Origin of the sequence: uncultured Rossellomorea sp., from assembly GCF_947488365.1 — a bacterium.
In the GTDB taxonomy this organism is placed as follows: domain Bacteria; phylum Bacillota; class Bacilli; order Bacillales; family Bacillaceae_B; genus Rossellomorea.
Genome location: NZ_CANKZT010000001.1, coordinates 460,855 through 518,525, shown reverse-complemented (window position 1 = coordinate 518,525; position 57,671 = coordinate 460,855). Strand labels below are relative to the sequence as shown.

Here is a 57,671-nt window from a genome sequence, read left to right as displayed (position 1 = left end):
ATGAACGCAAAACCTCCTTGTTTAACAGTCCCCTTGACTACACGATAGGGTTAAAAACATCCGCAAATCTTATTACTCCAACGATTATTCGGTCATGCAAAAGACATAAGATTCCTGTCGTCTGGATTAATATAGACGAAATTGAACCATTCAAAGAAATTCGCTGGGGATGGATCAAAGGTTTTTTATATGATTACCCTATTACTTTTGTCCCTTTTTTTACGACAAACATAGACAAAAAAACAAAAATAAAGCATCTTAAAATATGGCAAAATTCGATGAGAATCGAGAAAATCCCTCATCTTTCAAATGAAATTATCCAAAAAGAACCAATGTCATTAGATAAACTGAAGAAAATTGGAATATACCCCCTTAGAGGAAATTTTTTAGTAGGTGGAGAAATAAGTTATAACCTCTATATGAAAGTCGAAGGGGAGGGTGCTGAGCCCTTAGCATTTCAAACCGATCATCATGTGCTAAAATGTACAATGAACAAAGGAAAATATTATTACTTAAATAATAGAGGCTATTTTTATCCCGGGGCGGGTGAAGAACTAATCATTCAAACACCGGGTTACTTTATTTAAATGAATATAAGCTTTTTTATAGAAAGGGATTGACCATGTCATACGCTGAACGAATGTTATCTTCTTTAGAAGAAGGAAAATTGGAAGAAGCACAGAAAGAGTATAAGCAAGCATTGAAATTTGGAAGTCATGAAGAGAAATTCAGCCTGGCTGAAGAATTACACCATTTAGGGTTTCTTGATGAAGCAAAAGAATTGTATGAAAATCTCCTCCAGTACTATCCGGGCGAGGGAGAGCTCCTGATTGAACTTGCAGAAGTGCTGGTGGAAATGGATAACGAAGAAGAAGCAATAGACAAACTGGCAGAATTAGATGAAGAAGATCCAATCTATCCAAGAGCATTGCTTCTCTTGGCAAATTTATATCAAATCCAAGGCTTATTTGAGGTAAGTGAACAAAAGCTTTTACAAGCCAAGAAGTTATTACCCGATGAGCCCGTCATTGATTTTGGCCTGGGGGAATTATATTCTGAAACAGGCAGGTTCCTGGAAGCAATCAGGCACTTTCATACTCTTATCCAGAAAGGGACCAGTGAGATTGGTGGTACAAATGTTCATCAAAGATTAGCGGAAGCTTATAGTGTAGGGGGAGCCTTTGAAGAGGCTTTAACACATTACGAAGAGGCACTTAAAGATCATCTTGAAATAAATACCCTGTTCGGATATGCCTTTACCGCATATCAGGCTGGATTCTACGAAAAAGCCATTGAAAAGTTTGTTTCCGTTAAAGAGTTAGACCCGGAATATCATTCGGTGTATTTATTATTAGCGAGGTCCTATGAACATGAAGAAATGCTGCAGGAAAGCCTTGAAACCATACAAGAAGGCGTAAAGCAGGATGAATACAACAAGGAACTGAATTTGTTTGGTGGGAAGGTTTCCTTGAAGCTTGGATTAGAAAAAGAGGCGGAAGCTTTTTTAAGAGAAGCCTTAGCATTAGATCCTGGTTATGTAGAAGCGGCTTTGGTTATTAATAAATTGTTTTTTACACAGGATCGATTCGATGATGTATTGGAAATTGCCCAGATGCTTACGGTTGAAGGGGAAGAAGAGCCTCAAATCAACTGGGACCTTGCAAAGGCCTATGAAGGGCTTGAACAATATAATCATGCATTAAAACAATACCGTATTGCATATACTTACTTTAAGAATCATCAAGAGTTTTTAATAGAGTACGGACAATTTTTAGTAGAAGAAGGACTCAGAGGTGAAGCGATAGAAGTATATAAACACCTGATTGAAATGGATCCTTCAAATGACGAGTGGCAGGAGTTAATTGAAAGATTACAAGACTAATCGACGTCGGTGGTACAAAGGGATTTGACTGGTGTGTAAGCACATGAGAACACCTTAGAGTTGCTAACGTTTTTAATTGTCAAAAGGAAAACGGACCTTATAAAAGGATTCTGCAGAGGAGGGAAAACCATGACCACCCCTGTTTCTGTCAACGAGAAGAAAGAATTTATTCGCTGGTTTTTAAACCGATATCAACTAAAAAGAAGAGAATGTGTGTGGATACTAAATTACCTGATGAGTCATGATCAATTAATGAAAAAAGTTCATTTTGTGGAAGAATCTCAGTACTGTCCCAGGGGGCTTGTGATGTCCACGCATTGTGTTGAGGATGTGCCATTCCGCTTCTATAAAGAAAATATTATGACAACAGATGCAGAAAAGTCATTTCACGACATTCGTTTAAATAAGGACGAAGATATTTACATTCAATTGAACTTCAGTAAGGCAAACTCAAGTTATCAATTTGCAGCTGTACTTGAAGAAAACCCGTTTATGCCAAAGTATTTATTGATTAATGAAAAAGACAGGATTGTCGCTGAGCAGTTCCTTAAAGACAGTTTGCAAACCTTTCAACGTGACCGTTTGCTAAAGGCCATTGATCAGGCTCTTGATACCGGAGATGAAAAATCCTTTAAGAAGTTAACTCAAGAATTGAATAGCTTAAGCTAAAAGCTCGAATGAAGAGAAAGGTACATCTCTTCATTCGAGCTTTTTTGCAGATGCAAATAAATAGGATGAAGGTTTATGGAGCATACTATTGTAAAAAGTGAAATCGCTTTTAAACGAGTGTTATAAAGTGATATGATGGGAAGTGAAAAATGAAAGACGAAACGAGGGTTTTAAATGAATTGGAACGTAAAAGATATTGAAGTCTTTGAATCTGAAAAAGAATACATAGATACTGCTGTCATTCCGATGGTTCCTGTTGATTTTGGGAAGGATATCAAAGTATCTGCAGCACAATCTGAATTTATCACTCTACTCACCTTTCACCTTGAAAGACAATTTAAAGGTAGAATGATCATGACGCCGGCATTTACGTATGGAATGTCTGCTTCCAGGATGGACGAGGTTTTGAGATTAACCCAGTGGGCCGAGGATTTAAGTGACAGTGGAGTGAAGCATACGTTCTTTCTGACATCGGACAGCGAGTGGAAAAAGGTAGAGGATGACTTGCATGACCGCTTGATTTGGGTGCCCTCCATACCGCTTGAGCATTTAGATGAGCAGTACAAACATTCCATCATGGAAGATCAAGTGAAGCAGCTCTTAAATGTGATTGTACAAAAATGGCAAAAAAATTCATAAAAACTTCACATTGTGTCCATCATTTAGATTAGAGAGTTATTGACCTTGTATAGAGTTTAATATATCATAGTTATGTCCTAGTTTTATATTTGTGCGAAATATGTCCGATGGACTTACCTTACGATAGAGGGGGGAAAAGGATGAGCAAACATCGTGTATCTAGACGTCAATTCCTTAACTATACACTTACGGGTGTAGGCGGTTTCATGGCGGCAGGAATGTTAATGCCGATGGTTCGATTTGCTGTAGATCCAGTATTAAAAACTTCAGCTGCTGGAGAATTTAAAGCGACAAAGCAAAAAGTTTCAGAGTTAACGAATGAACCAGTACGTGTCGATTTCTCTTATGAACAAAAAGATGCGTGGTACACATCAGAAGTAACACAAACTGCATGGGTTTATAAGAACAAAGAAGGAAATGTTGTTGCTCTTTCACCAGTATGTAAGCATCTTGGATGTACTGTTAACTGGGCGGGCGACAAGAGTAACCCAAACAAGTTCTATTGCCCTTGTCATGGTGGTTTGTATGAGAAAAACGGGAAAAATGTTCCTGGTACACCACCGACAGCACCGTTGGATGTATATCCAACAAAAGAAAAAGACGGTATTTTATACCTTGGACAACCTGAACCAAATAAATATGTTAAGTAAGGGGGCGTAATCTGTGCTGAACAAAATCTATGATTGGGTTGACGAGCGTTTGGACATTACGCCTTTGTGGCGCGATATTGCGGATCACGAAGTACCTGAACATGTAAACCCTGCGCATCACTTTTCAGCGTTTGTTTACTGCTTTGGTGGATTAACATTCTTCGTTACCGTAATTCAAATTTTATCTGGGATGTTCCTGACAATGTACTATGTTCCAGATATTAAAAACGCTTGGGAATCTGTGTACTACCTGCAAAATGAAGTTGCATTTGGACAAATTGTCCGTGGAATGCATCACTGGGGAGCTAGTTTGGTTATCGTAATGATGTTCTTACATACACTACGTGTCTTCTTCCAAGGTGCATACAAAAAACCTCGTGAACTGAACTGGGTTGTTGGAGTACTTATTTTCTTCGTAATGTTAGGACTTGGTTTCACTGGTTACTTATTACCGTGGGATATGAAAGCGCTATTCGCTACGAAGGTTGGTATTGAAATCGCAGCTGCTACACCATTTATTGGTGAGCAAGTGAAGATCTTACTCGCAGGAGATTCTTCTATCATTGGTGCACAAACACTAACAAGATTCTTCGCTATTCATGTATTCTTCCTGCCTGCAGCATTGCTTGGACTTATGGGAGCTCACTTCTTGATGATTCGTAAGCAAGGTATTTCAGGACCACTATAAGATACGAACATAAATTAATAAACCTTAAATTAGAAGGAGGGGGACGCTATGCATCGAGGAAAAGGGATGAAGTTTGTAGGGGACTCACGTGTACCTGCAGACAGAAAGCCGAATATTCCTAAAGATTATTCGGAGTTCCCTGGAAAAACAGAGGCTTTCTGGCCAAACTTCTTACTAAAAGAATGGTTAGTTGGAGCTGTTTTCCTAATCGGTTATCTATGTTTAACGGTTGCTCATCCATCACCGTTAGAGCGTGTTGCCGATCCAACAGATACTGGATATATTCCATTACCTGACTGGTATTTCTTATTCTTATACCAATTACTTAAATACACATATGCATCTGGACCTTATAATGTTATTGGAGCGTTCGTTATTCCTGGAATCGCATTTGGAGCGCTTTTACTTGCTCCATTTATCGACGTAGGACCTGAACGTCGCCCAACGAAACGTCCATTCGCAGTAGGATTCATGTTATTGGCACTTGCAGCAACGTATTTCTTAACTTGGGAATCAGTTGTGACTCATGATTGGGAAGCAGCGAAGGAACAAGGTAAGATTCAGGCTGAAGTGGATATTGATAAAGAATCTGAAGGGTATAAAATCTATGCAGACCAGAAAAATGGTTGTATTAACTGTCATGGTGAAAATCTGCAAGGTGGAGCGGGACCTTCTTTAGTTGCAACTGGCCTCTCACCTGAAGAAGTAGCGGATATTGCCAAAAACGGTAAACCACCAGGCATGCCTGCAGGGTTATTTAAAGGATCAGACGAAGAGCTGGATAAACTGGCTGAATTCATCTCTGGTTTAAAAGAATAAATAGTGAAAAAGGGCCGGCTTACGTTGGCTCTTTTTTTTCTACTTGAAAGAGAGGATAAAGTAAATGTTCTGGATCATGTCCATCTTGAAGAACAAAACGTTTCTATGGTTCCTTCTCATTGTGAATTTGTTTGGAACAATATACGGTTATCTATGGTATATCCCTCAACTACGAAATACTCCCTCGCAATTTTTAGTGTTTGTTCCCGACAGCCCGACAGCCAGCCTGTTTTTTTGTTTCGTTCTCGTAGCATTTTTACTGAATCGCAATTGGCCATTATTTGAAGTGTTAGCCATTATCACCCTATTTAAATATGGGATATGGGCCGTGATCATGAATCTGTTAACACTGTGGGTTTCCGGTGATTTACCTTGGGAAGGTTATATGCTCATGGCGTCACATGGTGCAATGGCGGTCCAAGGGATATTGTATTCTTCCTTTTACCGGGTCAAGATATGGCATATTGTTGCAGGTGGAATCTGGACGATCCATAATGACATAATCGATTACGTCTACATGCAGTTTCCTGTTTACTCCAGATTGTATATGTACATACAGCATATTGGATATTTCACTTTCTGGTTAAGTATTGTATCAATCGCAATCGCTTATTACTTTACCCAAAAAACGAAACGATTAAATATTCATACGATGCCATAGTCGTTTTTTGGTCTACTCTTGTCCACCCTTTCATAAACTTTACTAGTAGTTTTAGGGGGGACAAGTATGAAATTTATCCAATTCTTTATCGCGCTGTTCTTTTTTCTCATTTTAATACCTCACCCATTAAATGCAGTAGAGTCGACGTCTCCGATGAACGAGCTTGATGAAGTTGCAGACCAGGCCTTGCAAATGACAAAGGCTGGAAGATATGAAGAAGCGAAACATCTACTGGTTTATTTCTCTGATGAATTTGCGGCTTTGAGTGCCCAACGGTCTTTTTCAATGGATGAGCTTAGAATTCTCACCATCTCACATAATCTGGCAGTGGAGAGTATTAATCAAACCTCTGCTGACATGGAGCAGAAGGTGAACGCCGTTACAAAGTTCCGCCTTGTGATGGATGCTTTAAGCAGTCAATATCAGCCATTGTGGGTCGAAATGGAAGACCCGATAATGGAAGCATTTAATGGAGTGAAGTCGGCAGCGGAAAATGGAAATGTAGATGAATACCATACCACATTGAATATGTTCTTATCGAAATATAATATTATTCAACCAAGTATTAAATTAGATATTCCGATCGAACGCGCTCAAGCACTGGACGCAAGAATTTCTTACTTGGATCATTACCGGCAAGACGTGTTGGAAAGTACGGAAACAATGACCGAATTAACATCCTTGGAAACTGACCTAGAGAAACTGTTTGAGAATAAACAAGAGGATGAAGCAGATCCTTCCCTTTGGTGGGTGATCATATCAACCGGCAGTATCATTGTCTCTACATTATCTTATGTAGGTTGGAGAAAATATAAAGGACAAGGGGAAGCAAAAAAGTCAGAGCGTCAAAAAAATTGACAGCGCGCTTTTAGCACTATAAAATTTAGGTATCTAAACATCTGGAGGTTATTGCGATAATGGCAGGATTTTTAATTTACTTTTTACTCATTGCTCTTATTCCAATCGGAGCTCAAATGCGTGTAAAGAGTACGTTTAAGAAATATTCAAGAGTGGCCACCACCTCAGGTATGACCGGCAGGGAGATGGCTAGAAGGATTCTCGACGACAATGGACTATACAACGTGAAGGTCGTGGAAGGCAGAGGTTTTTTAAGTGACCACTACAATCCGATTACCAAAACGGTTGCATTGTCACCTGATAACTATCATGGACATTCTGTAGCGGGAGCGGCTGTGGCGGCCCATGAAGTCGGACATGCGATTCAAGATGCTGAAAGCTATGCATTTTTACGATTCCGCCATGCTTTGGTTCCAGTTGCTAATATTGGTTCCAATATGTCCTGGATCTTCTTACTGATCGGAATGTTCACTCAAATGACTGGAATGTTCCTACTTGGTATCATTCTGATGGCAGCGGGGGTTGTGTTCCAATTAATCACCCTTCCTGTAGAATTCAACGCTTCTTCCCGGGCGATGAATCAGATCGTTTCACTTGGTCTGATCCGGAATGAAGAAGAACGGCATGCACGTAAAGTATTGAACGCCGCGGCGATGACATATGTAGCTGCTGCTGCAGTTGCGGTTATTGAATTACTTAGACTTGTATTAATCTTTACCGGGATGAATGGTGACGATTGATTCTAAATAAAGAAGAAGCTGGACTCTAGTTTTGAGCCCAGCTTCTTTTTGTCTGAAAATGGATTTAGATGGTTGAATACTTATTAGTCATGCAAAGGATTTTTATCTGCATCTAACGTAAAGCCTTCACCGAGTACGTCGTGCACGACGGTGACGGAGACGAAGGCGTGTGGATCGACGCTCGTGATAATATTTTTGAGCCGGACGATTTCATTTTTACCAACCACGCAGTAGAGCACTTCACGCTCTTGTTTCGTAAACGAACCATGCCCTCTTAAAATGGTTACTCCCCGATCCATTTTTTCATTGATGACGCTCGCGATTTCTTCATGGCTATCGGAAATGATCATGGCTCCTCTGGCTGAGTATGCCCCTTCCTGCATGAAGTCAATGACCCTTGCCGCAACGAATACAGCTACCAGTGTATACATGGCTTCCCTGTATTCCAGGTACGTAATGAGAGATGCCCCAATGACGACGGCGTCAAACATAAACATCGTTTTCCCCATGCTCCATCCTATGTACTTATGGGCGAGTCGAGCGATGATATCAACGCCGCCTGTCGTACCGCCATATCTGAAAATGATGCCAAGACCCACCCCAATAAAGACACCTGCAAACAATGCTGCCAGAAACAGATCGCCTTCGAGGTTGATCCTCATTTGATATCTTTGGAAAATCCATAGAAATACAGAAAGACTAACGGTTCCGATTACAGTATAATAAAAAGCTTTCTTACCGAGAAGCTTCCATCCTAAGAAAAATAGGGGTATATTTAATGCTAGGTTGGAGTAAGACGGATCAATGTCAAATAAAAAATAAAGGATAAGTGTTATTCCGGTAAACCCGCCTTCAGCCAGCTTATTTTGGATATTAAAATGGACAAGACCAAATGCGAATATGGCTGACCCCAACAGGATAAATAGTATATTTTTAAAACGTAATCCCAACATCTTTGATTCCCTCCTTCTCTTCGTATTATCTCGTTGACAGAGACATTATATAAGAAGAGAAACAAACTAGCAATGAAGAGTTTATAAATCAAACGTAATATTTGTCAAACGGCAAGGATTTAGCTAACATGATAGGAGATAATGAAGGAGTGAGGCTTCCTATGGATAATAAAAAATCGATGGAGCAATTACAAAAAGAAGTAGATCAATACATAGGTCAATTTAAAGAGGGATACTTCAGTCCACTAGCAATGATTGCGAGGCTCACTGAGGAACTTGGTGAGCTGGCGAGAGAAGTGAATCATTACTATGGAGAAAAACCTAAAAAGAATTCAGAAGAAGAAAAAACGATTGAGGAAGAACTGGGGGATTTATTGTTTGTTGTCATCTGCTTGGCAAACTCCCTGGATATTAGTCTGGAAGAGGCCCACAATCGTGTAATGCATAAATTTAACACAAGAGATAAAGATCGTTGGACAAGAATCGAAGGTAGGGATGAAGATGGAACAAATTAACATAACCATTGCAGGACCAAGAGGAAGAATGGGGAAAGAAGCTGTTCAGTTAGTTAGAGATACGAAACATTTTACGCTTATTAGTGTGATTGATTATAAGCAAGAAGTAAATATAGATGTACCGGTATACGCCGATATCGAAACATGCTTTCAGGCTCAAACACCACACGTGCTTATCGACCTGACAACTCCAGAGGTGGGTTATCACCATACGAAAACAGCCCTCGAATACGGTGTTAGACCAGTTGTGGGAACGACAGGTTTTTCTACAGAAGAATTAAATGAATTAAAGATCCTGGCAGAATCAAAGTCATTGGGATGTATCATTGCACCTAATTTTGCGATTGGTGCGGTGCTCATGATGAAATTTTCCCAGATGGCCGCTAAATATTTTGACGATGTGGAAATCATTGAATTACATCACGATCAAAAACTGGATGCTCCTTCAGGGACTGCCGTTAAGACAGCCGAAATGATCAGGGAAGTGAGAGAATCGAAGCAGCAGGGGCATCCTGATGAAAAAGAAACACATCCAGGTGCAAGGGGAGCAAATGTTGACGGCATGCACATCCATAGTGTTCGCCTTCCGGGATTGATTGCTCATCAACAGGTGATGTTGGGAGCAGAAGGTCAGACTTTATCGATTCGTCATGACTCTTTTAACAGGGGAAGCTTCATGTCTGGAGTGAAGGTTTCCGTTGATACGGTCATGAAGCTGGATACACTTGTGTACGGGCTGGAAAATATTTTAGATTAAAGGGTGAGTGTTATGAATATCGCATTAATAGCTCATGATAAGAAAAAAGATGATCTGATTCGTTTTGTATTAGCTTATAAGCCGATAATTGAGAAACACGCTCTTTTTGCTACAGGGACAACGGGAAAGAGAATTGGAGAAGAAACGGGATTATCTGTCCATCGTTTCCGGTCAGGTCCCCTGGGAGGAGACCAGGAAATAGGCTCGTATATTGCCAATAATAATATGGATCTTGTTCTGTTTTTTAGAGATCCTTTAACAGCTCAACCCCATGAACCAGATGTATCTGCCCTCATCAGACTGTGTGATGTATATTCAGTCCCATTAGCAACGAATATGGGAACAGCTGAAGTACTGGTGAAAGGGTTGGATAGAGGGGATATCGAGTGGCGAAGTGTGGTAAAGGATAAGGAGGAGTAACGTGGATCAACAAGTTGACATCCTTGCATTCGGAGCTCATGCCGACGATGTGGAGATCGGAATGGGCGGCACCCTTGCAAAATATGCAGCTGAAGGAAAGAAGATTGTGATTTGCGATCTGACAGAGGCAGAACTTTCTTCAAATGGGACGGTTTCTTTACGAAAAGAGGAAGCAAGATCAGCTGCACGCATATTGGGTGCCAGCAAGAGAGAAACCCTGGATATTCCTGATAGGGGAATTTACATAACAGATGAAAATATTCAGAAAGTGGTTAACGTGATCAGAATGCACAAACCGAAAGCGGTATTTGCTCCATATGATCAGGATCGTCATCCTGATCATGGAAATGCGGCACGCTTGATTAAAGAAGGTTTTTTCTCAGCTGGAATTAGGAAGTTCCATTCCGCAAGCCCGGCCCATAAAGCGGATAATCTGTATTTTTATATGATCAACGGTTTTCACAAACCTCAATTTGTAGTGGACATCGAGGCACATATGCATACGAAGATTCGTAGCTTAGAAGCATATTCGAGTCAGTTTACCCAAGGATTTGAAGGAGTGTCTACTCCTTTGACAGAAGGGTACATTGAAGCGGTTGAAGCAAGGGAGCGAATGATGGGGAAAGAAGCCGGATTACGATATGCTGAAGGATTCTTCTCCTATAATACCCTTATATTGCATCATGATTTGTTAGGAGATTAATGGTATGAAAATGAAAATAGGAATTACCTGCTATCCCACCGTTGGTGGCTCAGGCGTAGTAGCTACGGAACTGGGTAAATTATTAGCAGAGAAAGGCCATGAAATTCACTTTATTACCTCGAGCATTCCATTTCGGTTAAATAAAATGTATCACAACATATACTTTCATCAAGTGGAAGTGAGTCAGTATTCAGTTTTTCAATATCCACCTTACGATATAGCACTGGCGAATAAAATGGCAGAAATTATAGAACGTGAGAAACTGGACATTCTTCATGTGCATTATGCGATCCCACATGCAGTCTGTGCCATTTTGGGTAAGCAAATGTCTGGTAAAGATGTAAAGATTGTTACCACCCTGCACGGCACCGATATTACCGTACTTGGTTATGATCCTTCTTTAACAAAAGCGATTCGTTTCGGTATTGAAAAGTCTGATGTGGTCACTGCGGTTTCTTCCGCTTTGGTGAAACAAACCAATGATTTAATCCAACCGGATAAAGAAATTCAAACGGTCTATAATTTCATAGACGAGAGAGTGTATAAGGCGGTAGATTCTCAGCATCTTAGAAATGAATATGGAATTAAAGACTATGAAAAGGTCATTATCCATGTTTCCAACTTTCGCGGCGTGAAAAGGGTAACAGATGTTGTAGCTGCATTCAACCTTATACAAAACGAGATTCCCGCCAAACTTCTCCTTGTTGGGGACGGACCTGAAATGACGGTGATTTGCAAACAGGTGAGAGAACTCGGATTAGAGGATCGAGTCCTGTTCCTTGGAAAACAGGATAATTTAGAAGAACTTTATTCGATTAGTGATATTAAGCTGCTGCTTTCAGAAAAAGAAAGCTTTGGATTGGTAGCCCTGGAGGCAATGGCTTGCGGCGTGCCGAGCATTGGGACGAATGTAGGAGGCATTCCTGAAGTAATTGAGGACGGATACAATGGCTTTATATGTGAAATCGGGAACGTCTCTCAGGTTGCAGAAAAGTCGTTGGAATTACTGACAGATGAGAAGCTTCATAATGAACTCTCGCGGAATGCACTACAAACGGCGAGAACTAAATTTCACTCCAGCAAGATTGTCAAAGAGTATGAACAGATCTACCAAGAGCTTCTATAATAAACAGTCGGAAGGTAAAGATCTGAGTAAAGCAGGTGTAAAAAATGTTACCGTCTATATTTCGAGAAGCCGTACCAGTTTTAAAGAAAATTGAAAGAGCAGGGTTCGAAGCATATTTCGTTGGAGGCTCTGTTAGGGATTACTTGCTGAATAAGCCCATTAATGACGTAGATATCGCGACGTCTGCCTATCCTCAAGAATTAAAGGAGATCTTTCCGAAGACGATTGATATAGGTATTGAACACGGAACCATCCTGGTCATTGATGATGGAAGGGAATATGAAATCACTACATTCAGAACAGAATCTACATATGCTGACTTTAGAAGACCAGATAAGGTGGAATTCATCCGTTCATTAGAAGGGGATCTGGAGCGCCGTGATTTTACGATGAATAGTATCGCAATGGATGGACGGGGTAGGATATTTGATCCTTTTAATGGACGGGAAGACATACATAACGGAATGATCAGAACAGTGGGATCACCGGATTTAAGGTTTACAGAAGACGCCCTTCGTATGATGAGGGGAGTCCGCTTTGTCAGTCAATTAGGCTTCAAGATCGAGTCTGGGACACTGAATGCTTTAAAGGAGCACTCCAAACTGCTAAAGCATATCGCCGTTGAAAGAAAAACGATGGAATTCGAGAAGATCGCCGGAGGTAAATGGAAACGAAAAGCGCTCACCCTCCTTGTTCGTACCAACCTATATACTGAACTCCCTCATTTCACTCAACATAAAGATGCTCTTCAACAGGTTGCGGATCTTCCACAATTAGAAGGCATAAATAAGGACCAAGTATGGTTACTTCTTTTAGCATGCATTGGGGATCCTGATCCCCAGGGATTTCTTAAAGGCTGGAGACTCCCGACGAAAACAGTAAGGGATCGTTCAAATGAGCTTGAAATTCTTCAGTTAAGAAGGAAATCCGGCTGGTCTAAGCCTTTACTTTATCGTGCAGGTTTGGAAGCAGCCATTAACGTTGAGAAAGTCTATGAATGCATAGAATCCACACCGGTTTCTTCTGTAGAAGCGGTGAAGGAAGAATATCATTCTTTAGCGATTACATCGAGACAGCAGCTGGATGTAACAGGAAATGACTTGATGACATGGGCAAACAAAAAGGGTGGTCCATGGATGAAGGAACTTTTGGCTGAAATTGAATCCGCGATTATAACTGGAACAATTAATAACGATAAAGAAGCGATTAGGAGGTGGCTACAGACATGCAATCGACTATAAAGAAGAAACTGCTTCACGCTTTGTCTGAATCGGATCAGGATTTTCTATCCGGACAAGCATTGGCTGAAATAGCAGGATGTTCAAGAACGGCCATTTGGAAGCATATTGAAGAACTTCGTAAAGAAGGTTTTGTGTTAGAAGCCGTAAGAAAAAAAGGATATCGCATTATTGAAACCCCTGATAGTGTGACAGAAAGTAAGATCCGATTGGGATTACAAACGAAAACGTTAGGCAGAGTGATCCACTATGAGGAGTCAGTTCAAAGTACACAGCGCATCGCTCATGTGCTTGCGGGCGACGGAGCTGCAGAGGGTACGTTAGTCATTGCTGACGAACAAACAGCCGGAAGAGGAAGGTTAATGAGAGAGTGGCACTCATCAAAGGGAACGGGAATTTGGATGAGTCTGATCTTAAAACCCCTTCTTCCACCCCAAAAGGCCCCGCAGTTTACGCTCATTACTGCAGTTGCCGTCGTTCAAGCGATCGAAGAAGCAACAGAACTTCATCCCCAAATCAAATGGCCGAATGATATTCTTATTGACGGAAAGAAAGTGACGGGAATATTGACGGAACTGCAAGCGGAATCTGATAAAATAAATTCCATTATCATCGGTATCGGCATGAATGTAAATCACACAAAGGAACACTTTCCTGATGAACTTCAGACGATTGCAACCTCACTGGCCATTGAACAAGGAGATACCCTTTCAAGATCAGAAATTGTTCAAAAGGTGTTAGAACGAATTGAAGCCCTTTATTCTATCTATATGAAAGAAGGTTTTACACCGATCAAGCTGTTATGGGAGAGTTATGCAATCAGTATCGGGAAGAAAATCCGTGCCCGTACCATCAATGGAACGATTGAAGGTAGAGCATTAGGAATAACGGATGAAGGAGTTCTAAAGATTGAAGACACAACAGGAACCGTTCATCAAATTTATTCAGCGGATATTGAAGTGAATATTTAAGGGGAAACGAGGTGGATGCTAAACGATTACTTCCATCTCGTTTTTTTATGGTATAATCTCATTGGGCAGTATCCTTGGAACTGCACCTCTACGCACGTTCAGCTTTTAATACAATTTCTGCCTTGATCCATTGTGGACTGGGACAGAGGGTCGAAACAATGATACTAAACACTTATGATCCTTCTGTCATTTATTCAGAAGGTTTTTTTATTTCTATAATGAAAGTGCTTTCATTTCGTTTCGTCACCTCTGACTGAAAAGAAGGAGGACATTATGAAACAAACAACAGATTTTCTTAAGATGAAGAATAAGAGAGAAAAGATTTCAATGCTTACAGCGTATGATTTTCCAAGTGCCAAGATAGCAGAAGAAGCGGGTATTGATGTCATTCTTGTAGGTGACAGCCTCGGAATGGTGGTATTGGGTTATGACTCAACGGTACCAGTTACAGTTGAAGATATGATACATCATACGAAAGCCGTAAAAAGAGGGGCAAAAAATACCTTTATCGTCACCGATATGCCGTTTATGTCGTACCACTTGTCCAGAGATGAAACTCTTAAAACTGCGGCACAGATTCTTCAACAGGGAGGATCTCACGCTGTGAAGGTTGAGGGGGGAGATCATGTGATCGATCGTATTCATTCCCTAACGAGCGCCGGCATACCCGTTATGGCTCATTTAGGTTTGACCCCTCAATCCGTCGGTGTCCTTGGAGGATATAAAGTACAAGGGAAAACAGCCGACACAGCCAAAAAGTTGATCGATGATGCCATTAAATGTGAACAGGCAGGTGCTTTTTCACTTGTATTAGAGTGTGTACCAAAGCAAATAGCCAAAGAGATTTCAGAAGCATTAACGATACCGACGATTGGTATTGGGGCAGGTAGTGAAACCGATGGGCAAGTGTTAGTGTTCCACGATCTTGTAACATACGGAGTGAATCGTGTGCCTAAGTTTGTCAAACAATACAGCAACGCGTCAGAAGTCATTCATAACAGCATAAAAACCTATATAGAAGAAGTTAAAGGGGGTAGCTTCCCGACAGAAGACCATTCCTTTACGATGCGTGATGAAGAATTGGATGCTCTCTATGGTGGAATGAAAAAATGAAAGTGATTACGAAAATACAAGATCTGCAGCGTATGATACAACAAGTAAAGAATTCAGGTTCCTCTATCGGTTATGTTCCTACAATGGGATACCTTCATGAAGGGCACTTGACTCTAGCGGAGGAAGCCAGGAATAATAACGATACTGTCGTGATGAGTATCTTTGTAAACCCCCTGCAGTTCGGTCCGAATGAAGACTTCGACCGCTACCCCCGTAATGTTGAAAGAGATACAGAATTAGCAAAGAATGTTGGGGTTGATATACTCTTTATTCCTGAAGTAGATGAAATGTATAAAGGGGAGCAATCTGTTACCATGAGTGTGATAGAGCGGGTAGAAGTACTGTGCGGACGAAAACGGGAAGGGCATTTTGACGGAGTGGTAACCGTTTTGACTAAATTATTTCACCTTATTCAGCCTACCAGAGCGTATTTCGGACTGAAGGATGCCCAGCAGGTTGCAGTAGTGGAAGGGTTAGTAAGCGATTATTTCTTTCCGGTTGAAATTGTGAGGGTACCAACAGTGAGGGAAGAAGATGGGTTGGCCAAGAGCTCAAGAAATGTCTATCTCTCAAAAGAAGAAAGAAGGGAAGCTCCTTCTCTTTATCAAAGTCTGGAAGAAGCAAAAAATCGTATTGAAGATGGGGAGCGGGATCCCGATTCCATTATTTCTATGATTTCAAAGAACGTCCAAGAAAACACATCCGGGGAAATCGATTATGTGGAAGTGTATTCCTACCCTGAGCTAACGGAACTGACTAGCGTACATGGGGAAATCATTATCGCTCTGGCAGTTCAATTTCAACAGGCCAGATTAATTGATAATATAATCATCAGTGTAGAACCAGAGGAGGATTCAAATGTATAGAACGATGATGAGTGGTAAAATTCACAGAGCGACTGTAACAGAAGCGAACTTGGATTATGTAGGGAGCATTACAATCGATCAGGATATATTAGATGCAGTTGGTATGATGGCGAACGAAAAGGTCCAGATTGTAAACAACAACAATGGAGCCCGCTTGGAAACCTACATTATCCCAGGTGAAAGAGGTAGCGGAGTCATATGTTTGAACGGAGCTGCTGCAAGACTTGTGCAAAAGGGTGATATTGTCATCATCATATCATATAAGATGGTAGCAGAAGAAATGGTCCATGAACATATCCCGAAAGTAGCCATCATGGGAGAAAAGAACCGTATCATAGATATGATCGGAACAGAACCTGAAGCGACTATACTATAAAAGAAATCGGCAAGTCTTCTAATTTGTGAAAAGGAGACTTGCTTTTTTGTTTATGGTACACTTATTTAGAAATCATAAGAGAATGATGTAGGATTTATATAAAGGCAGTGAATAACATGTACCCATTTAAACTGGTTGTTATCGATCTTGAAACAACAGGAAATTCTCCTAAAAAGGGAGAAAAAATCATTCAACTATCAGCGGTTATTATAGAAGGCGGAAAAATCATTGATCAATACACATCATTTGTGTCACCTGGAAAACCGATTCCTGCTTTTATTGAGGAGTTAACGGGGATCAATGATGAAATGGTAAAGGACGCTCCAGCTTTTCATGAAATTGCACCAAAAATACTTGAGTTGCTGGATCATGGCGTTTTTGTTGCTCATAACGTTCAATTTGATCTTTCATTCCTTCAAGCAGAACTGGAAGAGGCAGGCTATAATCCATTTACGGGACCTGCATTTGATACAGTAGAGTTAGCAAAAGTGGCTTTACCATCGGCAGATAGTTTTAAATTGACGGAACTGTCCAATTCATTGGATTTAAGCCATGTAAGGCCTCATCAGGCAGACAGTGATGCCTATGTGACAGCCGAAATTCTTCTATATTTTATTGAAGAATTGTCAAAGCTGCCATTAGTCACACTCGAGAAGCTTTACAAGCTTTCTCATCATTTGAAAAGTGATCTCTCCTTATTGTTTGACAGTATTGTGAGTGAGAAACAAAAACACGTAGAAGACCTTCCACCACAGTTAGAGGTGTATCGAGGACTGGCTCTTCTGAAGAAAGCTGCTTCAATGAAAGATGAATCACCTATTGAAGAGCTCCATTTTGATGAACCCAATATAGAAGAGCATTTAGCAAAGCATGTCCCCTTCTATGAGAAGAGAGAACAGCAAATGGTCATGATGAATGAGATTCAACATGCTTTTCATGAACGCCGCCATGTGGTCATTGAAGCAGGAACAGGGGTTGGGAAGTCACTGGGCTACTTATGGCCTGCGGTCATGTTTGCCAAGACCTCTCATGAAAGAGTGGTCATCAGTACATACACCATCCAATTGCAAGAGCAATTGCTTCATAAAGAAATTAAATTATTGGAAAAAATAAGCCCTATCCCATTCAGAACCGTCCTGCTAAAAGGGAAAAACCATTACATAAACCTGTTTAAGTTTGAACAGTCTCTCCGTGAAAAGGAGTCTCAATATGATGTAGTTCTAACAAAAATGCAGATTTTAGTATGGCTGACACGAACAGAGACCGGTGATATGGATGAACTTAACCTCACATCGGGAGGGCAATTGTTCTGGAATCGTTTAAAACATGATGGCTGGCACCTGCCTCATACAAAGGATCCTTGGATAGGGAAAGATTTCTATCTCTTCGCAAGAAGGAGTGCTCAAGAAGCAGATATCATCATTACGAATCACTCAATGCTTCTGAGTGATATGGTGAATGATAGCAGCATGCTTCCTCCTTATGATTACTTAGTAATAGATGAGGCTCATCATCTGGAGAAGTCAGCAAGACAGCATCTTGGAGTCGTTATGGATTATCTCTCGATTAAGTTTAGTACTTCCCAATTAGGGACACTGGTCCAAAAACAGTTGTTTTATCGTCTGGATCAGCTTATTTCCAGTCACTCAGTTCAAATGAATACACATTCATTTGAATTGGACTCTCGTATTGCCCAGTTTTACGATGACTTAGAAGAGGCCATTGGAGTGTTAACGAGCGTTTTCTATAAGAAAGCCAAAAAGAGAACCGGGGTACAAAAAATACAGCTGAGAATTACGGATGAAATGAAGAAGAGCAGCTACTTTCAACCTGTTCTCATGGCCATGGAACGAGTCGTATCAGGGATGAAGTTTGTAGAAAGAGAGTTCCAGCAGGTACTCGAGACAATCAAGGATAAGAAAATAAAACTCCTTGATAAAGAAAAAGCCTTAATTGAAGAATTCTACAGCTTTTTAGTGGATTTTACAGAGTTGAGAATGAATTTTCAAACGGTATTTTTAAGAGAAATGAACAACCACGTTCTGTGGCTTGATGGAGACACAAGGTCATTACCAAACAGTCTTTCTATTCAAGCTCAACCTGTTACCGTCGATCGCAAGCTTCATGATGAGATTTTTGCCAAAAAGAAAAGTGTGGTCCTGACTTCAGCTACCCTTACCGTCAGCGGGTCTTTCAATTACTTCATAAACGAGATTGGTCTTGTCGACCAGGGGATAAAACAGGTACATCTTACTTCTCCATTTGACTACAATGAAGTTTCAAGATTATTCGTCCCAACAGACGTCCCTGAAATACAGCAAGTTCAAAGCGAAGAATATATTGAAGCAATAAGCTCTCATTTAATAGGGGTGGCACAAGCGACGAAAGGTCGAATGCTCATTTTATTCACCTCTTACGATATGTTAAGGAAAACGTATGAGTTGATGAAAGAAAGTGGTTTATTAGAGGAATATGTATTAATGGCCCAAGGAATCACCTCAGGAAGTCGCACACGACTGACAAAGAATTTCCAGCGATTCGATAAGGCTATTTTATTTGGAACGAGTAGTTTCTGGGAAGGTGTAGACATTCCAGGAGAAGACCTTTCTTGTCTTGCCATGGTCAGACTTCCATTTTCTCCACCAGACGAGCCTGTCAATCAGGCAAAATCAGATATTTTGAAGGCTCAAGGGAAAAATCCATTTTCTTCTCACTCTTTACCTGAAGCCATTATTCGGTTCAAACAAGGGGTAGGAAGGCTGATTAGAAGAAGCAGTGATCGTGGAATCGTAATTGTGTATGACCGCAGAGTAATGACGACAAGGTACGGAAAGGCTTTCCTGCAGTCCATCCCTTCAATGGAAGTAAAAGAAGGGGATTTATTTGATTTGGTTTCATGGATTGAAGATTGGCTCTAAAACAGATTAAACTTCAGTGATAAATTTTACTCTTTAACACAACCTAAAGAGTAGATGTGAAACTGGAGGATTGAAAATGAGAGTAATCTTAACGGCAATGCTATCTTTTCTCCTTGTCATTTCAAATGCCTATGGAATGAAAGTGCCTCAGGTGGATTTACATGTATCACATGAGGAGTATGCGATTAGTTTTCTTCCTGTTATAAAAGGAGAGGTAGCTGTTCTTCATTTAGCTTCTGGGGAAAATTATTTAATCAATACCGGACCTCTTCAGGAGAGAAATCAGTTATATTATTATTTGAATCAAATTCATATTAACAACATCAAGGGAATCATCATCACGGAAAAAAGAGAAGTGCATGAGGATATGATTGCTGAGTTAGGGGAGAAGTACTCTATTGAAGAAATAATAGTGGGCAGATCTCTAGCTAAAGCTATACCGGAAAAAGGATCCTATACCATACACACCATTCAAGAAAATCAGTCTTACTCACTTTCGAAAGAGTTGGCGCTAAATGTAATGCATGAAGGCAATGAGAAACGAGAAGGATTAGACTTTTCCATTACCTTTTATCATCATCGCTTTTTGTGGCTGAGCTCACAAACATTGCATTCTGAAGAGGTTTTACTGACAAAACCCCTAAAGAATGTCAACATTGTGAAAATACCTCTTCATTCTAAATCTGAAAACATGTCCCATAGTCTTCTGAGGCATATCGATCCTCAAACGGCATTGCTTTATCGTTCTAAGGAAAGGCTTCTTAATGGTGAAATGCTCGAAGCGATCAACGAGGCGTGGATTGACCTGTATCTGACAGGCCAGCATGGATTGATTGCCATTAAATTTAATAAGAGAAACTACGAAGTGCTGACTTTTGATCAAGAAGATGGAGTGTTTAAAGAAGATGGCCATACAAACTAACCCCATTAAATAAAGAAGGGCTGACAATTCTGTCAGCCTGAGTGAGTTTGGATTAGTATATAGTTTTTGTGATAACCTCTACCATACTAGCCTTTAATGTTGTTATAATGTGTGTAGAGTTTCTTACTCATAGTGTGGCGAATCGTAATGTCACTATGAGTAGAAAAAAATGTTTTCTAATAAGGGAACACCATTGTAAGCGGGTAAAAGGAGGAACACCATGGAGAGCCGAATTGAAATTCTTTCCACTGTTCGTATCGAATATACGGATAACTTATATAAAGTAGTTGATACACTGAATAGAACCTTAAAAAAAGATGATTATATGTTTGGTTTAGCCTTAGATCCGGAAGATCAGAATCAAGCAGTATTAACAATTTATCGTACATAAAGAGTGATTGTAATGAAAAAATGGATAACGATTATCGCACTATTGTTCATTGTCCTTGGGATAACGGCTTCGGTCGTAATTTATCAAGTTTCCCGGAACCCATTGGATAATCAGGCTGAGAAGGCTCTAAGTCGAGTGAAAGCTGAAACGGCTATCGTCGATGTTGAAAGCACAAGCTTCTACAACGGCTCTAAGTCATATGTTGTGGTGACAGGTAAGGATGATCAAAACGAGAAGCTCGTCGCTTGGATACCCAATAAAAAAGGGGAAATAATTGAGAAAAAATGGGCAGATGGTATTTCAAAAGAACAGGCAATCAATAAACTAAATGATGAAAAGCAGCCGAAAGAATTGTTATCAGTCCGTTTAGGATATGAATCTGTCGGGCCTGTTTGGGAAATTACCTATTTAGATCAACAAGACAATTTAAATTATTTTTACCTGCTGTTTTCTACTGGAGAATGGTGGAGGAAAATAGAAAATTTATAATCAACTCTAGGGGGAATACGTCCATGAAATTTACGTTGGCTGACAGAGTAAGTGCATTAACACCATCAACGACTTTAGCGATTACTGCAAAAGCAAAGGAAATGAAGTCACAAGGAATTGATGTAATCGGGTTAGGTGCAGGGGAACCAGATTTTAATACACCTGAACATATCATCAAAGCTGCGCATGAATCCATGACTGAGGGCCACACCAAATATACTCCATCTGGTGGAATGGCGAAATTAAAAGAAGCCGTCATCCACAAGTTTGAGACAGACCAGAAACTCACGTATGCACCTTCTGAAATCATCGTAACAAGTGGGGCTAAACATGCCCTTTATACATTGTTTCAAGTGCTTTTAAACGAAGGTGATGAGGTCATTATTCCTACTCCTTATTGGGTTAGCTATCCTGAACAAGTGAAGCTTGCCGGAGGAACTCCTGTAATCGTTGAAGGGAAAGAAGAGAATGAGTACAAAATAACTCCACAGCAGTTAAAAGAGACGATAACTCCTAAAACGAAAGCGGTCATCCTTAACACACCTAGTAACCCTACAGGCATGCTATACTCCCCGGAAGAGTTACAAGCGATTGGGGAAGTATGCTTAGAAAACGATGTTCTGATCGTTTCAGACGAAATTTATGAGAAGCTTGTGTATGACGGGAACGCACACACGTCTATTGCTGAATTGTCTCCAGAACTTAAAGAGCAAACAATCGTGATTAACGGGGTGTCAAAATCTCATTCCATGACGGGATGGAGAATTGGGTATGCCGCAGGTAACGAGGCAATCATTAAAGCAATGACCAATCTTGCCAGTCATTCTACCTCAAACCCAACGACGACTTCACAATATGGGACGGTTGCTGCCTATTTAGGAGATCAACAGCCGGTAGAGGATATGAGACAGTCGTTTGAGGAGCGCTTAAACATTGTTTTTGATAAATTAAACAATATTCCAGGGTTTAGTTGTTTAAAACCTCAAGGTGCATTCTATCTGTTCCCGAATGTGTCAGAAGCGGCTAAGAAAACAGGCTACAACAATGTCGACGAATTTACCAAAGCACTACTGGAAGAGGCGAAGGTAGCCGTTATTCCTGGTTCAGGTTTCGGATCGGACAATAATATCCGTCTTTCTTATGCCACAAGTCTTGATGCACTTGAAAAAGCAATTGAGAGAATGCATGAATTTGTTGTTAGGAAAAGTAAATAAAACAAGGGTTTGCAGACCGCGTTCGTTTCGGTCTGCTTTTTACTTAAAATGATCTCGTTTTGCTGTATCTATTGCGACGAGATAACGGTAAATGTATAATAAATAACGATACATAAGCGTCTTAGTTTTTTTGGAGGGAAAAAATCGTGAAAACTACTATATCTCAAGTAAGTAAGTTTGTTGGTGAAGAAGTAACCATTGGTTCTTGGCTTGCGAACAAACGTTCAAGTGGAAAAATTGCATTTCTCCAGCTCCGTGATGGTACTGGGTTCATACAAGGTGTTGTTGTAAAAAGTGAAGTGGAAGAAGAAATCTTTCAAAAAGCAAAATCATTAACGCAAGAAACATCTCTATATGTTACTGGAACGGTTTCTGAAGATTCCCGTTCACCTTTTGGGTACGAATTGCAAGTGAAAAGCGTAGAAGTGATTCATGAAGCAGTTGATTATCCAATTACACCTAAGGAACACGGAACAGAATTCCTGATGGATCATCGTCACCTTTGGCTTCGTTCCCGTAAACAACATGCAGTGATGAAAGTGCGTAACGAAATCATCCGTGCAACATATGAGTTCTTTAATCAAGAAGGATTTGTAAAAGTAGATCCTCCAATTCTGACGGGAAGTGCTCCAGAAGGAACGACCGAGTTATTTGCCACTAAATATTTTGAAGAAGATGCCTACCTTTCTCAGAGTGGTCAGCTTTACATGGAAGCAGCAGCCATGGCATTAGGTAAAGTATTTTCTTTCGGGCCAACATTCAGAGCGGAGAAATCGAAAACTCGTCGTCATTTAATCGAGTTCTGGATGATCGAGCCTGAAATGGCATTCTACGACTTTAAAGATAACCTGGAAGTACAGGAGCAATATGTTTCTTATATCGTTCAATCGGTTCTGGAAAACTGCAAGCTGGAATTAGATCGATTAGGAAGAGATACTTCTAAGTTAGAGCAAATTAAAGCGCCATTCCCACGAATCACCTATGATGATGCCCTTAAACTACTGCATGAAAAAGGGTTCGATGATATCGAGTGGGGAGACGACTTTGGGGCTCCACATGAGACTGCGATAGCTGAAAGCTACGACAAGCCGGTATTTATCACGCATTACCCTACTTCTTTAAAGCCTTTCTATATGCAGCCTGATCCAGACCGCGATGATGTCGTATTGTGTGCTGACCTGATCGCTCCAGAAGGGTATGGGGAGATTATCGGTGGCTCAGAGCGTATCCATGATGCAGAGCTGATGAAGCGTCGCATTGAAGAGCATGAGCTGGCTACGGATGCATACAAGTGGTACTTGGAATTAAGAGAATATGGATCTGTTCCTCATTCAGGATTCGGTCTAGGACTTGAAAGAACAGTGGCTTGGATCAGCGGAGTAGAACACGTAAGGGAAACCATCCCATTCCCGCGTCTACTAAACCGTTTATATCCTTAATTCAAATTTCAAACAAGGAGCTGGCTGTATTGCTTTAAAAGCAATACCGGCCGGTTCTTTTCTTTTTCCATCTTTCTTCTAATTCATAACCATGTCCACATATACTGAAGCATGATATACTAGTGAGTGAGGTGTGCCGAATATGGATTATAAACGATTAATGGTGTCCTGGATCGAAGAGGGAACACTGAACATTCCGCAATTATTATTATCAAATTACAATACATTAGGTTTAAATGAGTCAGAGTTCGTTTTACTGCTGCATATTTATGGTCATTTGGAAAAGGGTAACTATTTTCCAACCCCAGAAGAGCTCTCTGAACCTATGAGCCTTTCTACTGAATACTGTTCGTCTATATTACGAAAGTTAATTCAACAACAATTTCTATCTATTGAAGAGGGATCTTCAACAGATGGAATCCTTTTTGAAAAGTATTCTCTCAATCCATTATGGGAAAAAATGGCTGAGTTCGTGATACAAGATTCTAAAATGAAACAAATGCAGAAATCAATGGAAGAAGAAGCAGACATTTATACCACATTTGAACAAGAATTTGGTCGTCCGCTATCTCCATTAGAATGCGAAACGTTAGCCATGTGGTTGGACCAGGATGATCATAATGCTATTATTATTAAAGCAGCCTTGAGAGAAGCAGTCATATCAGGCAAGCTGAATTTTAGATATATCGATCGTATTCTATTTGAATGGAAGAAAAATGGTGTGAAAACCATTGAAGATGCACGAAACCAAAGTCAACGCTTCCGTTCCCATCAAAAACCCGCAGCTTCAAGTGATTCTACGGCTTCTCCTAAACGAAAATCAGTACCATTTTATAATTGGCTTGAGCAATAAGACGATAGAATGGACTGACTCTCACTTGCTTGAGGGTTGGTCTATTTTTTTGGATAACCTTTTTTAATTGAATATTGTTGATTTAGTAGGACAAGGTGGAGGTATTAAGATACATGCTAAATAAAAAACAAATACAAATATGCTTAGATGAAATGAGGGAAATGTTTCCCGACGCTCACTGTGAGCTCCGTCATGACAATCCATTTGAGCTGGTAATCGCCGTCCTTCTATCGGCACAATGTACTGACGCCCTCGTAAATAAAGTCACAAAAGGCTTATTTGAAAAATACAAACGACCTGAAGATTATCTGGATGTCTCCTTGGAAGAACTTCAACAGGATATACGCTCCATTGGGCTGTACCGGAACAAAGCAAAAAACATTCGAAAACTATGTGAGATTATTCTGACGGAACATGGGGGGAGTGTTCCTGAAATTCATGAAGAATTAGTGAAGCTGCCGGGCGTAGGAAGGAAAACTGCAAATGTAGTAGTATCGGTGGCATTTGGAGTGCCGGCTCTGGCAGTAGATACCCATGTTGAACGTGTAAGTAAGAGACTAGGGATTTGCCGATGGAAGGATAGCGTATTAGAAGTAGAAAAAACGTTAATGAAAAAAATCCCGAAAGAAGAGTGGTCCGAAACTCACCACCGGCTGATTTTCTTTGGAAGATACCATTGTAAAGCTCAATCCCCTCAATGTGACGTTTGCCCGCTGGTCGATTTATGCAGAGAAGGTCAAAAGAGATTAAAGAAAAAGGGTAACATATGAAAGAAACAATCTTGAACATCCCGTCCCAGTTAATTGATCCTTTTTTCTTTCCTGACTCAGAAGTGAGAGTGGATGCTTCTCATATCATACCGGATGAGCCTTTCTTTGCTTATGAAATTCTCTATTTCAATGAGAAGGCTCTAAGTATACTTCCTTGGGTGGATCGTGAATTATTCATAAGTATCATATTAAAGAGTTGGGGAGAAGGGCAGAAGTGTCTTAAAACGTTATTTAAAGAACGTTCAAAGAATACATTACATCCAATGAAAAAAAGTATTTCGCAATTTTATATGCTTTTATACTGGAGTAATTCACTTCCTGTACAATTAAATTCGGACATTTCTCCCATCAATAAACTTTCCATTAAACCGGTAAACGTAGTGGAAAGAATGACGTTCATTAGAAATAATCCAAACCTATTCCATTCATTTATACAGTTATCTCAGCTATTCGAGGAACAACATAAACAATTTGCTAAATCACTGGCTTTAAAACGAGCTAGAGAGAAATAAAAAGGCAACGAGAACATACTCTCGTTGCCTTTTACCTTATTCTTGATCTCTTCTGGATTCTGATTGGGTAGCAGGTGCACCATCCGTGGAGCCAGCTCCAGTACCTGAGCCGTCGCCAGTGCCGTCACCAGTCCCGCCTCCGGTTCCAGTGCCATCACCAGTGCCGTCATCTGTACCTCCGTCACCAGTCCCATCTCCTTCAGGTGGTGGAGTAGTGCCATCCTCGTCACCTGTGTCTTCACCATCACCTGAACCTTCTTCATTCCCATTTCCTTGGCCATTTCCTTGGCCATTTCCTTGGCCGTTTCCATTACCATTGTTATTTCCATTATTGTTATCTTGATTTTCATCGTTGTTTTCATCTTGGTTTTCTTCTTCTTCACCATCAGTAGCCTTGACCTCAACATTAACCGTTGCAGGGTTACTGCGTTGATCTCCTGATATTGCTACAACTTCAAAGGTGAAGGTTCCTTGGGATTGAATGTTTTCGACATTTAATCCTTTCTTATCAGTTGTTGTTAATACTTGTTTCGCTTCACCATTTATTGAAACTGCCACTTCGAATTGAACGTCTTTCTCTTTACCATAATCCCAGGCAAGAGTGATGGTTTGATCCTTCTTATTGAATTTACCTTTCAGATTTGATGGTGCATCAATCTTGTCGAATTCTTGTGAAACCTTAGAAGGTTCTGTTCCACGGACGAATAGTTCAGTGATTACTCGGTCATCTGGCGTGTATTTACTTGGTAGTCTTGCCGGATTGCTTCCTAGTTCAACTTTGGATTCAACTACGCTGTCTGGCTTTTTAAAGTCAGGTGTGTCGACACCCTCGTGAACATAGCTCATCAAGTCACTGACGATGTATTGTGAAACTCTTCTATCTGTAGGTGATAGTGGAATGGAGCGAGTCTTATACCCAGTCCAAACAGCCGCTGTATAGTTTGTGGTATAGCCTACAAACCACGAATCAGGTGCGTCTGTCTTAGCAATTCCGTATTTCTCACGTTCTTCTTGAGAATAGTTCGTCGTACCTGATTTCCCTGCCATCGGTAATCCTGGCACCTTGGCATAAAGCCCTGTACCTCTTGGATGATCAATAACGCTCTGCAGCATATCAGAAATCATATAGGCTGTATATTCCTTCATCGCAGGCTTTGGTTTATTATCATTTTCAATCTCTGTTTCACCATCACGTAACACTACTTTTGTAACCGTATGAGGCTTGTTGTATATTCCTTCATTACCAAATGCGGCATAAGCACCTGCCATTTGTACGGAGTTTACCCCAGGAGAAACTCCACCGATTGAAGCAGATTCATAATAATGATCGAATTTTAATCCTAGACCATTCACAAATTCTTCTGCTTTCTCTGGACCAACTTCCTGAAAAGCTTTTAAAGCAGTTATATTTCGGGAATCCCATAGACCTTCGCGTATGGTGATAGGCCCTTTAAATTGACCGTCATAGTTATTGAGTTCCGTTCCATCTGAATATTTATAAGGCTCATCTTTTAAAATATGATAGGTCGACCATTTTAAATGCTCAATGGCAGGAGCATAGTCTATTAAAGGCTTAATAGTAGATCCGGGCTGACGTTTTGTGTCGATTGCAAAGTTAAATCCACGCTGAACGTTTGGATCCTGTTCTCTGCCGCCGCCAATTGCCCTGATTTCTCCAGTTTTCGTATCCATAAGTGTTACACCCGCCTGCATAGGCTCTTCAGAATTCTCTGGATAACTGAAGCTGGTATTTTCACCTGCTAAAATTTCTTCCAAGCGTTTTTGAGCATTCGGGTCAACGGTTGTATAAACCTTTAAACCGTCTGAAAACAGGTTATAGTCACCCATTTTTTCTACTTCATCAATTACGGCATCTACAAAGGCGGGATATTTGTTTCCGTTTTTCTTTTCGACCTCTTCAGCTGAAACCAATCCTTCTGTGATAGGAAGAGCTTGAGCTTCCTTTTTTTCTTTTTCAGTGATTTTACCGTGCTGTTCCATTAAGGACAGAACGATATTACGTCGTTTTTCAGCTTTTTCAGGGTATTTAAAAGGGTTATAATTGTTTGGACTTTGAGGCAGTCCAGCAATTAAAGCCGCTTCATGAAGCTTGATGTCTTTGATGTCTTTACCGTAGTAATAGTCTGCAGCAGTAGCCATACCATTTATTCCAGCGGACATATACACTTTATTAAAATACATTTCAAAGATTTCTTCTTTTGTATATTCCTGCTCAAGCTTAAGAGCCAACCATGCTTCTTGAGCTTTCCTTTTTAATGTTTTCTCAGGGCTTAAAAAAGAACCCTTGATTACTTGCTGGGTAATCGTTGAAGCACCTTCTGAACCGAAACCGCCTGTTACATTGGCAATGACGGCGCCCCCTAAACGAATCAAGTCAATTCCGTTATGTTTATAGAAACGATTGTCTTCTGTAGCCAGTACCGCATCTTGCATCACCTGAGGGATGTCATCAAAGTTTGCATACTCCCGTTTTTCTTTTCCTACAGTTGTAATCAATTCTCCGTTCATATCATAAATTTCTGATGCAATCGGATCCTTGAGTAATTTTTCATCAAGCTTAGGTGCACTAGACGCATAATATGCAAATAATCCTGCACCAGCAAGCATCCCAATAATACCAATGATAAATAATGATATAATGACGCGTTTAACCATAGAGCCCTTCTTCTTGCTCTTTGTGGATTTCGACTTTTTTTGGGCCAGGCGTTTTTCTTCCCTTGACTTATATTGACCAGCCATATTGTTTCCTCACTTTCAATCTTCAGTGTTTTTAGTATTGTCTAAGATTTAAAATATACTACTGATATTGAGATAAATTATAGATTAACTCATTTTGCATAAACTAAAAATATAACTGATGGACTATTTTTAAATAATCGACCCTGGGATGCAGTCCTAAAGGAATGATGACTCCTTTTTCCTCTAGCTCTTCCCGTTTGATTGATTTTCTTCCTCCATTTATCATGCGGTCCCAATAGTTCCTTAGAGCTTTGTAGGGAAGTAAGAAGACTTCTTCGGAAGCAGAAAACCTTACTAGTACAAAGGTAATACCGTCTTGATTATGGACGTTTTCCATATGCTGAATTTGATGCTCGTGAAAATTTTGAAGTGGAAAGGACGTTTTATTCTTTGTTTCTTTCGCTTCAAAGTCGATATATCTTCCGTTGTACACACCATTATAATCCGTCGTGGAGGGCTGCTTAAAGTATGCTTCCTTAATGACGGCGGCACTTCTGGATGGATAATGTACATCCACTATTTGAACGGGAGTCGGTTTTTTGTGAATGACTGCTTTATGGAACGTTAAATAATATTGGTTCGTTTCATTAATGTCTTCTTCAAGGGTCATACCTCTGTTGCTATAAGATAGTTGTTTCGGTTTGGCCTTCGCTTTTTTTGAGGGTAATGGCGCTTCCACATATTTCTTACCATTAGGATAATGGAATTTCATGGTAATTCACCTCGCAGACTAATCTATATCATAACAGAAACCACTCCAATTTGTGTGAATAATTGATTACAAATCTCCTCAATCTATGGCTATAGGGGAGAGGGGGATAATAAGGATGGATGAAATGAGCAATACTTATCGCTTTTTACCCTATATACCTGAACCTAAACGTACAATCGAGTGGATTCATGAAATCAACCATCTAGTGAATCTGCATAATCAAGATAATATAACAAGAACGATGGCTTATCAAAAATTTTTCCTTCTTCATCCTGAAATAAAATGGTCTTTCCTGGCTTCGATGGTATCAAGAAATGCCGGCTGGAATATGACCGATCTTAAAGGTGATATTTTCACGCGGCTTTTACACCGGGCTACCCTTGATGATCTATTCATGACGTATGAAAGAGCGAACTGGAGCATTTTTCAGGATGCCTTCCCACAACTTCTTCTCTATCATTATTCGACGAGGTATAAGAAGAAAATGTTTCATTTGTTTAAAGAATTTCATATTTCAAGCTTCATGGAAGAAGAATGGAATCGTTACTGGGATGAGAGAAATGACCAAAGATTAGTTCATTCTCTAATTATAAATGAGCAACACCTCATTCAAGAACCAGTCATTGAACATGAGGTTTATAAAAAGAGGGTGTTTGGCTCCTTTCTATTCTTTATAGAAGATCATCTTCATTTCAGCTCCGTTCTATTTCCAACATTAGAGGGTGAGCTTTTAGGTGCGAGTGTCCATGGCTTTAGAAAAATCGAAAACAGAATACTGTTAGGAAAACAATTATTTATGATTTTATTTCATCCTGATTACCATTCATCCTTTCTGAACTTTGCTTTACAAGTAGAGCATACAGGGTCTAGAAACGACTACGAACAGTTCTGTAAAGGAGTCCTCCAAACGAGTACACCCATGCTCCATGAAGTTTATGACGATGTTCCACATCATTGGAAGTCTCATACGGACTGGTCGATTAAAGAGAAAATTAATAAGGATTGGTATAAAGAAAAGGAACTCCCTAATGGAATCGAATTAACAAAATGGTTTTTTCATAAGCAAAGGCAGCTAGAGAAGATGGCGAAAGTAAAAGAGGCGTTAAAAAAGATCTGGAAGAGGAATAGAAAGAAGAAGAGACCAACACCCTAAAATAGTGTTGGTCTCTTCTTGTCATGCATGTCGGGTCTGAACGAGCCGCCTCCGCTTTTTTATGTCGCTGGACGGTTTTCGCCTTCTAGTTTAGGGTTGCCTTTTGAGGCTTTGGTTTGGGCTGAATTTGTAGTTTGCTGTTTGTTTTGTTTGTTTTTTTGATTTTTCATTGGGTTACACCTCCACCTATATTATTTTCTAGTTAATACCTTATTTATTCAGTAAGTGTCGAAACATAATTAACCTCATGTCCATTTAACACTTTCTTTGGCGAAACGCTTCTAGTTTTGTCAAGGGGGAAGGGAACGGTTCATAAAGAGAGAATTACAGTATTAATCCAAAAAAAAGGTGGGAGGATTCACAATGCTTCCAAAACAAGATATTATGTTGAAATTAGCTGAAATTGAAGAAAGTTTGAATCAATTAGAACAAAGTCTGCATGATCGAATCTCAGTTGAAGAGCAAGAAGGAATGAATTCGTTAACGAACCAGATACAGAAAATCGACAGTAAATTGAGCTCAGTGGAGAGAAAAGCGGGATCTAAAACCGTTCTTATGAAAAATAGAGAAAAGTCCTTTGTCTTACAAAAACTTGAATTATCCTATAAGACGTCTTAAACTGAATCTATAAGAAAGTAGCGTTGTGCTACTTTTTATTTTTGTCTACATTTTTACGGAGGGCTTTTTTTGAAAGAATTGAAGCAAGTCACAGGGGAATTGATCGTCCTTGTTGAGCAGATGTTGAAAGAATATAAAGGCAGGCGTGAGTCAGGTGAAAAAGGAGACTTTTACACCGAAGTGAAACCTTTTGCCGATAAAGTAAGGGCGGAGAATGATGCGTGGAAGGAATTGTCCTTGATTTGGATCAAGGAACAAAGGCCAAAACACCTTCATTTCCCTCAAATTTTAAACACGTTCGATAATATTGAAATGCTGTCGGTTCACTGTTTCTTTCCAGAGTCCAGTTACAACCGGTTTATCAGTCATTACCAATCTGTCTCGTATGTACTGCAAACCCAGTTGGATGAATTGAATGAAAAATAAGAGGCTGCCGATGGGCAGCCTCTTTACATTATGGTGTTGGAATTGCTTTTTCTTCTATTGTATTGATCTGCTTCGACAGCTCTTTATAATGATGCAATGAAATCTCATTAGAAATATAAAGTTTTTTGGCCATTGTAAGAAGTTCTTGTTGATCCGTTGCTTGATAATGTTTACTACTTTCATATCTCTTCAGCAGTTCACTCAGGTTCATCTTGATTCCTCCCAATACTTATATTTCATTGCGTTGCATCTACATTTATCCTATCATAGAAAACCCTTTCTTTAAGTTGTAAGAATAGTGTAACTTCCGACATTCTTCTTGTATTTGTCGAAAGATCTTTATGGGTCTTTTCACCATTTATCCAGTTAAAACATAAAGTATAGTAACCAATATTAAGTAAGGGGGCTAAGTATGAATTCTTTCCTTCATTCGAGACAGATGCGTAACTATCATCCAAGTTATCATTCGCAATCAACGTATATGGGACCAGTGATGAACTTTCAAGGACAGGGTGTGCGACCTCCAGAATATGGATCTTTCCAACCTAATTATTATCCTCAACCAGAAGCCCAATACCCTGCATCGGGGTTTCATATGAACCAATATCAACAGATAAACCAGCAGCAAATGAATCCATATTTTGAAAATCCTCTACAGCAGAAAGAATACAATCCGTACCAAATGAAAGCAATGGAGCAACAGGCTTATGCTAATCCATATCCGAAAGCCTCGTTCATGGCTAAACCTCAGTCTGGAGGAGTAAGTTCGATCATGAATTCATTCAAGTCACAGGATGGATCTTTAGATTTCAATAAAATGATGAATACGACAGGACAAATGATGGGGGCAATTAATCAAGTTTCCTCTCTCGTAAAAGGCTTGGGTGGGATATTTAAACTATAGAATGACAAAAATGGGCTGCCGACTTGGCAGCCCATTTTTTCATATGGTAATAGGAAATTTATTCTATAGGTATTCGTTTACCGGATACTTTGTCAACCCTGACAGTCAGCAATCCGTCTTTATGAGAAGCTTTCACATTCTTTTCATTAACTACCCTTGGAAAGGGAATGGTCCTGCTGCTTTTTTTCATGGATTGCTTTCTTCTTACCATTTGATTTTGGTCATTTTCCTCGGAGAACTCTTCTTTATTGGTTACAGAAATCGTAATGTACTGAGGGAACACATCAAGTTGAATCTGCTCTTTCTTAATACCTGGAAGCTGTGCAGTCACGATAAAATAATTATCTGTTTCGGTTAATTCGACCGGGAAAGAACCAAATGGGTTAGATGATGATGTGAAAAATTCATCAATGCTTTGAAGCATTCCTTTCATAGGTCTTTCATGAAAAAACTCGTTCATGGAATGCATCAGGTCACCAAAACCTTTTTTCTCGTTCGACATGGGTATGCTCCTTTCACGCAAAAGTATTCATACTAGTGTATGAATACTTGCAGAATATGTGCATTTGTCCTATATCCCAATATAAGCTCCTCTATGAAAAAAGGTAAAGAAATTTACAGCTTCCTCCACCTTTCGATCCTTCACTTTCTAATGGGATAAGGATGGTAAAGTAATCCTGTTTTTTTTACTTTAGTTTCGAACATAGATTCGGTAAAATGAATAGAAGAGGTGATACCTGTGTTTAAGAAAAACAACCTTGAACAGTTGATCGAACATTTTAAAAAAGACGATGATTTTAATAAGCAGATAGTTCACTGGCATACTATAGAGGAAAAATCAGCTCAATTGGTCGATCTGCCATATGAGATAAATGAAAAAATAAAAAAAGCATTGCAAAAAAGAGGAATTGAAAATCTTTATACCCATCAACATTCCGCTTTTCAGCTGGCAATGGAAGGAAAAAGCTTTACTGCGGTGACTCCTACAGCCTCGGGGAAGACCCTTTGTTATAATCTTCCTGTATTACAATCGATTATGGACAACCCAGATGCACGAGCGTTATATATTTTTCCTACTAAAGCACTGGCACAAGATCAGAAAGCTGAGTTGAACGAAATCATTTCAGAGGCAGAAGCTTCTATAAATAGCTATACATATGACGGTGATACCTCTGCTAATATACGCCAAAAGGTTAGGAAAGCAGGGCATATTGTCATAACGAATCCCGATATGCTCCACTCAGCGATTCTTCCTCATCACACAAAGTGGGTTTCTCTTTTTGAGAATCTAAAGTACGTTATTATCGATGAACTTCATATATATAGGGGGGTTTTTGGTTCCCATGTAAGCAATGTGATCAGGAGATTAAAACGAATTTGCGAGTTTTATGGAGCTTCTCCCATATTCATCTGTACTTCGGCAACGATTGCAAATCCTAAAGAGCTGTCAGAGAACTTGACCGGTACAGAAATGAATTTGATTGATAATAACGGTGCACCCAGTGCCAGAAAGCATTTCGTTTTCTACAATCCCCCTATTGTAAATAAACCGTTGAATATACGCAGGAGTGCGACACTGGAGGTAAGGAGAATTGCTGGTGAGCTATTGAAGAATAAGGTGCAAACCATCATATTCGCCAGAAGCAGGGTGAGAGTGGAAATTATCCTTACCTACTTACAAGAATTAGTGAAGAGCCAATTAGGAGCGAAATCAATCAGAGGGTACCGGGGAGGATATCTTCCAACTCAACGCCGGGAAATTGAAAAAGGCTTACGATCTGGTGAAATCTACGGAGTTGTTAGTACGAACGCTCTTGAATTAGGGGTCGATATCGGACAATTACAAGTATGCATCATGACCGGCTATCCAGGAACGATCGCAAGTGCTTGGCAGCAAGCGGGAAGAGCAGGGAGAAGACATGGGGAATCTCTGGTGATCATGGTAGCAAGCTCAAGCCCATTAGATCAATTCATAATTGAGCATCCGGATTACTTTTTCGAGCAAACGCCTGAAACTGCGAGAATCAACCCGGATAATTTGATTATTCTCATTGATCATATTAAGTGTGCTGCCTATGAGCTTCCCTTTAAAGAAGGTGAACAATTTGGTAAGCACGACATAGAAGATATTTTAGAATTTTTAGTAGAAGAGCGGGTGGTTCATAAGAATGGTGAAAAATGGTATTGGATGAATGATGTATTTCCTGCCCATAACATCAGCCTCCGCTCAGCTTCCCAGGAAAATGTCATCATAATTGATCAAACCGACACCTCAGCCGTTAAAGTAATAGGGGAGATGGACCGTTTCTCCGCCATGACCTTATTGCACGATGAAGCGATTTATTTACATCAAGGGGTTCAATTCCAAGTAGAAGAACTTGATTGGGATGAAAAGAAAGCGTATGTAAGGGAAGTTGATGTGGATTATTTCACAGATGCCAATCTAGCTGTACAATTGAGAGTACTGGAAACAGACAAGCTTCGAACGTCAGAAATGTATGATGTAGCATATGGGGACGTAACTGTTCAAGCAATGGCAACGATTTTCAAGAAAATCAAATTTGATACGCACGAAAATATTGGATCAGGGCCTATCCATCTGCCTGAAGAGGAACTGCATACGAGTTCCAGCTGGGTTTCATTAAAAGATGATGCTTCATTTAGTCAGGAGCGTCTGGAAGAAGGACTTATCGGGGCAGCTCAAAGCTTGAAATCGATTATTCCATTATTTGTTATGTGTGATCCAAGCGATATTTTCGTAGTCCCTCAAATAAAGGCTGCACATAATGAACAGCCTACGATCTTTATTTACGATCGGTACCCCGGGGGAATCGGGTTAAGTGAAAAGGTGTATGAACAGATGGAGAGAATCCTCCTTGAGACATCTAACATGATCGAGAGATGTCCGTGTCAAACTGGCTGTCCTTCGTGTATTGGAACGGATCATTCACTGGACACGGCCAAATTGGATGCATTAAAGCTTCTTCATCTTTTCCTTCAATAAGAGAAGGAGGGAACGAATTGTCTCTTAAAAATAAATTATCAAGAATGAAAAAACATATTATTAGAGAAGACGAGGCTGAAGAGAAGAAAGTTCAGCATTTGGTAATAGAGCAGGAAGCGAGAGATTTCCCATTTATTGATTTATGGAAACAAAATGGTACGGCTGCCTACTATATAGACGGTGATTTTTGTCTGGTCAGGGAGAAACGATATTCAATCGATCATCAGCATGGGGATTACACATTTAAGGATTTTATTAGAGCGGTGGATGCTTGGCAAGACTTTACCGGTGAGCATCCATTGTCTTCTAAAGGTCTTAATCATGAAGAAATGTTTTTCTTCGATACGGAAACGACCGGTTTAGGTGGAGGGGTAGGAAATACGATCTTTTTATTAGGGCATGGGAAAGTGACAGAAACAGAAGTGATCGTTACCCAGCACTTTTTGCCGCAGCCGGGAAGTGAAATACCTCTCTATCACAGTTTTTTAAGTAATGTGGATTATAACACGCTTGTGACGTATAACGGTAAAGCGTTTGATTGGCCTCAAGTAAAGACAAGGCATACCCTCATTAAAGACCATGTACCCAAATTACCTGCATTCGGACATTTTGATCTTTACCATGGATCCAGAAGACTTTTTAAGCACAAGATGGAATCCGTTAAGTTAATTAACGTTGAGCGTAAGATTCTTGGATTTAATAGAGTTGATGATGTTCCGGGTTATTTAGCACCTATGATCTATTTCGATTATATAGAGCGTAAAGATCCAGAAGGTATTTTTAAGGTTATGACCCATAATGAGCTGGATATTTTGTCGTTGATCACTCTTTATACGCATTTAACTTTTCAATTATTGAATGTCCATAAGCAATCAACTGGACATGAGCGGTTCGAAGTCGGCAGGTGGCTTGAATACACGGGAAACAGAAAGATGGCAAAAGAACGTTACCAAGAGATAATAAATGAGAATGATGGTCCGAATTATGAAGCAATGCACCATCTCGCCCTTCAATTCAAAAAAGAGAGAGAAGAGAGTAGGGCGATTGAGTTATGGGAAGAAATGTGGAAAGAAGCCCCTATTTCGATTAGAAAAGTCGTATTACTGGAACTGGCTAAAGTATATGAACACAAAACAAAGAATTTAAAGCTTGCGTTGGATAGATGTGAACAGCTTGAAACCTTGATGTATGAAACCAAAGAGTGGAACAGCGAAAAACACGAAACCTTTATAGGGAAACTTCACCATCGAATGAGCCGATTGACCAGAAAAATAAATAAGAAATCAGACCTTCCAACCTAGTAACACCAAAACTTTTAAAATATACTAAAAAAATGGTTCAATCTCCTTATTTTTATATTGAGAATTTTCAAAAGAAGTTGTAAAATAGTTAATTGTGTTGAAAATATTTAATATTTAGATGGGATGATGAAAATGAACCGGGCAATCTTAATTTTGTTCTTTGTCGTCATTGGTTTAACGGCTTTTGTTTTTACCAATTATCCGGAAACTTTATATAGCTTTATGTAAGATAACGAATTGTTTTCCTAAAAATAGGTATTTTCATTAGTACATGTACCCTCTCCCTTTCATAGGCTATTAGTGTAACGACTAAGAGATGAAAGGAGAGCGTTTCAATGTATAAAAGACCAAGACCTAATCAAGTACTTCCTGCAGTCATGCACCCGACGAAATGTTGTGTGAAGCATACATGCAATACCTATGAGGTGCCACACATTCACCCAACTCACACGACGAATGTAAATAATGTTATGTATCAACATAAACATTATTTCCCGCAAACACAATCACAAGTAGACAGTGTTTCACACCAACATTTTAATTGTGGCGGTGGACCAGGTGGACCAGGTGGACCAGGTGGACCAGGATTTGGACCAGGAGGACCAGGAGGACCAGGATTTGGACCTGTTGGCCCAGGAGGACCGGGATTCGGACCTCGTCCAAGACCACCTTTCGGACCGTATGGCATGGGACGATAATATCCAGAGTGAAGATAACAGAGGGATGCCTCTAAGAGATTAGTTTCAAATGCAGAGTGGCACGTCGTGTTACTCTGCTAAAGTGACTAAGGCTTATTAGAGTCATCTCTTCTTTATGATGGTAAATAGTATATGATATTAAGGATTGTTGACCTGGCATATCGTGAAATATGTTACAATAGAGTGTAAAGGATTGGGGTATACTAAGCTTTAAATAGACATGTTTGCCCCGAAAGTTTACTGAAGGAGTTTTGCATTTGAGTAATGTTGCATGCATAACCGGATATAAATCCTTTGAGTTAGGAATTTTCAAGCAGGATGACAAAGCGGTTTACTACATAAAGCAAGCTCTAAAGAAAGAATTAGTATCTCTATTGAATGAAGAATTAGAATGGATACTCATTAGTGGGCAGCTTGGCGTTGAACTTTGGGGGGCAGAAGTGGTGTTTGAACTTCAAGAAGATTATCCTGATCTTAAACTGGCTATACTGACTCCTTTTTTATCTCAAGAGGAAAACTGGAACGACCAGAATAAAGAATACTATGAACTCATCCTTTCTCAAGCGGATTTTGTCGAATCAATCTCGAAAGAACCCTATAAAAGTCCTCAGCAGTTTCGAAACAAAAATCAATTATTCTTGCAAAAAAGCCAAACGTTGGTGATACTGTATGATGAAGAAAAAGAAGGATCACCTAAGTACTTCTATCAAGAAGCGAAGAAAAAGAAAGAGTCCGATCCATCTTTTGAAATTAGGGCGATTACATTCCATGATCTGCAATGGGTCGTCGAAGAAGAGCAGTGGAAGAATGAGTAGAGGATGCTTTATCACTCATTAACCATTCGGAATTATATGAGCCCCGAATAACAATTACAATTGACAAAATGATGGTTATTTGAAAAAATGATAGTGATAAATATAGAGGTGAAAATAATGATCTCAGATAAAGTGAAATTAACGGCTAAGGATATCCTTGAAAAAGAATTCAAAAGTGGAATGCGGGGATACAAGCAAGAAGACGTAGATAAATTTTTAGATTTGATTATTAAAGATTATGAAACCTTTCATCAAGAAATAGAAGATCTTCAACAAGAGAATCTGCGATTGAAGAAGCAAGTAGAGGGAGCCAGTAAGCAACGGTCCGCTGCTCCAACTCAGCAGACAGGCACAACGAATTTCGATATCCTTAAGCGCTTGTCTAATTTAGAAAAACATGTATTTGGAAACAAATTATACGACTAATATTTCCAGTTGAATTATTAGAAGAACTACAGTATAATTAGATATTGCTGATCCTTAATGGTGTTTGGGTAATCGCTGCAACTTATAGTTGTAGAGGAAAGTCCATGCTCGCACGGTGCTGAGATGCACGTAGTGTTCGTGCCTAGCCAATTCATAAGCTAGGGCAGCTCAAGCTTTGAGTTGACGGCAGGGAAAACACCTAAGTCCCTTGGGATATGGTGTGACTACCTTGAAAGTGCCACAGTGACGAAGTCCTGTTAGAAATGGCAGGAGTGGAACGAGGTAAACCCCACGAGCGAGAAACCCAAAATTAGGTAGGGGAATCCTTTCGGAGGAATTGAACGAAGAGAGGGACAAAGGAGCTTCCTTTGTAGATAGATGATTACCACCCGAGTACGAGACGATAAGTCGCTTGTAGTACAACGGAACAAAACATGGCTTACAGAACACTATTACGGGATAAGAGCAATATGGATTAAATAATGCAAGTGACTGATACATGCAGGTAATACACTGCTTCTTTGTATCAGTCCTTTTTATTTTATGGGAAACAAGACAATACTATTAAATAGAGATACTTAATAACGAGGTGACAATATGAGTACATATACATTAATAGCGACTGCAGCGATGGGGCTGGAAGCGATTGTTGCGAAAGAAGTGAAGGACCTGGGCTACGAATGTCAGGTGGAGAACGGGAAAGTCATCTTCAAAGGGGACGAAACGGCTATCGCAAGAGCCAATATGTGGCTAAGAACTGCTGATAGAATTAAGATACTCGTTGGAGACTTTAAAGCGTACTCCTTTGATGAACTATTTGAGAATACTAAGAAACTGCCGTGGGAGAATTTCCTTCCTGTAGACGCAGAATTCCCTGTGCAGGGGAAATCCGTTAAATCAAAGCTATACAGTGTACCTGATTGCCAGGCCATCGTGAAAAAAGCAATCGTTGAACGATTACGTACAGCATACAAACGTACATCTTGGCTTGACGAAACTGGCCCCTTGTTTAAAATTGAGGTGGCGATCCATAAAGATGTGGCAAGCATCACCCTCGATACCAGTGGACAAGGTCTTCATAAAAGGGGATATCGAATCGGTCAAGGTGAAGCTCCTTTAAAGGAAACGCTGGCTGCAGCACTGATTCAACTAACGTCCTGGAATCCTGATCGTCCATTTGTGGATCCATTCTGCGGGTCAGGTACCATTCCGATCGAAGCGGCATTGATCGGTCAAAACATCGCACCTGGATTTAACCGAGAGTTCTTGTCAGAGCAATGGCCGATGATGCCTGATGATGTATGGGAAAAAACGCGTCTGGAAGCAGAAGATTTGGCTAACTACAACCAGCCCCTTGAAATATTGGGTACTGATATCGATCACCGAATGATAGAGGTGTCGAAAGAGAATGCCCTGGAGGCAGGTCTTGGAGATTTGGTGAAATTTAAACAAATGCAAGTAAGAGACTTCACTTCAGAATTGGAATATGGCATCATTGTCGGAAATCCTCCTTATGGTGAACGTTTAGGTGAACGTAAAGAGGTGGAGAAAATGTATCAAGAAATGGGAAAGGCCTTTGAAAAACTGGAAACCTGGTCGGTATACATGATGACGTCCCATGAAAATTTTGAGCAATGCTATGGAAAGCAAGCAACCAAAAAACGTAAATTGTTCAACGGGTTTATTCGAACGGATTATTATCAATATTGGGGACCTCGTCCTCCGAGAAAAGGGTAAACATTTCAAGTCCAAGAAAAAAAGATAAAGAAGGTCAGAATATCCCCTTCACTTCCTGCGTATAATAGTTCTATCATTTTTAGAGGAGTGAAAGAGGATGGACCATTCTTTCATCGATTACCAAAAAATCTATCAGGCATTACAAAGCTCTATTTCTTCCATTTCAGGTGAAGAAGGAGCAGCCATTCAACCAGACTTACACGAAGCAGCGAAAAACCTGGATCAGGCTTTTCAATATGAATTGTTAAGAAAAAAGAGAATATACGACTGAGTGTATTCTAAAGGAGACTAGGGACATCCATTCAAGTGGTAGATCTACCCTTGATATGGAGCGTCTCTTTTCTTTTGTTAAGGGCATCGGAAAAGCTTTGAATGAAAGGCTCATCTTAAGAGCCACGAATAAATTGCGTTTTTATCTTTTCAATTCGTAAGAATTCTAGTAAATTAGAAATATTGTGTCACGTAGGAGGTCCCCATGAGAAGAAAATTACCATTTGAACTAACCAAGGAGCAATCCTTTTATGAAGCATTATCCGATTGGGTCGGTGATGTATTTTATGATCTATTACCTGAAAAGGGATTTGATTTAAGGGATGAACAGGTATTTATGGCCTTTCAACTTAATCAAGCCTATAAAAATAAGCAAGTCATGTATGCGGAAGCAGGTGTCGGTACGGGCAAAACCCTTGTATACCTCTTATATGCGTTATCCTATGCCAGGTATACAGGAAAACCTGCAATCATTGCATGTGCCGATGAAACACTCATTGAGCAGATTGTGAAAAAAGAGGGGGACATCCAAAAGCTTGAACATGCCCTGGATTTAGACATAGATGTTCGTTTGGCAAAGTCGAGGGAGCAATATCTTTGCATAAAGAAATTAGAAGAAAATGTTTCTCAAAATGAAGTTTATCAAGATATGTGGGAGGAATTGCCGGACTTCGTCCATGACAATTCTTCTATGAGAAGCTTCAGTCATTACGGGGATCGTAAAGAATATGCCGGGTTGTCAGATGAAGAATGGAATCATGTAGGCTGGGACTCCCTTCAGGACTGCATGTCCTGCGTCTATCGCCATCGTTGCGGCCTTACGCTTCACCGTGAACACTATCGGAATGCGGCTGACTTGATCATCTGTTCACATGATTTCTATATGGAGCATATCTGGACCAAGGACAGTAGAAAACGGGAAGGTCAGCTGCCACTTCTGCCGGAAGCAAGCTCAGTCGTCTTTGACGAAGGTCACCTATTGGAATTTGCTTCTCAAAAAGCGATGACTTACAGGATGAGGATGGAGACACTTGAAGGACTATTAGAGAAGCTGTCTTCATCGGATATGAGGGAGGAGACCCTTTATATCATTGAAGATATCATGCTCGACAATGAAAAGTGGTTCGAGCTACTCGAGAAGGAATCCAAAGGGGAGTCAGGCTCCGATAGACAATACATCATTCGTTCAGAAGCCATATTACAGCAGGGCAGGTCTATAACGGAGAAAATCGAAAACCTCTTGAATGAGCTCGTTTTTGAATCTGAAATGTACGTTATGGATGATTATCTTTTAAAGGTAGTGGAAGAATATCTGGAGCAGATCCAGTATTCGTTGAAACTGTTTTTAGATGATGAAAAAGGAATCTACTGGTTGGAAACATCAGAGGAAGAGCACACCTTTGTGGTGATGCCGAGATTAGTCGAGGAAATTCTTAGAGAACAAGTTTTTTCTCAAAATATTCCATTTATTTTTTCTTCGGCAACCCTTTCCTATAATGGAGACTTCTCTTATGTTTCTCAATCGCTTGGGATTGAGACATATGAAAAATTTTCAGTGGAATCACCTTATGATTACGAAGACATGATGAAAGCGTATCTTCCTTCACTGGATGCCGGAGTACATTCCAAAAATCAGTATGTATTTGACAAACTGAAGAGTAATCAAGGGAAATCGTTGGTTCTTTTCACCTCCATGGATGAAATGAATGCATTTAGGTCGTTTCAGATGCAACAGGCTGATCAGGCATGGAATGTAATCTATGAAGGGGACAGAGAGATCAGTGATACGGTAGAGCAGTTCCAGCAGGAAACGTCCACGGTCCTGTGCTCATATCACTTATGGGAAGGATTGGACGTGCCAGGGGAGTCCCTTTCACAGGTCATTATCTACTCGCTTCCATTCCCTCCAAAGGACCCTGTCTTTGATGCGAAACGAAAGCATGCCACTCATTCTATGGAAGAAGTTGATATTCCTTACATGATCCTTCGCTTGAGACAGGGAATCGGACGTCTGATTCGGACGAGTGAAGACAAGGGGAGCATCCATATTCTGATGAATGACGCGGAAACATCACATAGAGAATTGGTAGAATCAGTTTTACCCGTTGGAATTGAAGTGTTGAACGCATAGTCAATAGAAGTTAAAACCGCCTTAATGGGCGGTTTTTTTGTGATATGATAAAATAGATTGAATGTTAAAAAAAGGGGGATTTTAAAAATGAAAGAATCAGTAATAGAGACAAAAGATCAATTTCATGATTATGTTAAAAAAATGTCTGCCTACAACGAAGCACTTGGTTTGATGTTCTGGGATTTACGGACCGGCGCTCCAAAAAATGGTGCAGAGCAGCGGTCAGAAGTCATCGGGATGCTTTCATCTGAGCTGTTTGAAATGTCCACTTCCAATGAAATGGCCGCTTACTTAGCAAAACTCTCTCCAGAAATGGATCAGTTGGATGATATGACACAAAAACTATTAGAAGAGTGTCAAAAAGAGTATGATCGCAATAAAAAAATTCCTGCATCTGAATATAGGGAATACGTCGTGTTACAGTCTAAAGCTGAAGGAATCTGGGAAGAAGCGAAAGAAAAAGCGGATTTTACCATGTTTCAGCCTTATTTAGAAAAGCTTGTATCCTTTACGAAACGCTTTATTGATTATTGGGGCTACGAAGATAACAAATATAATACGCTATTGGATATGTATGAGCCAGGTGTAACGATAGAAGTGTTAGATAAGGTATTTGGCGACCTTCGGGATCAAATTGTTCCACTTGTACATAAAATTTCTGAATCGAAAAATAAGCCACAAACCGATTTCCTTTTCAAACACTTTCCAAAGGCTAAGCAAAAGGCTTTCAGCTTAAAGATCCTTGAACAAATGGGATATGATTTCAACTCTGGAAGACTGGATGAAACGGTACATCCGTTTGCGATTGGTTTAAATCCTGGTGATGTTAGGGTAACAACTAAATATGACGAGAAGGATTGGAGAACAGCCGTATTTGGAACGATTCATGAAGGTGGACATGCCCTTTATGAACAAAACATTTCAAAGGACTTGATGGGCACACCACTATGTACGGGAACGTCCATGGGAATCCATGAGTCTCAATCCCTGTTTTATGAAAATTTTGTAGGGAGAGATCATTCTTTCTGGAAGAAGAATTATTCGCTATTGAAGGATTACTCAACTGGACAGTTTGATTCTGTGGAACTGGACGATTTCTATCGGGGGATTAATGAATCCAAACCTTCGTTAATTCGAATTGAAGCAGATGAATTAACGTACGCTCTACATATCATCATCCGCTATGAAATTGAAAAAGGATTATTTAATGATGAGATTGACGTGAAGGATCTTCCTGAAATCTGGAATCAGAAATATGAAGAGTACTTAGGTATCCGTCCTTCCCATAATGGTGAAGGAGTCCTCCAGGACGTTCATTGGGCCGGTGGAAGCTTCGGTTACTTTCCGTCATACGCATTAGGATATATGTACGCGGCACAGTTTAAGCGTGCCATGTTAAACGATCTTCCTCATTATGAAGAGCTGTTGGAAGAGGGGAATCTTGCTCCCATCAGAGAATGGCTGACCAAGAACGTCCATCAGTGGGGCAAGATGAAGAAACCGCTGGAAATCATCAGGGAAGTTACCGGAGAAGGGCTTAATGCAAGGTACTTGGCCGAGTATTTAACTGAGAAGTATTCAAAGGTATATTCCTTGAATTAACGAATACAATGGAGGCAAAATCATGGAAATTAAAGTTGCATCGCTAGAGGATAAATTGCTGGTAGGAATAGGGTGGACTGGACCGTATGGAAGAGGGTCTGAGATTCCTAGACTGTTTACCAAGTTTCAACAGATGATCCCATCCATTCACCACATCAATGGAGATGAATGCATATACGCACCTTTCCATGACAGAGCGACTGATTTTACGTATTATTGTACCGTAGAGGTTGATCGTGTGGAAAAGCTTCCACCGGGGTTATTGGAACTAACTCTCCCTGCAGGCGATTATGCTCACGCTCTATATGAAGGGCTGTCAACGGAAGTCGAGCAGGCCTACTTTTCGATCTTTAACTGGATTAAGGAAAATGGGTATGAAAAAGACAACTCCAGACTGAGTGTCGAGAAATTTTTGTCTCAGGACAGGGAAATCAACGAAACGGAAGACAAAAGGAAATTAGAGTTGTTTGTTCCAATTAAAGAGAAATAGAAAAGAGGCTGCCGTTATGTGGCAGCCTCTTTTCTTTATATCATTTTGATTTTTTCGCCCCAGGGCAAGCCGCCTCCGCTTTTCTGATTGTCGAGCTCCGGCGGCTTGGGGCTCGAGGTCATAAGCCAAGTAACCCAAAAAGGCAAAGAGCGCCTTTCCGGGTTACTCGTCTTATGCTTGTCGCCCCAGGGCAAGCCGCCTCCGCTTTTCTTTTTACCACAAACGATAGCCCTTGGATGCAGGTGGTGCATTTTGAATCATGTCGATGAATGGAACGGTGTAGGCAACAAGAATGAGAGCTGCTAAGATGGTTAACCAAATTCTCCAGTTTTCAAGGACCATTGGACTCCTCTCGGCCGCTTCCGCTTTTTCACCTACCGGGAATTCTTCTTCTCCTTTAGGTGCGAAGAATGCCAGATTGATAAAGATATATAGAACCAGGATAATCCCGATAAAAAGAATCGTTCCCCCGATCGCTTGTGCGACTTGATATGGAATCCAAGCAAGGGCTTGCGGTGCATCCCCATAAGTCGAAAAAGAAGATCGTCTTGGCGCGCCCAGTAGGCCGACAGCATGCATGGCACCTGACATAATACCCATTCCTACAGACCAAACAATGGCTTGCACGATCGCCAGTTTGTTCATTGCTTTCGTTAAGACGCGTCCCGTTAAATGAGGTACGAGCCAATAGGCAATACCGAAAAACGTTAACACAACGGAAGTTGCCAAAGTTAAGTGGAAGTGGCCCGTAACCCAAATGGTATTATGAACAACCTGGTTCATTTGGTTAGATGCATTGATTAATCCACCTGCTCCCGCAGGGATAAAGGCCACCATGCCGATAAAGGGTACGGTAAAGCGTGCATCTCCCCATGGTAACTTCTTAAACCATCCAAACAATCCGGTAGCTCCTTTGGATCTGCCGTACATTTCAAAGGTAGCGAAAAGAGAAAATGCAGTCATCAAGGAAGGTATGACAACCATAAAGGTAAGAACAACCTGTAGAAACTTCCAATATGCGTCAATTCCAGGTTCCACTAATTGGTGATGGAAACCTACCGGGATAGAGAATAGAAGGAACAAAATAAATGAAAGTCTGGCTAACGAATCTGAAAATATTTTTCCGCCAATGATTTTTGGAATAATGACATACCATGCCATATAGGCAGGCAGCAGCCAAAAATATACAAGGGGATGACCGAAATACCAGAATAATGTTCTGCTTACGAGCACATCTACTCGATCAACGAGGCCAAGAGACCAAGGAAGGAGCTGGAATAAAACCGTTCCTGCCACACCAATGGTGGCGACAATCCATAAGACGGTATTGATGATGGCCATGAATGTTAACAGAGGGCTTGGTAGTCCAGGGTTTTCTTTTCGCCAGCTTACATATTTGATGATCATGCCGGCCCCGCCTAACCAGCTTCCAACAACGACGAAAGTCAAACCTAAGTAAAATATCCAGTGTGCCTGCAGGGGAGCATAGAAAGTATAAAGTACAGTTGCTTCATTTAATAGAATCATAACAGCGGCCATGATTGTACCAAGAAGCATGACCCAGAATCCTAACCAGCCAAACAAGCGCGATTTTCCAGAATAGGTACCGGAAGTTCGGGAAATGGCAGCATGCTGGAATCCAAGGATAAAGAAAGTGGTTAATACCAATCCCAATAATACGCCGTGAACCGTTAAGACCTGGTAATAGCCAATCCCTGCAGGCAAAATGAATTTGCCTGACCTTACCAACACTTGTAATAATCCAGCCAATCCACCTAGAGCCAAGGCAATAAAGCCAACATAAATATGTGCCATCGCCAAAGTAGCATCTTTTTTCTCAATTCTCACAAATCGTTTCATTTTAGTCCACCACCTTGATCATAGATTTCATTGTGTGGTGACCTACCCCACAATATTCATTACATACAACGAGAAATTCTCCTGTTTTGTCAAGGGTTGTTGTATATTCACTAACAAATCCAGGTTCAAGCATCATATTAATGTTTGTTCCTGCCACTTCAAATCCGTGAACAACATCTTTTGTTGTGGCGATGATTTTAAGTGTAGATCCTTTAGGTATTTCAATTTCCCCGGGCGTGTAGAGAAATGCTGATGCGACAAACACTAACTCGTAATCCCAATCCTTCCCTTCTACCTTCTTTAATCCCGGCTCGTTAAAGGGCGAGGTTTTATCCACTTGCTCGGGATTGACGTATGCTTTCGCGCTTGGAGGTTGATGTCCTTGATGAAAAGCACTGATTCCTAAAATAACTAAAAATAAGATAAGAGACCCTGTTCCTAACGTTAACCACCATTTTTCATAGCGATGCATGTGCATGTTAACCACTCCTTCAGAATTAAAAACGATTTAAAAATAGTAAGAATACTCCTAGCCAAGTAAGGACTAAAAAACCACCTAGGAACAGAACCGAAGTAAAAGTTCCTTTTAATGAAGTTGACTCTTCGACCTTAACCTCGGTTTTTTGATGTAATTCCGGTTTCGCCATTTATCTCATTCCTTCCATTCATTGGATGATTGATTTTGTTATCACTATCATAAAGGTGTAAACCCTTATGAATCTGTGATAAATGTCACAGGTTACGTGAAAAATTGTGAAATAAATGTGAAGTCAGAAATAAATAGGTCTTTCAATCGGTTCATTTGTCGGAACGACATGCATAGAGTATAGGAATGAAAATAAAGAGGGAGGAGGATATTTCGTGGAAAAATTTTATTGTAAGCATTGCTGTCAGATCTTTTCCGAGAAAACGGTTTGTCCTCAGTGTCAACTTCATGTAGATTCGAAAATCCACATTCATGTCCAGAACCAGGGGGACAAGAAGAAAACTCGTTAAAGCGTAAACCTTTTAGCAGTCAACATGACTGTGTTAATATATAGAAGATTCAAATAATGGGTAGGGTGGTGTGAAGATGTATTTACCTTCATTTTCATTAAAAGATAAACTGGCTGTTGTCTCTGGTGCCGGTCGTGGAATTGGACGAGCTCTCAGTATAGGTTTAGCAGAATCAGGAGCCGATGTTGTCCTGCTATCAAGGACGAGGGGCGATCTGGAAGAAACGGCCAGTGAAATTGAAAAGCTGGGAAGAAGGGCTTATATAATCCCGACGGATGTGACATCACGGGAAGAGATTCAAAAAGCGATTGCTTACATAGAAGATCAAAAACGTTCCATTGATATTTTAATTAATAATGCAGGAATGAATATTCGTTCCAGCGCCCTTGAGGTTACGGATGAAGAATGGCAAACGATCATGGATACAAATTTGAAATCTGCTTTTATGATGAGTCAGGAAGCAGGTAAACATATGAAGGAGAAGAATCAGGGGAAAATCATTAACATAGCGTCTGTAGCTGGACATGTTGCTTTACGTACAGGGGTTGTGTACGCTTCAACGAAAGCAGCCATGATTCAAATGACGAAGGTATTAGCCATGGAATGGGGAAAATACAATATTAATGTGAATAGTATCGGACCTTGGTATTTTAAAACGCCACTAACAAAAGAGCTATTGCAAAACGAAGAATATGTAAACGATATTTTGGCCGTAACACCCCTAAAGAGAATCGGTGAACTGGAGGAACTTGTAGGCCCTGCTGTTTTCCTTTCCTCGGATGCTTCGAATTATGTTACAGGCCAAACCCTTTTTGTGGACGGTGGAATGACGATTCAAGGTTTTTGAACTTCCGTACAACAAAGAGCTAACTTATTGCGGGTTAGCTCTTTGTATATGGTAAAGTGATTATCGAATCACAATAATCACCAATGGTATTCTTTTCGAATGAAGGCATATTCAGATGAATTTGAAGGACTATACATAATCTTGAATACATGTTTTGTGATTTTTTGGAAATGCTACCCTTACATGGAAGTGTAAGGAGTGTACGTATATGCCGAAAATTGTCTCAGTTGAAACCGAGATTCCCCCTGTGAAGATTACACAAAAAGAAGCGGCAGAATTTGCGAAACAATTGTTTTCGACAAGCTTTAAGAATATCGGACGTCTTCTCACCGTGTTTGAAAATGGTGAAATAGACAGTCGTTATTTCGTAAAAGATCTCGAATGGTTTTCTAGGGAGCATACCTTTCAAGAAAAAAATGATGAATTCATTCACCACGCAGTTGAATTAGGCAGCAAGGCTGTTAAGAAAATCCTATCCAATCATCAGATTACACTGGAGGACATTGATGCGATTTTTACGATTTCAACATCTGGCCTCGCAACACCAAGTCTAGAAGCGAGAATTATGAATCTTCTGCCATTCTCTTCTCATGTTAAACGAATTCCGATTTGGGGATTGGGATGTGCAGGGGGGGCAAGCGGGCTGTCACGGGCCTATGAGTACTGTTTAGCTTTTCCGAAAGCAAATGTTCTCGTCCTTTCCATTGAACTTTGTTCACTCACCTTTCAGCATGGGGATCGCTCAAAGAGCAATTTAATTGGAACGTCTCTTTTTGCGGATGGCGTTGCGTGTGCTGTTGTATGTGGTGATGAAAGCCCATTACTTGAAGGGATTTCCCACCCATTGCCATCCATTTTCGCCACTCAATCGACTCTCTTAGAGGATTCACTGGATGTAATGGGGTGGGAGGTAAAGAATAACGGTTTATATGTAGTGTTTTCAAAAGATATTCCCACACTGGTGAAGAATTGGCTCAGGCCGAATGTTGAGGGATTTATCAATGCAAATGATATCAGCCTTGAAGATATTAAGCATTTTGTGGCACATCCAGGAGGTAAGAAGGTCATTGAAGCCTATCAGGAAGCTTTAGGAATGGATGAAAGCATGACATCTGAATCAATGAAGGTCTTGAAAAACTATGGGAATATGTCATCTGTAACCATCTTGTATGTGCTGAAGGAATTTATGAATAAAGGCTGTGAGCGTGGAGATATAGGCTTGGGTACCGCTTTAGGGCCGGGGTTTAGTTCGGAACTGCTTTTGATGAGGTGGGAATGATGCTCTATTTCATTCTGTTTTTTTTCGTACTGATGATTCAGAGGCTTGTGGAGCTATTCATTGCCAAGTCAAATGAGAAGTGGATGAAGGAACAGGGGGCAAAAGAATATGGACAGGCTCATTATAAAATGATGGTGGCTATCCATATCGCATTCTTTGTTTCGTTGTTAATTGAAGGAGGGATCTTTCATACAGGGGTTAACCCCTATTGGCCAATCCTGTTGGCTGGCTTCATTCTCACTCAGCTCGGGAGAATTTGGGTGATTTCTTCACTGGGGAAGTATTGGAATACAAAAATCATCGTGCTTCCGAAAGCTGAAGTGGTTGCGAAAGGTCCTTATAAATATTTGAAGCATCCTAACTACCTTATTGTGACATTAGAATTCTTGATTGTTCCATTACTCTTTAATGCCTATTGGACCCTGTTTGTCTTTGCATTATTAAATCAATTCATTCTCTCTATTCGCATTCCGCTTGAGGAACATGCACTTCGAGATGAAACGAATTATGAAAGGATTCACCTTCATACAAAGGGCTGGATCCCCCTAATCAAGAAAGAAAAATAATTTTCTTATTGAAAATGATTATCGTTTTTGTTAAGATTCTAATTGAAGATGATAATTATTCTCAATTTTTCTTAACAAAAGGGTGGGGACAAATATGGTATGGTTTCTGATATTGTTTACTGTATTAGCGTATAGCTTCATGATGAAGCATGTTTTATCAAATGTAATGAAGGATTCAGCACAAGAGAAGAAAGTACCATCATACCAGACAAACTCAAAATCTTTTGTTCATTCAAACCTGATCGCAACTGACACAACACGATAAATACATAGTCCCCTTCTTCGGAAGAGGGCTTTTTATTTTGTCTTTTGCCTCTTTTGAAATCCCTGCATATACTAATACCGTTCTCAAATACCCCATGTTGATATGATTTCATAGAGAAATTGAGCTAAATACGATAAAATAAAAACGTTATCATTTTTCTGAAAACAGAAAGGAACTAGTTCAATGAGTCAGATAGAGCATAAAAGTACACAATTACATAATACATTGCAACAACTTACAGCCTACCACGATACTTTCCGTCACAACGGAGACGTAGAGCGGGCCGCAAAGGTAGAAAGATTAGCAGAGAAATTATACAACGATGAACTGATTTTAGCCTTCTGCGGCCACTTTTCGGCTGGAAAGTCTACAATGATTAATCACTTAATGGGGGAAGAAATCCTCCCGTCCAGTCCAATCCCAACCAGTGCGAATCTAGTAAAGGTTCACCATGCATCTACGGATTTTGCGAAAATTCATTATCATGATTCCCAGCCGTTATACTTCAAGGCGCCATATGAGTTCTCCACCATTAAGGACTTTTGTAAAAACGGTGAGGAAGTATACTCTGTAGAAATAGGGCGTAGCAAGAGTGAGATGCCAGAGGGTGTATCGGTTTTAGACACGCCTGGCGTAGACAGTACGGATGATGCCCACAGACTATCAACTGAATCCGCCATTCATCTCGCTGACGCCGTTTTTTACGTAATGGATTATAACCATGTTCAATCTCAGGTGAACTTTGAGTTCACAAAGGAAATGATCCGTCATGGAGTCAAGCTGTATCTCATTGTAAATCAGATTGATAAACACCAGGAAGAAGAATTAACATTCAGCGACTTTAAAGAAAGTGTTGAGAACTCGTTTGCTTCTTGGGGTGTTGTACCCAATGGAACGTTTTTTACAAGTCTAAAAGCTCCGCATCATCCTCATAATGATCTTGAAAAATTAGAGTCATTAATTGAAGAGCAGGTGAAACAGAAAAGTGAACTGATAGAGGACTCTGCAGAATCGGCTATTTCTCAATTACGATCTGAGCATGAGAAGTGGTATGAGGAAGAGCTTGAGAAAATCGAGGAAACAGGGAGAGACCTACTGACAGAGGAGGAGTGGAATAACAAAGACGCTCTTCTTCAAACTGAAAGAAGATTGATTGAAACTTTAGCAAAAAATAACGTAAAAGCGATTAAAGAACATTTTGAGGCAGAAAGAAGAGAAGTCCTTAAAAATGCGTATTTAATGCCGTTTGAAACGAGAGAATTAGCGAAAGATTTTCTGGAAAGCAGACAACCAGACTTTAAGGTAGGTTTTTTATTTTCAAAACAAAAGACAGAAGATGAAAAAGCGATCAGAATTCAGAAGTTTAAAGACGATGTAAATACCCGCATCGAATCTCAATTAGAATGGCATCTGAAGACACTGGGAAAAAACATGGTGAAAGAATACAGTCCTTCATCAGATCAACGAATGAAGTGGGATCAATTATCTCTGGAAGTGGATGAACCATTTCTTATTGATCTAATTAAATCAGGTGCGGGCATAACGAGTGATTACGTTCTACAATACTGTGATGATCTTTCTGAGGAAATAAAGGGGAAAGCCAGAAACTATACAAATGATTTGTTTGGAGACACTTTGAATGAAATTGAAAGCGCGTCTCGAGAAGAGAATTCAGTTTTAGAAGCTGAGCTTAATGAACTCCAAAAGAAAACGGGAGTCATTTATCAGTGGAACACATTATATGAAGAAAAGACCACTCAACTGCGAAAATTAATGAGTATTGAAATCGATCAAATACAGGCAGATTCTATTCTCCAACAATGGATTGTGAATTGGAAGGCAAGGTCGGAAGAGTATATTCTTGCAACTGACATGGAGTTGGATCAAAAAGAGACAATACGACGAACCAGGGAAAAGATTGTGACGGAGCCACGAAAAGAACAACAAGCTTCTATAGGAGGGGTTATCGAACGTTTAGATACGATGACCCATGTATTCAGGAAATACAATGGGTTTTCCAAGACAGCGGATCTATTAGAAGGAAAGAAAGAGCGCCTTTCCAATCAATCCTTCACGATTGCATTATTCGGTGCTTTTAGTGCGGGGAAATCATCATTTGCCAATGCACTATTAGGGAAGAAAATACTTCCTGTGAGCCCAAATCCGACAACTGCTTCGATCAATCGAATCAATCCGGTATCAGAAAGCGGTGAGCATGAGACTGCCCATGTACAAATCAAAACCTACGACCAACTATTTCAAGACATCGTTCATTCTCTTTCCTTTTTCAATCGCAGTGTCTCAACCCTCGATGAAGCAATGGTGATTGTACCTGCTTTAACGAGTGAAGGCAGTGGTAAGGAGAATGTACACCTTTCATTCCTGCAGGCTTTTTATAATGGTTATCCTGCCTTTAAAGAAAGTCTTGGAAAGACAAAAAAGGCCAATCTTGAAGAGTATAGAGGATTTGTAGCGGATGAATCTCAAGCTTGTTTTGTTGAGTCAATCGATCTCTATTTCGATTGTGATATTACAAGGCAGGGAATCACACTCGTCGATACACCAGGAGCAGATTCAATAAACGCAAGACATACAGGAGTAGCATTTGAATATATCAAAAATGCCGATGCGATACTATTTGTGACCTATTACAATCATGCATTTGCCAAGGCAGACCGGGAGTTCCTTATTCAATTGGGGCGAGTGAAGGATACATTTGAATTAGATAAAATGTTCTTTGTCGTAAACGCCATCGATCTTGCAAGTGATGAAGAAGAAAAGAATGAAGTGATTGACTATGTGGAAGCGCAGCTGATTCAATATGGCATTCGTTTTCCGAGGATCTTTGGAGTGTCTTCTCTCCAAGCTCTCAAGGAATCAGGTTCCCACAAGTCAGGAATGGACCTATTTAAGAAGGAATTCCAAACATTTATACAGAATGAATTAGTGAGCATGAGTATTGAGTCCGCTCTTAGTGAGTGGGATAGGGGATTGCAACGGTTTAAACAATATATTCATACGGCGTCAAGTGATAAAGCGTATAAGCAAGTACGCAAACAGGAGCTGAACGACGCGAAGGTAAAGGTTCGCTCACTAATCGATGCTAAATCTGTCCAGCCCCTGGAAATCGAAATGCAGCAAGAATCGAAGGAGCTTGTCTATTATGTAAAACAAAGGGTGTTCTTCCGGGTATCCGACCTTTATAAAGAAGCCTTTCATTCAGGATTATTTCTGCAATACTCCAACCAGTCCCTAGCGATAAGAGAAGGGTTAAAGGAATTTCTATCGAGTATCGGATTTGATTTGGCTCAGGAAATGAGGGCCACTTCTCTTCGCATCCAGCAGTTCATTCATAAACAACTCAACGAACAATGGATCGCCCTTGAAGAATTGATTGAACAGGTGGAGAAAGAACTAGTATTATCTCCACAAGATTACAAAAACGAAAGCACCATTGAATTTGAGAACGCATTTAAACAAATAGAGCTGCGACTATTCGAAGAAGCCTTTTCTTCATTTAAAAATCCAAAGCATTTCTTTGAAAAAGGCGGGAAAAAAATTGTTCAGGAAAAATTGGAAGCACTACTACAAAAACCTGCAGATAGCTATTTAGAACATGAACAGTTACGCATGGAATCATGGGGTGCTTCGTATTTAGAAAGAGAATTCGACATGCTGAAAAAAGAAATGTTGACCCAGGTGATGGAGCAGATCAATTCCAATTTAGACGCTTTAGAGACAGTTCAGGACCTCCACAAACTAAAACAGGATTTGGAGCGTCTCGATCACATTCAAGCTTAAAGAAGAGAAGGAGGAGAAGCGTGGCGAATCCTTATCATTGCTGTGCTACATGTATTCACATTCGAGGAGTTAAAACTGATAAGAAGACCTCCTATTTTTGTTCCCGACTAGGCTATGAAACCAAAACCACTTATCAATTCTCTTGTTGGGAACCGAAAGAGGAAGTACTGACATTAATGAAGAAGAGGGGGATGATATCATGAAGGCAATCGTCGATACTGATTGGTTAAGAGAGCATATTCATGAAGAGAATCTAAGAGTCATTGATAGTCGTTTTTCTCTTGGAAACCCGTCAGAGGGGAGGGAGCGCTACAAAGAGAGTCATATTCCGGGAGCCGTATTTTTCGATTTGGAAAAGGATTTATCAGGATACGTGAAAAAGCATGGAGGGCGTCATCCTCTCCCGAATATGAAGAACTTTTTGCGCAAGGTCGAGGACTCCGGTATTGACAACGATACAACCGTTGTCATTTATGATGAAAAAGAAGGTGCCTTTTCTGGCCGATGCTGGTGGTTGTTCCAATACATCGGACACGAGAAGGTGTATATCTTAAATGGTGGATTTGCTGCTTGGAAAGAGGCTGGAGGGAAAACAGAATCAACCTCACCTGTGTATCCCCCAAAAAGTTATCGGCCAAGCTTTAATGAAGACATTGTAGCTTCTCTGGATGAGGTGAGGAGTATTGCAAGTGGGGATCAGAACATCCCTTTAATTGATTCACGGAGTAGAGAGAGATATTTGGGGCATGAAGAACCTATAGACCGCATTCCAGGTCATATTCCACGGGCCATCAACCTCCCCTGGACAGATGGTGTGAAGGGTGGTTATTTTATTCAAGGAGAAGAGCAGAATGAACGATTCTCTCACCTAAATAAAGCGGAGCAGGTAATTGTCTATTGCGGTTCCGGTGTAACGGCGACTCCGAATTTCATTGCTCTTAAAGAAGCTGGGTTTCATCATGTGAAGCTTTATGTTGGAAGCTACAGTGATTGGGTTTCCTATGAGGATCACAAGGTAGATAAGGAATAAAAGGGATAGCTAATTGGAAAAGGTTCATCACATTTCCAATTAGCTATTTATTTGTATATGTTATACTTTATAAATAAAGTGGCTAAATCGAGAATGAACGATGAGGAGTGTACGATTTGAATAATAAGAATGAGCATTTATTACTTATAGATGGAATGGCACTATTATTTCGATCTTTTTTTGCAACGGCCGTAACGGGTCAATTTATGATGAACTCAAGAGGACTTCCTACTAATGGAGTTCAGGGATTTATGAAGCACTTGTTAATGGCAGCGGATCATGTGAAGCCATCACATATCATTGTCTGCTGGGATATGGGGAGCCAGACATTCCGTAATGAAGTATTCAATGATTATAAATCCAATCGAAATGCACCACCCGTTGAACTGATTCCGCAATTTGATCTTGCAAAAGAGGTGGCAGAAGGTTTTAATCTTTCAAATGTAGGCGTAGTAGGGTATGAAGCAGATGATTGCATCGGTACTCTTGCCAAAATTCATCAAACCGAGCGCAAAGTATCCGTTCTCAGTGGTGACCAGGATCTCCTGCAGCTTTTGGATGACAATATCGATATTATGCTTCTGAAAAAAGGCTTTGGTAACTATCAAACCTATACGAAAGAGATTTTTGTGGAAGAAAGAGGAATTACTCCTCAACAGTTTATTGATGTGAAAGCATTAATGGGTGATACAAGCGATGGGTATCCAGGAGTTAAAGGAATCGGCGAGAAAACAGCTTTAAAGTTGATTCAACAATATAAGGATATTGCAGGTATTCTCGACAACTTGCACGAGTTAACCCCATCTCAACGAAAGAAGATTGAAGTCGATCTGGACATGCTTCATGTTTCAAGAAAGTTAGCCGAGATTCACTGCGAGGTGCCACTATCTGTTTCGGTAGAGGAAGCTCGTTGGAATAACGTAGCTCATGAAACACTCTCCCTTGTGGATGACTTAGAGTTGAAAGTGCTTAGAAGATATCTAGTAGGCTCTAATGTGATGGTTGCCTCAAGTTAACCTTTATTAGGAGTGTCAGGGATCGTTTTTAACCCTGACACTTTTTTAATGATGAAATGCTACTTCTTATTCGCTTTTTTAGCAGCATTTTCTAACTTGCTCTTCGGCTCCATGGCAAATTCAGCATCCTGGGAAATCCCTTGTGGATTTACACTATTAGCACTTTTACCTTTGTTTTTGTTGTTTCCTTTTGTCATGTCAAAACCCCTCCTTTAATGTGGTCATTATTATTTTGGCTATGTTCATTACAAATATCCCATGTGTAGAGAATTTTAGGACAAACTAGAGACAGGGAGGTGTAAGGGTGAATAAAGGGATAGTAACAGCGCTTATTAGTATAGCCCTCGCACAGGGGCTGAAGATTCCTCTGCATTTTTTGAAGAAGAAGGAATGGAAACCTGAGCTGTTTTTCCAGACAGGGGGAATGCCAAGTTCCCATAGTGCAGGGGTTTCCTCTTTAACAACATTCATTGCCTTAAAGAGGGGAGTCAGAACCATTGATTTTGCTCTTTCATTTATCTTTGGTCTCATCGTGATGTACGATGCCCAAGGAATTCGACGACAAACAGGTGAACTGACACTTAAAGTAAACAGTTTGGATGAGCTCGTTAGAAAAGCTCATGAAAAAGAAACGGTGGAATTCGAAGAGAAAAAGCCAAAAAGACTGAAAGAAATGCTGGGACATCAGCCTCAAGAAGTCGTTGGCGGTGCGTTACTCGGCTCATTTATGGGCTACATTGCCTTCCTGTTTTCGAAAAAGGATAGGCAAAAGAAAAAATTTTCTGTAAGATAAGAGATGACAAAGTGGCGAT

Annotated in this window: 59 protein-coding genes and 1 other RNA gene (1 of these 60 running past the window's edge); 52 read left to right on the top strand and 8 right to left on the bottom strand. The window is 40.2% G+C overall.

All coding sequences use genetic code 11. The features are described 5' to 3' along the window. The 10 genes from Q1B03_RS02820 to Q1B03_RS02775 form a co-directional block, all read left to right on the top strand. Nucleotides 1-587, top strand: the 3' portion of a protein-coding gene (locus Q1B03_RS02820; RefSeq protein ID WP_299737969.1) for a hypothetical protein. It extends 310 nt beyond the left edge of the window; only the last 587 of its 897 coding nucleotides appear in the window; the start codon falls outside the window, past its left edge; it ends in the stop codon at nt 585-587. 35 nt (nt 588-622) lie between these two features. Continuing rightward, entirely contained in the window at nt 623-1,882 is a 1,260-nt protein-coding gene (locus Q1B03_RS02815) for a lipopolysaccharide assembly protein LapB (RefSeq protein WP_299737967.1), read from the top strand. A 129-nt stretch (nt 1,883-2,011) separates the two neighbouring features. After that, entirely contained in the window at nt 2,012-2,551 is a 540-nt protein-coding gene (locus Q1B03_RS02810; protein WP_149156921.1) for a ReoY family proteolytic degradation factor, read from the top strand. A 174-nt stretch (nt 2,552-2,725) separates the two neighbouring features. Then, nucleotides 2,726-3,190 (top strand): YpiF family protein, encoded by a 465-nt coding sequence (locus tag Q1B03_RS02805; RefSeq protein WP_299737960.1) that lies wholly within the window; start codon nt 2,726-2,728, stop codon nt 3,188-3,190. Nucleotides 3,191-3,330: 140 nt separating this feature from the next. Further along, nucleotides 3,331-3,840, top strand: a complete 510-nt coding sequence (locus tag Q1B03_RS02800; protein ID WP_044336348.1) for a ubiquinol-cytochrome c reductase iron-sulfur subunit — start codon at nt 3,331-3,333, stop codon at nt 3,838-3,840. A 13-nt stretch (nt 3,841-3,853) separates the two neighbouring features. Continuing rightward, nucleotides 3,854-4,528, top strand: a complete 675-nt coding sequence (gene qcrB / locus Q1B03_RS02795) for a menaquinol-cytochrome c reductase cytochrome b subunit (RefSeq protein WP_044336350.1) — start codon at nt 3,854-3,856, stop codon at nt 4,526-4,528. A gap of 48 nt (nt 4,529-4,576) precedes the next feature. After that, nucleotides 4,577-5,347, top strand: coding sequence for a menaquinol-cytochrome c reductase cytochrome b/c subunit (locus Q1B03_RS02790; protein WP_113970697.1), 771 nt, complete (start codon nt 4,577-4,579; stop codon nt 5,345-5,347). 64 nt (nt 5,348-5,411) lie between these two features. Beyond that, nucleotides 5,412-6,008, top strand: coding sequence for a DUF1405 domain-containing protein (locus Q1B03_RS02785; protein WP_299737951.1), 597 nt, complete (start codon nt 5,412-5,414; stop codon nt 6,006-6,008). Nucleotides 6,009-6,074: 66 nt separating this feature from the next. Continuing rightward, on the top strand, nt 6,075-6,866 hold the full coding sequence (ypjB, locus tag Q1B03_RS02780) for a sporulation protein YpjB (protein ID WP_299737949.1): 792 nt from the start codon (nt 6,075-6,077) through the stop codon (nt 6,864-6,866). Between the two features lie 59 nt (nt 6,867-6,925). Next, entirely contained in the window at nt 6,926-7,606 is a 681-nt protein-coding gene (locus tag Q1B03_RS02775; protein WP_299737947.1) for a zinc metallopeptidase, read from the top strand. An 83-nt stretch (nt 7,607-7,689) separates the two neighbouring features. Here Q1B03_RS02775 and Q1B03_RS02770 read toward each other — a convergent pair whose 3' ends face one another. Next, entirely contained in the window at nt 7,690-8,559 is an 870-nt protein-coding gene (locus tag Q1B03_RS02770; RefSeq protein ID WP_299737945.1) for a YitT family protein, read from the bottom strand. Between the two features lie 101 nt (nt 8,560-8,660). Between Q1B03_RS02770 and Q1B03_RS02765 the strand changes: the two genes are divergently transcribed. The 19 genes from Q1B03_RS02765 (at nt 8,661) to Q1B03_RS02675 (ending at nt 26,152) form a co-directional block, all read left to right on the top strand. Further along, complete coding sequence (locus tag Q1B03_RS02765; protein ID WP_299737943.1) at nt 8,661-9,074, top strand: nucleotide pyrophosphohydrolase; 414 nt, start codon at nt 8,661-8,663, stop codon at nt 9,072-9,074. Beyond that, entirely contained in the window at nt 9,061-9,831 is a 771-nt protein-coding gene (dapB, locus tag Q1B03_RS02760; RefSeq protein ID WP_299737941.1) for a 4-hydroxy-tetrahydrodipicolinate reductase, read from the top strand. Before Q1B03_RS02765 ends, dapB begins: the two co-directional genes overlap by 14 nt. 12 nt (nt 9,832-9,843) lie before the next feature. After that, the gene (gene mgsA, locus Q1B03_RS02755) at nt 9,844-10,251 is read left to right on the top strand and encodes a methylglyoxal synthase (protein ID WP_299737939.1); all 408 of its coding nucleotides are present in this window, start codon (nt 9,844-9,846) and stop codon (nt 10,249-10,251) included. Nucleotide 10,252: 1 nt separating this feature from the next. Beyond that, nucleotides 10,253-10,954 (top strand): bacillithiol biosynthesis deacetylase BshB1, encoded by a 702-nt coding sequence (bshB1, locus tag Q1B03_RS02750; protein WP_299737937.1) that lies wholly within the window; start codon nt 10,253-10,255, stop codon nt 10,952-10,954. A gap of 4 nt (nt 10,955-10,958) precedes the next feature. Continuing rightward, nucleotides 10,959-12,080 (top strand): N-acetyl-alpha-D-glucosaminyl L-malate synthase BshA, encoded by a 1,122-nt coding sequence (bshA, locus tag Q1B03_RS02745; protein WP_299737935.1) that lies wholly within the window; start codon nt 10,959-10,961, stop codon nt 12,078-12,080. 44 nt (nt 12,081-12,124) lie between these two features. Beyond that, nucleotides 12,125-13,321, top strand: a complete 1,197-nt coding sequence (locus tag Q1B03_RS02740) for a CCA tRNA nucleotidyltransferase (protein WP_299737934.1) — start codon at nt 12,125-12,127, stop codon at nt 13,319-13,321. Then, complete coding sequence (locus tag Q1B03_RS02735) at nt 13,306-14,289, top strand: biotin--[acetyl-CoA-carboxylase] ligase (protein WP_299737932.1); 984 nt, start codon at nt 13,306-13,308, stop codon at nt 14,287-14,289. Before Q1B03_RS02740 ends, Q1B03_RS02735 begins: the two co-directional genes overlap by 16 nt. A 273-nt stretch (nt 14,290-14,562) precedes the next feature. Beyond that, nucleotides 14,563-15,402, top strand: coding sequence for a 3-methyl-2-oxobutanoate hydroxymethyltransferase (gene panB / locus Q1B03_RS02730; protein WP_299737930.1), 840 nt, complete (start codon nt 14,563-14,565; stop codon nt 15,400-15,402). Next, nucleotides 15,399-16,268: a pantoate--beta-alanine ligase gene (gene panC, locus Q1B03_RS02725; RefSeq protein ID WP_299737928.1), complete on the top strand. Its 870-nt coding sequence runs from the start codon at nt 15,399-15,401 to the stop codon at nt 16,266-16,268. The genes panB and panC overlap by 4 nt, the downstream gene beginning before the upstream one ends. After that, the gene (panD, locus tag Q1B03_RS02720; protein ID WP_299737926.1) at nt 16,261-16,644 is read left to right on the top strand and encodes an aspartate 1-decarboxylase; all 384 of its coding nucleotides are present in this window, start codon (nt 16,261-16,263) and stop codon (nt 16,642-16,644) included. The genes panC and panD overlap by 8 nt, the downstream gene beginning before the upstream one ends. 116 nt (nt 16,645-16,760) lie before the next feature. Beyond that, nucleotides 16,761-19,562 carry an ATP-dependent DNA helicase DinG gene (gene dinG / locus Q1B03_RS02715; protein WP_299737924.1) on the top strand — a complete coding sequence of 934 codons (2,802 nt, stop codon included), beginning with the start codon at nt 16,761-16,763 and terminating at the stop codon, nt 19,560-19,562. Between the two features lie 76 nt (nt 19,563-19,638). Beyond that, a complete protein-coding gene (locus tag Q1B03_RS02710) occupies nt 19,639-20,484 on the top strand; it encodes a hypothetical protein (RefSeq protein WP_299737922.1) in 846 nt (281 codons plus the stop codon). Between the two features lie 220 nt (nt 20,485-20,704). Beyond that, nucleotides 20,705-20,875: a YpmA family protein gene (locus tag Q1B03_RS02705; RefSeq protein WP_082051082.1), complete on the top strand. Its 171-nt coding sequence runs from the start codon at nt 20,705-20,707 to the stop codon at nt 20,873-20,875. A gap of 12 nt (nt 20,876-20,887) precedes the next feature. Next, the gene (locus tag Q1B03_RS02700) at nt 20,888-21,364 is read left to right on the top strand and encodes a DUF5590 domain-containing protein (RefSeq protein WP_299737920.1); all 477 of its coding nucleotides are present in this window, start codon (nt 20,888-20,890) and stop codon (nt 21,362-21,364) included. 23 nt (nt 21,365-21,387) lie between these two features. Continuing rightward, nucleotides 21,388-22,578 carry a pyridoxal phosphate-dependent aminotransferase gene (locus Q1B03_RS02695; protein WP_299737918.1) on the top strand — a complete coding sequence of 397 codons (1,191 nt, stop codon included), beginning with the start codon at nt 21,388-21,390 and terminating at the stop codon, nt 22,576-22,578. 146 nt (nt 22,579-22,724) lie between these two features. After that, nucleotides 22,725-24,017 carry an asparagine--tRNA ligase gene (gene asnS / locus Q1B03_RS02690; RefSeq protein WP_299737916.1) on the top strand — a complete coding sequence of 431 codons (1,293 nt, stop codon included), beginning with the start codon at nt 22,725-22,727 and terminating at the stop codon, nt 24,015-24,017. 142 nt (nt 24,018-24,159) lie between these two features. Beyond that, entirely contained in the window at nt 24,160-24,870 is a 711-nt protein-coding gene (locus tag Q1B03_RS02685; RefSeq protein ID WP_299737915.1) for a DnaD domain-containing protein, read from the top strand. A gap of 113 nt (nt 24,871-24,983) precedes the next feature. Further along, complete coding sequence (gene nth / locus Q1B03_RS02680) at nt 24,984-25,640, top strand: endonuclease III (protein ID WP_299737913.1); 657 nt, start codon at nt 24,984-24,986, stop codon at nt 25,638-25,640. After that, nucleotides 25,637-26,152, top strand: coding sequence for a YpoC family protein (locus tag Q1B03_RS02675; RefSeq protein ID WP_299737911.1), 516 nt, complete (start codon nt 25,637-25,639; stop codon nt 26,150-26,152). The genes nth and Q1B03_RS02675 overlap by 4 nt, the downstream gene beginning before the upstream one ends. Before the next feature lie 36 nt (nt 26,153-26,188). Here Q1B03_RS02675 and Q1B03_RS02670 read toward each other — a convergent pair whose 3' ends face one another. Both Q1B03_RS02670 and recU read right to left on the bottom strand, forming a co-directional pair. After that, a complete protein-coding gene (locus tag Q1B03_RS02670; RefSeq protein WP_299737910.1) occupies nt 26,189-28,912 on the bottom strand; it encodes a transglycosylase domain-containing protein in 2,724 nt (907 codons plus the stop codon). 103 nt (nt 28,913-29,015) lie between these two features. After that, entirely contained in the window at nt 29,016-29,624 is a 609-nt protein-coding gene (recU, locus tag Q1B03_RS02665) for a Holliday junction resolvase RecU (protein WP_299737908.1), read from the bottom strand. A 115-nt stretch (nt 29,625-29,739) separates the two neighbouring features. Here recU and Q1B03_RS02660 point away from each other — a divergent pair, with 115 nt between their 5' ends. From Q1B03_RS02660 to Q1B03_RS02650, 3 genes are all read left to right on the top strand, one after another. Next, nucleotides 29,740-30,777 carry a DUF2515 family protein gene (locus Q1B03_RS02660; protein WP_299737906.1) on the top strand — a complete coding sequence of 346 codons (1,038 nt, stop codon included), beginning with the start codon at nt 29,740-29,742 and terminating at the stop codon, nt 30,775-30,777. A 363-nt stretch (nt 30,778-31,140) separates the two neighbouring features. Beyond that, complete coding sequence (locus Q1B03_RS02655; protein WP_299737904.1) at nt 31,141-31,395, top strand: hypothetical protein; 255 nt, start codon at nt 31,141-31,143, stop codon at nt 31,393-31,395. 69 nt (nt 31,396-31,464) lie between these two features. Continuing rightward, nucleotides 31,465-31,821 (top strand): YppE family protein, encoded by a 357-nt coding sequence (locus Q1B03_RS02650; protein ID WP_299737903.1) that lies wholly within the window; start codon nt 31,465-31,467, stop codon nt 31,819-31,821. Nucleotides 31,822-31,849: 28 nt separating this feature from the next. On the opposite strand, the gene yppF is transcribed toward Q1B03_RS02650, so the two are convergent. Continuing rightward, entirely contained in the window at nt 31,850-32,032 is a 183-nt protein-coding gene (gene yppF / locus Q1B03_RS02645; protein ID WP_299737901.1) for a YppF family protein, read from the bottom strand. Nucleotides 32,033-32,233: 201 nt separating this feature from the next. Here yppF and Q1B03_RS02640 point away from each other — a divergent pair, with 201 nt between their 5' ends. Further along, nucleotides 32,234-32,725 carry a YppG family protein gene (locus tag Q1B03_RS02640; RefSeq protein WP_299737899.1) on the top strand — a complete coding sequence of 164 codons (492 nt, stop codon included), beginning with the start codon at nt 32,234-32,236 and terminating at the stop codon, nt 32,723-32,725. A 58-nt stretch (nt 32,726-32,783) separates the two neighbouring features. Here the strand turns inward: Q1B03_RS02640 and Q1B03_RS02635 are convergent, their stop codons facing one another. Next, the gene (locus tag Q1B03_RS02635) at nt 32,784-33,227 is read right to left on the bottom strand and encodes an Hsp20/alpha crystallin family protein (protein ID WP_299737897.1); all 444 of its coding nucleotides are present in this window, start codon (nt 33,225-33,227) and stop codon (nt 32,784-32,786) included. Between the two features lie 237 nt (nt 33,228-33,464). On the opposite strand from Q1B03_RS02635, the gene Q1B03_RS02630 reads away from it, so the two are divergent. From Q1B03_RS02630 to Q1B03_RS02580, 11 genes are all read left to right on the top strand, one after another. After that, nucleotides 33,465-35,729 carry a DEAD/DEAH box helicase gene (locus tag Q1B03_RS02630; RefSeq protein WP_299737895.1) on the top strand — a complete coding sequence of 755 codons (2,265 nt, stop codon included), beginning with the start codon at nt 33,465-33,467 and terminating at the stop codon, nt 35,727-35,729. 17 nt (nt 35,730-35,746) lie between these two features. Beyond that, a complete protein-coding gene (locus tag Q1B03_RS02625) occupies nt 35,747-37,030 on the top strand; it encodes a ribonuclease H-like domain-containing protein (RefSeq protein ID WP_299737893.1) in 1,284 nt (427 codons plus the stop codon). Between the two features lie 335 nt (nt 37,031-37,365). Then, nucleotides 37,366-37,728 carry a CotD family spore coat protein gene (locus Q1B03_RS02620; RefSeq protein ID WP_299737890.1) on the top strand — a complete coding sequence of 121 codons (363 nt, stop codon included), beginning with the start codon at nt 37,366-37,368 and terminating at the stop codon, nt 37,726-37,728. 257 nt (nt 37,729-37,985) lie between these two features. Beyond that, on the top strand, nt 37,986-38,543 hold the full coding sequence (locus Q1B03_RS02615; protein ID WP_299737889.1) for a DUF1273 domain-containing protein: 558 nt from the start codon (nt 37,986-37,988) through the stop codon (nt 38,541-38,543). Nucleotides 38,544-38,660: 117 nt separating this feature from the next. Continuing rightward, the gene (gene gpsB, locus Q1B03_RS02610) at nt 38,661-38,969 is read left to right on the top strand and encodes a cell division regulator GpsB (RefSeq protein WP_299737887.1); all 309 of its coding nucleotides are present in this window, start codon (nt 38,661-38,663) and stop codon (nt 38,967-38,969) included. Between the two features lie 60 nt (nt 38,970-39,029). After that, nucleotides 39,030-39,416, top strand: an RNA gene (gene rnpB / locus Q1B03_RS02605) — RNase P RNA component class B. Nucleotides 39,417-39,566: 150 nt separating this feature from the next. Next, on the top strand, nt 39,567-40,706 hold the full coding sequence (locus tag Q1B03_RS02600) for a class I SAM-dependent RNA methyltransferase (RefSeq protein ID WP_299737885.1): 1,140 nt from the start codon (nt 39,567-39,569) through the stop codon (nt 40,704-40,706). A 97-nt stretch (nt 40,707-40,803) separates the two neighbouring features. After that, complete coding sequence (locus Q1B03_RS02595; protein ID WP_299737883.1) at nt 40,804-40,977, top strand: hypothetical protein; 174 nt, start codon at nt 40,804-40,806, stop codon at nt 40,975-40,977. 204 nt (nt 40,978-41,181) lie between these two features. Next, the gene (locus Q1B03_RS02590; RefSeq protein WP_299737881.1) at nt 41,182-43,107 is read left to right on the top strand and encodes an ATP-dependent DNA helicase; all 1,926 of its coding nucleotides are present in this window, start codon (nt 41,182-41,184) and stop codon (nt 43,105-43,107) included. 87 nt (nt 43,108-43,194) lie between these two features. Continuing rightward, nucleotides 43,195-44,709: a carboxypeptidase M32 gene (locus Q1B03_RS02585; RefSeq protein WP_299737879.1), complete on the top strand. Its 1,515-nt coding sequence runs from the start codon at nt 43,195-43,197 to the stop codon at nt 44,707-44,709. Between the two features lie 22 nt (nt 44,710-44,731). After that, entirely contained in the window at nt 44,732-45,199 is a 468-nt protein-coding gene (locus Q1B03_RS02580; RefSeq protein ID WP_299737877.1) for a GyrI-like domain-containing protein, read from the top strand. Between the two features lie 213 nt (nt 45,200-45,412). On the opposite strand, the gene Q1B03_RS02575 is transcribed toward Q1B03_RS02580, so the two are convergent. Both Q1B03_RS02575 and Q1B03_RS02570 read right to left on the bottom strand, forming a co-directional pair. After that, on the bottom strand, nt 45,413-47,059 hold the full coding sequence (locus tag Q1B03_RS02575) for a b(o/a)3-type cytochrome-c oxidase subunit 1 (protein WP_299737875.1): 1,647 nt from the start codon (nt 47,057-47,059) through the stop codon (nt 45,413-45,415). A 1-nt stretch (nt 47,060) separates the two neighbouring features. Next, nucleotides 47,061-47,537 (bottom strand): cytochrome c oxidase subunit II, encoded by a 477-nt coding sequence (locus tag Q1B03_RS02570; protein ID WP_299737873.1) that lies wholly within the window; start codon nt 47,535-47,537, stop codon nt 47,061-47,063. A gap of 594 nt (nt 47,538-48,131) precedes the next feature. On the opposite strand from Q1B03_RS02570, the gene Q1B03_RS02560 reads away from it, so the two are divergent. The 7 genes from Q1B03_RS02560 to Q1B03_RS02525 all read left to right on the top strand — a co-directional run bounded on the left by Q1B03_RS02560 (nt 48,132) and on the right by Q1B03_RS02525 (nt 56,859). Next, nucleotides 48,132-48,902: an SDR family NAD(P)-dependent oxidoreductase gene (locus tag Q1B03_RS02560; protein ID WP_299737860.1), complete on the top strand. Its 771-nt coding sequence runs from the start codon at nt 48,132-48,134 to the stop codon at nt 48,900-48,902. Nucleotides 48,903-49,110: 208 nt separating this feature from the next. Next, on the top strand, nt 49,111-50,181 hold the full coding sequence (locus tag Q1B03_RS02555; RefSeq protein ID WP_299737858.1) for a type III polyketide synthase: 1,071 nt from the start codon (nt 49,111-49,113) through the stop codon (nt 50,179-50,181). After that, nucleotides 50,178-50,747, top strand: a complete 570-nt coding sequence (locus tag Q1B03_RS02550) for an isoprenylcysteine carboxyl methyltransferase family protein (protein WP_299737856.1) — start codon at nt 50,178-50,180, stop codon at nt 50,745-50,747. Before Q1B03_RS02555 ends, Q1B03_RS02550 begins: the two co-directional genes overlap by 4 nt. 94 nt (nt 50,748-50,841) lie before the next feature. After that, a complete protein-coding gene (locus Q1B03_RS02545) occupies nt 50,842-51,012 on the top strand; it encodes a hypothetical protein (protein WP_299737854.1) in 171 nt (56 codons plus the stop codon). 183 nt (nt 51,013-51,195) lie between these two features. Then, nucleotides 51,196-54,813, top strand: a complete 3,618-nt coding sequence (locus Q1B03_RS02540) for a dynamin family protein (RefSeq protein WP_299737852.1) — start codon at nt 51,196-51,198, stop codon at nt 54,811-54,813. Nucleotides 54,814-55,012: 199 nt separating this feature from the next. Beyond that, on the top strand, nt 55,013-55,843 hold the full coding sequence (locus Q1B03_RS02530) for a sulfurtransferase (RefSeq protein WP_299737848.1): 831 nt from the start codon (nt 55,013-55,015) through the stop codon (nt 55,841-55,843). A 116-nt stretch (nt 55,844-55,959) separates the two neighbouring features. Continuing rightward, nucleotides 55,960-56,859: a 5'-3' exonuclease gene (locus Q1B03_RS02525; protein WP_299737846.1), complete on the top strand. Its 900-nt coding sequence runs from the start codon at nt 55,960-55,962 to the stop codon at nt 56,857-56,859. Between the two features lie 59 nt (nt 56,860-56,918). Here the strand turns inward: Q1B03_RS02525 and Q1B03_RS02520 are convergent, their stop codons facing one another. Continuing rightward, complete coding sequence (locus Q1B03_RS02520; protein WP_299737844.1) at nt 56,919-57,056, bottom strand: small, acid-soluble spore protein L; 138 nt, start codon at nt 57,054-57,056, stop codon at nt 56,919-56,921. Between the two features lie 107 nt (nt 57,057-57,163). On the opposite strand from Q1B03_RS02520, the gene Q1B03_RS02515 reads away from it, so the two are divergent. Further along, nucleotides 57,164-57,652, top strand: a complete 489-nt coding sequence (locus tag Q1B03_RS02515; protein WP_299737842.1) for a divergent PAP2 family protein — start codon at nt 57,164-57,166, stop codon at nt 57,650-57,652. Nucleotides 57,653-57,671 lie beyond the last annotated feature (19 nt).

Bases quoted from the DNA above. Each gene is read 5' to 3' on its own strand.
- Q1B03_RS02815 (WP_299737967.1), top strand. From the start codon at position 623: ATGTCATACGCTGAACGAATGTTATCTTCTTTAGAAGAAGGAAAATTG.
- Q1B03_RS02810 (WP_149156921.1), top strand. From the start codon at position 2,012: ATGACCACCCCTGTTTCTGTCAACGAGAAGAAAGAATTTATTCGCTGG.
- Q1B03_RS02805 (WP_299737960.1), top strand. From the start codon at position 2,726: ATGAATTGGAACGTAAAAGATATTGAAGTCTTTGAATCTGAAAAAGAA.
- Q1B03_RS02800 (WP_044336348.1), top strand. From the start codon at position 3,331: ATGAGCAAACATCGTGTATCTAGACGTCAATTCCTTAACTATACACTT.
- Q1B03_RS02790 (WP_113970697.1), top strand. From the start codon at position 4,577: ATGCATCGAGGAAAAGGGATGAAGTTTGTAGGGGACTCACGTGTACCT.
- Q1B03_RS02785 (WP_299737951.1), top strand. From the start codon at position 5,412: ATGTTCTGGATCATGTCCATCTTGAAGAACAAAACGTTTCTATGGTTC.
- ypjB (WP_299737949.1), top strand. From the start codon at position 6,075: ATGAAATTTATCCAATTCTTTATCGCGCTGTTCTTTTTTCTCATTTTA.
- Q1B03_RS02775 (WP_299737947.1), top strand. From the start codon at position 6,926: ATGGCAGGATTTTTAATTTACTTTTTACTCATTGCTCTTATTCCAATC.
- Q1B03_RS02770 (WP_299737945.1), bottom strand. From the start codon at position 8,559: ATGTTGGGATTACGTTTTAAAAATATACTATTTATCCTGTTGGGGTCA.
- dapB (WP_299737941.1), top strand. From the start codon at position 9,061: ATGGAACAAATTAACATAACCATTGCAGGACCAAGAGGAAGAATGGGG.
- mgsA (WP_299737939.1), top strand. From the start codon at position 9,844: ATGAATATCGCATTAATAGCTCATGATAAGAAAAAAGATGATCTGATT.
- bshA (WP_299737935.1), top strand. From the start codon at position 10,959: ATGAAAATGAAAATAGGAATTACCTGCTATCCCACCGTTGGTGGCTCA.
- Q1B03_RS02740 (WP_299737934.1), top strand. From the start codon at position 12,125: ATGTTACCGTCTATATTTCGAGAAGCCGTACCAGTTTTAAAGAAAATT.
- Q1B03_RS02735 (WP_299737932.1), top strand. From the start codon at position 13,306: ATGCAATCGACTATAAAGAAGAAACTGCTTCACGCTTTGTCTGAATCG.
- panB (WP_299737930.1), top strand. From the start codon at position 14,563: ATGAAACAAACAACAGATTTTCTTAAGATGAAGAATAAGAGAGAAAAG.
- panC (WP_299737928.1), top strand. From the start codon at position 15,399: ATGAAAGTGATTACGAAAATACAAGATCTGCAGCGTATGATACAACAA.
- panD (WP_299737926.1), top strand. From the start codon at position 16,261: ATGTATAGAACGATGATGAGTGGTAAAATTCACAGAGCGACTGTAACA.
- dinG (WP_299737924.1), top strand. From the start codon at position 16,761: ATGTACCCATTTAAACTGGTTGTTATCGATCTTGAAACAACAGGAAAT.
- Q1B03_RS02710 (WP_299737922.1), top strand. From the start codon at position 19,639: ATGAGAGTAATCTTAACGGCAATGCTATCTTTTCTCCTTGTCATTTCA.
- Q1B03_RS02705 (WP_082051082.1), top strand. From the start codon at position 20,705: ATGGAGAGCCGAATTGAAATTCTTTCCACTGTTCGTATCGAATATACG.
- Q1B03_RS02700 (WP_299737920.1), top strand. From the start codon at position 20,888: ATGAAAAAATGGATAACGATTATCGCACTATTGTTCATTGTCCTTGGG.
- Q1B03_RS02695 (WP_299737918.1), top strand. From the start codon at position 21,388: ATGAAATTTACGTTGGCTGACAGAGTAAGTGCATTAACACCATCAACG.
- Q1B03_RS02685 (WP_299737915.1), top strand. From the start codon at position 24,160: ATGGATTATAAACGATTAATGGTGTCCTGGATCGAAGAGGGAACACTG.
- nth (WP_299737913.1), top strand. From the start codon at position 24,984: ATGCTAAATAAAAAACAAATACAAATATGCTTAGATGAAATGAGGGAA.
- Q1B03_RS02675 (WP_299737911.1), top strand. From the start codon at position 25,637: ATGAAAGAAACAATCTTGAACATCCCGTCCCAGTTAATTGATCCTTTT.
- Q1B03_RS02670 (WP_299737910.1), bottom strand. From the start codon at position 28,912: ATGGCTGGTCAATATAAGTCAAGGGAAGAAAAACGCCTGGCCCAAAAA.
- recU (WP_299737908.1), bottom strand. From the start codon at position 29,624: ATGAAATTCCATTATCCTAATGGTAAGAAATATGTGGAAGCGCCATTA.
- Q1B03_RS02660 (WP_299737906.1), top strand. From the start codon at position 29,740: ATGGATGAAATGAGCAATACTTATCGCTTTTTACCCTATATACCTGAA.
- Q1B03_RS02655 (WP_299737904.1), top strand. From the start codon at position 31,141: ATGCTTCCAAAACAAGATATTATGTTGAAATTAGCTGAAATTGAAGAA.
- yppF (WP_299737901.1), bottom strand. From the start codon at position 32,032: ATGAACCTGAGTGAACTGCTGAAGAGATATGAAAGTAGTAAACATTAT.
- Q1B03_RS02640 (WP_299737899.1), top strand. From the start codon at position 32,234: ATGAATTCTTTCCTTCATTCGAGACAGATGCGTAACTATCATCCAAGT.
- Q1B03_RS02635 (WP_299737897.1), bottom strand. From the start codon at position 33,227: ATGTCGAACGAGAAAAAAGGTTTTGGTGACCTGATGCATTCCATGAAC.
- Q1B03_RS02620 (WP_299737890.1), top strand. From the start codon at position 37,366: ATGTATAAAAGACCAAGACCTAATCAAGTACTTCCTGCAGTCATGCAC.
- gpsB (WP_299737887.1), top strand. From the start codon at position 38,661: ATGATCTCAGATAAAGTGAAATTAACGGCTAAGGATATCCTTGAAAAA.
- Q1B03_RS02600 (WP_299737885.1), top strand. From the start codon at position 39,567: ATGAGTACATATACATTAATAGCGACTGCAGCGATGGGGCTGGAAGCG.
- Q1B03_RS02595 (WP_299737883.1), top strand. From the start codon at position 40,804: ATGGACCATTCTTTCATCGATTACCAAAAAATCTATCAGGCATTACAA.
- Q1B03_RS02590 (WP_299737881.1), top strand. From the start codon at position 41,182: ATGAGAAGAAAATTACCATTTGAACTAACCAAGGAGCAATCCTTTTAT.
- Q1B03_RS02585 (WP_299737879.1), top strand. From the start codon at position 43,195: ATGAAAGAATCAGTAATAGAGACAAAAGATCAATTTCATGATTATGTT.
- Q1B03_RS02580 (WP_299737877.1), top strand. From the start codon at position 44,732: ATGGAAATTAAAGTTGCATCGCTAGAGGATAAATTGCTGGTAGGAATA.
- Q1B03_RS02575 (WP_299737875.1), bottom strand. From the start codon at position 47,059: ATGAAACGATTTGTGAGAATTGAGAAAAAAGATGCTACTTTGGCGATG.
- Q1B03_RS02570 (WP_299737873.1), bottom strand. From the start codon at position 47,537: ATGCACATGCATCGCTATGAAAAATGGTGGTTAACGTTAGGAACAGGG.
- Q1B03_RS02560 (WP_299737860.1), top strand. From the start codon at position 48,132: ATGTATTTACCTTCATTTTCATTAAAAGATAAACTGGCTGTTGTCTCT.
- Q1B03_RS02555 (WP_299737858.1), top strand. From the start codon at position 49,111: ATGCCGAAAATTGTCTCAGTTGAAACCGAGATTCCCCCTGTGAAGATT.
- Q1B03_RS02550 (WP_299737856.1), top strand. From the start codon at position 50,178: ATGATGCTCTATTTCATTCTGTTTTTTTTCGTACTGATGATTCAGAGG.
- Q1B03_RS02545 (WP_299737854.1), top strand. From the start codon at position 50,842: ATGGTATGGTTTCTGATATTGTTTACTGTATTAGCGTATAGCTTCATG.
- Q1B03_RS02540 (WP_299737852.1), top strand. From the start codon at position 51,196: ATGAGTCAGATAGAGCATAAAAGTACACAATTACATAATACATTGCAA.
- Q1B03_RS02530 (WP_299737848.1), top strand. From the start codon at position 55,013: ATGAAGGCAATCGTCGATACTGATTGGTTAAGAGAGCATATTCATGAA.
- Q1B03_RS02520 (WP_299737844.1), bottom strand. From the start codon at position 57,056: ATGACAAAAGGAAACAACAAAAACAAAGGTAAAAGTGCTAATAGTGTA.